Annotated in this window: 50 protein-coding genes, 1 tRNA gene and 4 pseudogenes (1 of these 55 only partly in view); 23 read left to right on the top strand and 32 right to left on the bottom strand. The window is 67.7% G+C overall.

Translation table 11 applies throughout. The annotated features are described in order from the left end of the window. The 4 genes from IE206_RS10660 to IE206_RS10645 all read right to left on the bottom strand — a co-directional run. Positions 1-743: the 5' portion of a phosphorothioated DNA-binding restriction endonuclease gene (locus IE206_RS10660; RefSeq protein ID WP_189961800.1), read on the bottom strand. Its footprint begins 151 nt before the window's first position; only the first 743 of its 894 coding nucleotides appear in the window; the start codon lies at positions 741-743; its stop codon lies off the left edge, out of view. Between the two features lie 31 nt (positions 744-774). Beyond that, positions 775-2,184, bottom strand: a complete 1,410-nt coding sequence (locus IE206_RS10655; RefSeq protein ID WP_226598548.1) for an SNIPE associated domain-containing protein — start codon at positions 2,182-2,184, stop codon at positions 775-777. A gap of 923 nt (positions 2,185-3,107) precedes the next feature. Then, the gene (locus IE206_RS10650; protein WP_189961798.1) at positions 3,108-3,695 is read right to left on the bottom strand and encodes a hypothetical protein; all 588 of its coding nucleotides are present in this window, start codon (positions 3,693-3,695) and stop codon (positions 3,108-3,110) included. A gap of 164 nt (positions 3,696-3,859) precedes the next feature. Further along, entirely contained in the window at positions 3,860-4,414 is a 555-nt protein-coding gene (locus IE206_RS10645; RefSeq protein WP_189961797.1) for a hypothetical protein, read from the bottom strand. A 342-nt stretch (positions 4,415-4,756) separates the two neighbouring features. Between IE206_RS10645 and IE206_RS43140 the strand changes: the two genes are divergently transcribed. Both IE206_RS43140 and IE206_RS10640 read left to right on the top strand, forming a co-directional pair. Then, the gene (locus IE206_RS43140; protein WP_264197582.1) at positions 4,757-4,879 is read left to right on the top strand and encodes a hypothetical protein; all 123 of its coding nucleotides are present in this window, start codon (positions 4,757-4,759) and stop codon (positions 4,877-4,879) included. A gap of 51 nt (positions 4,880-4,930) precedes the next feature. Then, positions 4,931-5,119 (top strand): hypothetical protein, encoded by a 189-nt coding sequence (locus IE206_RS10640; RefSeq protein WP_189961796.1) that lies wholly within the window; start codon positions 4,931-4,933, stop codon positions 5,117-5,119. Here the strand turns inward: IE206_RS10640 and IE206_RS10635 are convergent. Beyond that, positions 5,114-5,806 carry a response regulator transcription factor gene (locus IE206_RS10635; protein WP_189961795.1) on the bottom strand — a complete coding sequence of 231 codons (693 nt, stop codon included), beginning with the start codon at positions 5,804-5,806 and terminating at the stop codon, positions 5,114-5,116. The two genes, IE206_RS10640 and IE206_RS10635, sit on opposite strands and share 6 nt — an antisense overlap. 598 nt (positions 5,807-6,404) lie before the next feature. Continuing rightward, positions 6,405-6,959 (bottom strand): hypothetical protein, encoded by a 555-nt coding sequence (locus tag IE206_RS10630; RefSeq protein WP_189961794.1) that lies wholly within the window; start codon positions 6,957-6,959, stop codon positions 6,405-6,407. Positions 6,960-7,051: 92 nt separating this feature from the next. Here IE206_RS10630 and IE206_RS10625 point away from each other — a divergent pair. Next, positions 7,052-7,267: pseudogene (locus tag IE206_RS10625) on the top strand (transposase family protein); the annotation flags it as partial. Positions 7,268-7,356: 89 nt separating this feature from the next. On the opposite strand, the gene IE206_RS10620 reads toward IE206_RS10625, so the two are convergent. Next, complete coding sequence (locus IE206_RS10620; protein ID WP_189961793.1) at positions 7,357-7,806, bottom strand: DoxX family protein; 450 nt, start codon at positions 7,804-7,806, stop codon at positions 7,357-7,359. A 176-nt stretch (positions 7,807-7,982) separates the two neighbouring features. Here IE206_RS10620 and IE206_RS10615 point away from each other — a divergent pair, with 176 nt between their 5' ends. Together IE206_RS10615 and IE206_RS10610 are read left to right on the top strand one after the other, a co-directional pair. After that, a complete protein-coding gene (locus tag IE206_RS10615) occupies positions 7,983-9,206 on the top strand; it encodes an amidohydrolase family protein (protein ID WP_189961792.1) in 1,224 nt (407 codons plus the stop codon). Positions 9,207-9,468: 262 nt separating this feature from the next. Further along, entirely contained in the window at positions 9,469-10,413 is a 945-nt protein-coding gene (locus IE206_RS10610) for an FkbM family methyltransferase (RefSeq protein WP_189961913.1), read from the top strand. Here IE206_RS10610 and IE206_RS10605 read toward each other — a convergent pair. The 3 genes from IE206_RS10605 to IE206_RS10595 are packed head-to-tail and all read right to left on the bottom strand — an operon-like array spanning position 10,389 to position 11,231. Beyond that, positions 10,389-10,754 (bottom strand): hypothetical protein, encoded by a 366-nt coding sequence (locus IE206_RS10605; RefSeq protein ID WP_189961791.1) that lies wholly within the window; start codon positions 10,752-10,754, stop codon positions 10,389-10,391. The two genes, IE206_RS10610 and IE206_RS10605, sit on opposite strands and share 25 nt — an antisense overlap. 19 nt (positions 10,755-10,773) lie before the next feature. Further along, entirely contained in the window at positions 10,774-11,001 is a 228-nt protein-coding gene (locus IE206_RS10600) for a LexA family protein (RefSeq protein ID WP_189961790.1), read from the bottom strand. Further along, the gene (locus IE206_RS10595) at positions 10,998-11,231 is read right to left on the bottom strand and encodes a DUF8825 domain-containing protein (protein WP_189961789.1); all 234 of its coding nucleotides are present in this window, start codon (positions 11,229-11,231) and stop codon (positions 10,998-11,000) included. Before IE206_RS10595 ends, IE206_RS10600 begins: the two co-directional genes overlap by 4 nt. Before the next feature lie 111 nt (positions 11,232-11,342). Between IE206_RS10595 and IE206_RS10590 the strand changes: the two are divergent. Continuing rightward, positions 11,343-11,672: pseudogene (locus tag IE206_RS10590) on the top strand (UTRA domain-containing protein); the annotation flags it as partial. Here the strand turns inward: IE206_RS10590 and IE206_RS10585 are convergent. Both IE206_RS10585 and IE206_RS10580 read right to left on the bottom strand, forming a co-directional pair. Continuing rightward, positions 11,659-12,420 (bottom strand): glycosyltransferase family 2 protein, encoded by a 762-nt coding sequence (locus tag IE206_RS10585; RefSeq protein WP_189961788.1) that lies wholly within the window; start codon positions 12,418-12,420, stop codon positions 11,659-11,661. The pseudogene IE206_RS10590 and the gene IE206_RS10585 overlap by 14 nt on opposite strands. A gap of 3 nt (positions 12,421-12,423) precedes the next feature. Then, complete coding sequence (locus IE206_RS10580; protein ID WP_189961787.1) at positions 12,424-13,212, bottom strand: GntR family transcriptional regulator; 789 nt, start codon at positions 13,210-13,212, stop codon at positions 12,424-12,426. 160 nt (positions 13,213-13,372) lie between these two features. Between IE206_RS10580 and IE206_RS10575 the strand changes: the two are divergent. Beyond that, positions 13,373-14,696 (top strand): annotated as a pseudogene (locus IE206_RS10575) (LacI family DNA-binding transcriptional regulator); the annotation flags it as partial. A gap of 562 nt (positions 14,697-15,258) precedes the next feature. Beyond that, the gene (locus tag IE206_RS10570; RefSeq protein WP_189961786.1) at positions 15,259-15,849 is read left to right on the top strand and encodes a hypothetical protein; all 591 of its coding nucleotides are present in this window, start codon (positions 15,259-15,261) and stop codon (positions 15,847-15,849) included. A 602-nt stretch (positions 15,850-16,451) separates the two neighbouring features. On the opposite strand, the gene IE206_RS10565 is transcribed toward IE206_RS10570, so the two are convergent. Both IE206_RS10565 and IE206_RS10560 read right to left on the bottom strand, forming a co-directional pair. Continuing rightward, the gene (locus IE206_RS10565) at positions 16,452-20,447 is read right to left on the bottom strand and encodes an nSTAND1 domain-containing NTPase (protein WP_189961785.1); all 3,996 of its coding nucleotides are present in this window, start codon (positions 20,445-20,447) and stop codon (positions 16,452-16,454) included. 617 nt (positions 20,448-21,064) lie between these two features. Beyond that, entirely contained in the window at positions 21,065-21,826 is a 762-nt protein-coding gene (locus IE206_RS10560; protein ID WP_189961784.1) for a hypothetical protein, read from the bottom strand. Between the two features lie 582 nt (positions 21,827-22,408). Between IE206_RS10560 and IE206_RS43560 the strand changes: the two genes are divergently transcribed. The 4 genes and pseudogenes from IE206_RS43560 to IE206_RS10540 all read left to right on the top strand — a co-directional run. Then, a complete protein-coding gene (locus IE206_RS43560; protein WP_189961783.1) occupies positions 22,409-22,672 on the top strand; it encodes a colicin E3/pyocin S6 family cytotoxin in 264 nt (87 codons plus the stop codon). Then, positions 22,665-22,988 carry a hypothetical protein gene (locus tag IE206_RS10550; protein WP_189961782.1) on the top strand — a complete coding sequence of 108 codons (324 nt, stop codon included), beginning with the start codon at positions 22,665-22,667 and terminating at the stop codon, positions 22,986-22,988. Before IE206_RS43560 ends, IE206_RS10550 begins: the two co-directional genes overlap by 8 nt. After that, positions 22,961-23,977: an ImmA/IrrE family metallo-endopeptidase gene (locus IE206_RS10545; RefSeq protein WP_189961781.1), complete on the top strand. Its 1,017-nt coding sequence runs from the start codon at positions 22,961-22,963 to the stop codon at positions 23,975-23,977. The genes IE206_RS10550 and IE206_RS10545 overlap by 28 nt, the downstream gene beginning before the upstream one ends. Positions 23,978-24,086: 109 nt before the next feature. Beyond that, a pseudogene (locus tag IE206_RS10540) lies at positions 24,087-24,634 on the top strand (hypothetical protein); the annotation flags it as partial. A gap of 7 nt (positions 24,635-24,641) precedes the next feature. Here the strand turns inward: IE206_RS10540 and IE206_RS10535 are convergent. The 6 genes from IE206_RS10535 to IE206_RS10510 form a co-directional block, all read right to left on the bottom strand. Next, on the bottom strand, positions 24,642-24,821 hold the full coding sequence (locus IE206_RS10535) for a hypothetical protein (RefSeq protein ID WP_189961780.1): 180 nt from the start codon (positions 24,819-24,821) through the stop codon (positions 24,642-24,644). Next, a complete protein-coding gene (locus tag IE206_RS10530; protein ID WP_189961779.1) occupies positions 24,818-25,294 on the bottom strand; it encodes a hypothetical protein in 477 nt (158 codons plus the stop codon). Before IE206_RS10530 ends, IE206_RS10535 begins: the two co-directional genes overlap by 4 nt. A gap of 302 nt (positions 25,295-25,596) precedes the next feature. Next, positions 25,597-27,993 (bottom strand): hypothetical protein, encoded by a 2,397-nt coding sequence (locus tag IE206_RS10525; RefSeq protein ID WP_226598550.1) that lies wholly within the window; start codon positions 27,991-27,993, stop codon positions 25,597-25,599. Positions 27,994-28,009: 16 nt separating this feature from the next. Continuing rightward, on the bottom strand, positions 28,010-28,537 hold the full coding sequence (locus tag IE206_RS10520; RefSeq protein WP_189961778.1) for a hypothetical protein: 528 nt from the start codon (positions 28,535-28,537) through the stop codon (positions 28,010-28,012). A gap of 517 nt (positions 28,538-29,054) precedes the next feature. Then, positions 29,055-29,128 (bottom strand) — tRNA-Pro (locus IE206_RS10515). A gap of 315 nt (positions 29,129-29,443) precedes the next feature. Next, complete coding sequence (locus IE206_RS10510; RefSeq protein ID WP_189961777.1) at positions 29,444-30,373, bottom strand: metallophosphoesterase; 930 nt, start codon at positions 30,371-30,373, stop codon at positions 29,444-29,446. A gap of 88 nt (positions 30,374-30,461) precedes the next feature. Here IE206_RS10510 and IE206_RS10505 point away from each other — a divergent pair, with 88 nt between their 5' ends. After that, complete coding sequence (locus IE206_RS10505) at positions 30,462-30,926, top strand: GatB/YqeY domain-containing protein (protein ID WP_189961776.1); 465 nt, start codon at positions 30,462-30,464, stop codon at positions 30,924-30,926. 138 nt (positions 30,927-31,064) lie between these two features. Here IE206_RS10505 and IE206_RS10500 read toward each other — a convergent pair whose 3' ends face one another. Then, entirely contained in the window at positions 31,065-33,338 is a 2,274-nt protein-coding gene (locus tag IE206_RS10500) for a transglycosylase domain-containing protein (protein ID WP_189961775.1), read from the bottom strand. Between the two features lie 415 nt (positions 33,339-33,753). On the opposite strand from IE206_RS10500, the gene IE206_RS10495 reads away from it, so the two are divergent. Beyond that, complete coding sequence (locus IE206_RS10495) at positions 33,754-34,122, top strand: WhiB family transcriptional regulator (protein ID WP_189961774.1); 369 nt, start codon at positions 33,754-33,756, stop codon at positions 34,120-34,122. Between the two features lie 13 nt (positions 34,123-34,135). Here the strand turns inward: IE206_RS10495 and bagB are convergent, their stop codons facing one another. Continuing rightward, positions 34,136-35,557 carry an ATPase BagB gene (bagB, locus tag IE206_RS10490; RefSeq protein WP_189961773.1) on the bottom strand — a complete coding sequence of 474 codons (1,422 nt, stop codon included), beginning with the start codon at positions 35,555-35,557 and terminating at the stop codon, positions 34,136-34,138. Then, on the bottom strand, positions 35,554-36,516 hold the full coding sequence (bagA, locus tag IE206_RS10485; RefSeq protein ID WP_189961772.1) for an ATPase BagA: 963 nt from the start codon (positions 36,514-36,516) through the stop codon (positions 35,554-35,556). Before bagA ends, bagB begins: the two co-directional genes overlap by 4 nt. Before the next feature lie 96 nt (positions 36,517-36,612). Here bagA and sp36 point away from each other — a divergent pair, with 96 nt between their 5' ends. The 4 genes from sp36 (at position 36,613) to IE206_RS10465 (ending at position 39,513) form a co-directional block, all read left to right on the top strand. Further along, positions 36,613-36,774 (top strand): Sp36 family protein, encoded by a 162-nt coding sequence (gene sp36 / locus IE206_RS10480; RefSeq protein ID WP_003975360.1) that lies wholly within the window; start codon positions 36,613-36,615, stop codon positions 36,772-36,774. After that, a complete protein-coding gene (locus IE206_RS10475) occupies positions 36,771-37,238 on the top strand; it encodes a RidA family protein (RefSeq protein ID WP_189961771.1) in 468 nt (155 codons plus the stop codon). The genes sp36 and IE206_RS10475 overlap by 4 nt, the downstream gene beginning before the upstream one ends. Positions 37,239-37,667: 429 nt before the next feature. Continuing rightward, positions 37,668-38,555 (top strand): NUDIX hydrolase, encoded by an 888-nt coding sequence (locus IE206_RS10470; RefSeq protein ID WP_189961770.1) that lies wholly within the window; start codon positions 37,668-37,670, stop codon positions 38,553-38,555. A gap of 127 nt (positions 38,556-38,682) precedes the next feature. After that, on the top strand, positions 38,683-39,513 hold the full coding sequence (locus tag IE206_RS10465; protein ID WP_189961769.1) for an MBL fold metallo-hydrolase: 831 nt from the start codon (positions 38,683-38,685) through the stop codon (positions 39,511-39,513). Positions 39,514-39,602: 89 nt separating this feature from the next. Here IE206_RS10465 and IE206_RS10460 read toward each other — a convergent pair whose 3' ends face one another. Continuing rightward, on the bottom strand, positions 39,603-40,430 hold the full coding sequence (locus tag IE206_RS10460) for a nucleotidyltransferase domain-containing protein (RefSeq protein ID WP_308433917.1): 828 nt from the start codon (positions 40,428-40,430) through the stop codon (positions 39,603-39,605). A gap of 375 nt (positions 40,431-40,805) precedes the next feature. Then, a complete protein-coding gene (locus IE206_RS10455; RefSeq protein WP_017947815.1) occupies positions 40,806-41,480 on the bottom strand; it encodes a Crp/Fnr family transcriptional regulator in 675 nt (224 codons plus the stop codon). A 410-nt stretch (positions 41,481-41,890) separates the two neighbouring features. Between IE206_RS10455 and nth the strand changes: the two genes are divergently transcribed. The 4 genes from nth to IE206_RS10435 all read left to right on the top strand — a co-directional run bounded on the left by nth (position 41,891) and on the right by IE206_RS10435 (position 46,643). Beyond that, on the top strand, positions 41,891-42,901 hold the full coding sequence (gene nth / locus IE206_RS10450; RefSeq protein WP_189961910.1) for an endonuclease III: 1,011 nt from the start codon (positions 41,891-41,893) through the stop codon (positions 42,899-42,901). Between the two features lie 463 nt (positions 42,902-43,364). Then, on the top strand, positions 43,365-44,021 hold the full coding sequence (locus IE206_RS10445; protein ID WP_226598568.1) for an NUDIX hydrolase: 657 nt from the start codon (positions 43,365-43,367) through the stop codon (positions 44,019-44,021). Positions 44,022-44,034: 13 nt separating this feature from the next. Then, positions 44,035-45,234 (top strand): MarP family serine protease, encoded by a 1,200-nt coding sequence (locus IE206_RS10440; RefSeq protein ID WP_189961767.1) that lies wholly within the window; start codon positions 44,035-44,037, stop codon positions 45,232-45,234. A gap of 56 nt (positions 45,235-45,290) precedes the next feature. Continuing rightward, on the top strand, positions 45,291-46,643 hold the full coding sequence (locus IE206_RS10435) for a 6-phospho-beta-glucosidase (RefSeq protein ID WP_189961766.1): 1,353 nt from the start codon (positions 45,291-45,293) through the stop codon (positions 46,641-46,643). Here the strand turns inward: IE206_RS10435 and IE206_RS42385 are convergent. From IE206_RS42385 to IE206_RS10410, 6 genes are all read right to left on the bottom strand, one after another. Next, positions 46,640-46,837 (bottom strand): hypothetical protein, encoded by a 198-nt coding sequence (locus IE206_RS42385; protein WP_078966621.1) that lies wholly within the window; start codon positions 46,835-46,837, stop codon positions 46,640-46,642. The genes IE206_RS10435 and IE206_RS42385 overlap by 4 nt on opposite strands. 116 nt (positions 46,838-46,953) lie before the next feature. Then, complete coding sequence (locus IE206_RS10430; protein WP_189961765.1) at positions 46,954-47,901, bottom strand: alpha/beta fold hydrolase; 948 nt, start codon at positions 47,899-47,901, stop codon at positions 46,954-46,956. Next, positions 47,898-48,374, bottom strand: coding sequence for a phage holin family protein (locus tag IE206_RS10425; RefSeq protein ID WP_189961764.1), 477 nt, complete (start codon positions 48,372-48,374; stop codon positions 47,898-47,900). Before IE206_RS10425 ends, IE206_RS10430 begins: the two co-directional genes overlap by 4 nt. Positions 48,375-48,458: 84 nt before the next feature. Next, entirely contained in the window at positions 48,459-49,853 is a 1,395-nt protein-coding gene (gene nhaA / locus IE206_RS10420) for a Na+/H+ antiporter NhaA (protein ID WP_189961763.1), read from the bottom strand. A 238-nt stretch (positions 49,854-50,091) separates the two neighbouring features. Then, entirely contained in the window at positions 50,092-52,047 is a 1,956-nt protein-coding gene (gene acs, locus IE206_RS10415; RefSeq protein WP_189961762.1) for an acetate--CoA ligase, read from the bottom strand. Positions 52,048-52,254: 207 nt separating this feature from the next. Beyond that, positions 52,255-54,576: a bifunctional SulP family inorganic anion transporter/carbonic anhydrase gene (locus tag IE206_RS10410; RefSeq protein WP_189961761.1), complete on the bottom strand. Its 2,322-nt coding sequence runs from the start codon at positions 54,574-54,576 to the stop codon at positions 52,255-52,257. A 279-nt stretch (positions 54,577-54,855) separates the two neighbouring features. Here IE206_RS10410 and IE206_RS10405 point away from each other — a divergent pair, with 279 nt between their 5' ends. Further along, positions 54,856-56,154, top strand: a complete 1,299-nt coding sequence (locus IE206_RS10405) for a polysaccharide deacetylase family protein (RefSeq protein ID WP_189961760.1) — start codon at positions 54,856-54,858, stop codon at positions 56,152-56,154. On the opposite strand, the gene IE206_RS10400 is transcribed toward IE206_RS10405, so the two are convergent. After that, the gene (locus IE206_RS10400) at positions 56,132-57,130 is read right to left on the bottom strand and encodes an ATP-binding protein (protein ID WP_189961759.1); all 999 of its coding nucleotides are present in this window, start codon (positions 57,128-57,130) and stop codon (positions 56,132-56,134) included. The genes IE206_RS10405 and IE206_RS10400 overlap by 23 nt on opposite strands. Positions 57,131-57,136 lie beyond the last annotated feature (6 nt).

The following is a 57,136-nucleotide window of genomic DNA, read 5'->3' as shown; positions in this document are numbered from 1 at the left end:
CCGATGAACCGCTGCGAGACCAGGATGCGGTGGCCGTCGCCTATGCCCAGGACGCCCTTGTCGAAGAGCTTGTGGTGCAGCGAGCACAGGCACAGTCCGTTGTCGATGTCGTCCGGGCCGTCGAACGCCCACCAGCGCACATGCGCGGCCTCAAGGCCGACGGGCGCGGTACCGATCATGCCGTCGTAGCCGCAGAAGGCGCACTGGTACTCGTACGCGGTCAGCACCGTCTCCCGCATCCGCCGATCCCGAGACCGCTTCCCGGGCGTTGTCGGCGCTGCGGTCTCGGCCAGCTCCGGTTCCAGGCCCACCGCGTCGCACAGGTCCTGGTGCAGCGAGGCCGGAAAGTGCAGATCAAGCAGCACTCTTGCCATGCGGCCCAGCAGCGAGGGCTCCCGCCGGAGCGCGTCCTGGAGGTCCGGCGCGAGCCGCCCGGTGGCCCGGTGGGCCCGCAGTTCCCGCACTCCGGTGCCCGGGCTGCCGGGGCCGTGCTCGGTCCGTACTTCCCACACCCCGTCGCTGACCAGATGGTGGAAGGGATAGGCGGGCGTGGTCACGCGGGGCGGGCCGTACTCCACCAGCAGGTGCTTCAGGTCCGCCTCCACCGCGCTGTACGGCAGCTCGTCCGCGGCATCGGCCTGAAAACGGCCCAGCGCGTACAACAGCAGCAGCGGCTTGTGCGGCGCCCGCACTCCACCCCGGCTCCACTGCCTCAACTGCGCGGCACGCTCAAGCCAGTCCATGCCCGAGATCGTACTGAGCCTCCGCCGCACGTCATGCCGTACGGGCCGCGACGCCTCCTGCCCCGGCTCCGCCATTGCATCGGCCGGCCCGCCATTCGAGGGCCTGGGGTTCCTCGGTGAACTCGATCAGATGCTGCCCGGCGAACCGTTGCAGCGCGTCGCGCACCTCGGCGGGGGTGACATGGAAGAACTCCTTGCGGCTGTTGACCTGGTTGATCCGCCGCGAGGCGAACTGCCGGTGAAGTTCCGTCTCCAGGCCGACCGCGTCCTTGCTGAAGATCAGCGCGTGTACGTCAAACCGGAAGGGCACGGCCGCGCCGCTCAACTCGTAGACCCGCTCCAGGGGTTCGAGCCGACGCGTCATGCCGATCTTCACCATGCGGTCGCCGAAGGACCCGATGTTCGAGATGACGTAGACGTAGCCGGCGCGGACGTTCGCCGCGCGAGAGTCGACGTCCCGCAGAGCGCTGTCGATCTCGGCCAGTTTGGCCTGCATCTCCGCCATGCCCGCCTCGTCCCCGCGCTCACGCAGGCGTTCAAGGGCCGCCTGGTAGTGGCCGAGCTCCTTGTTCAGCTTCTCGCGCTGCCGGTCGAGTTCCCGCTGGACCGCCGCTTCCTCCCGCTCCCGGGCGCGCACCTCGCGCTGAGCCTCCTTCTCCTCTTCCTTCTTCTGCAGAAAGTCGGCGGTGAGTTCCAACTCCCGTACACGCGCGTTGTGATACTCGTCGGTGATCCGGATGTGCATGGTGGCGCCCAGCCTGGCGATCGTCTCGCGGCTCTTGAAGAGCCGGTCCACGAGGGAGTCGAGCCGGTGCGGCCGCATCGACCGCACGGCGTAGTCGGCTTCGGCGTTGTAGGCGCGCAGCATGAGCTTGGAGAAGTCGCGGACCATCTTCTGCCCCTCGCGCTTGGAGCCGTTGACCGTCCAGTCTGTGGCCGCCTGTACGGCGTGGCCGGCCCGGGCGAGCGTTTTGGTCTCGTTCTGCAGGGTGTCGAGCCGGCTCCGGTAGGCGATCGCGTCGTGCAGCACATGCCGGTAGGCGTAGATGCCGGCCTCCTGCAGCATGGCGGTCTCGTCGGCGTTGACGATCCGGGCCTGCAACTCGGCGAGCCGCCGCTCGGCGTCGAGGACGTCCTTGCGGTGCCGGTCACCCTCCTTGCGGACCCGCTCGGTCTCCTTCGCCGTCCGGCGCCCGTCGTCGAGGATCTCCTTGGCCGTCTCACGCGCGTCCTTGCGGATCCCCTCGGCCTCCTCGGCGGCTTCGATGGACGCCTTCTCGCGCAGCGCGGCGCTCTCCGCCTCGACCTGCCGTACGAGACCCGCGACCCGAGCGGCATCCAGCCCCTGCGTCCCCGCGATCCACGCCCGCAGCTCGTCGGCCTCGGACCCGCCATCCGCCCGACGCCGCCCGAACAGCCCGCCCTTCCGCGGCGACGGCACCGCGGCGGGGCCCCCGGGAGCGGCCGGAACCGCGAAGCCCGCGGGAGGACCAAAGGCGGGGCCGTCGACGGCGGAGCCGGCTTCGGGAACCCACAGCTGCCATCCCGCAGGGGGCGGAGGCCATGAGGGGTCTGGCCGCCAGTCCGGCGGCGGCATCCATCCCGCAGGTGGCACAGGCCACCCCGGTGGCGGATTGAACCGATGGGCAACCATTCCCCGACCTCCTCGCCCCCGAGTTTCCCCAACACGCAGGGCGCCGGATGTGCCCGGCAAGAAGCAGACCGACATCCTCTTGCCGACCGGCCCCGCCGAGCACCCGCATATGCCACGTTGTGACAATTCTGTGACTAGGGGTGATGGGTCCTGGGGGTGCCGATCGGTCTGTGACGTGCCGCGTCGGCCGACGACGTGGCGCCCCGGGGGGCCCGGTGACCTGGCGAACCGGCAGCCCGGCGATCCGGTGGCGCGAAGGGCTCGCGGGGTGAATCCCCGCAGGGCCGAAGCAACCGGGCGGCGGGGTTCGCCGCATGGCCCGAACTTCTGGGGAGGGGTGGGGTGTTGCCGGTTGCGCGGTTCGGCGGGCTCGATTGCTCGGGGGCGTACCGAGCGATCTGCTGCCGCCCGCGGCACACTGCGAACGCAAATCAGGCCCGGTGCTGATTTCTCAGTGCCGGGCCTGACCTGGTGTTTCGGCTGTCGGGGTGGCGGGATTTGAACCCATGAGCTCTTCGTCCCGAACTAGGTGCGGAAAGGTCTCTCACCTGCCTCGTTCTGCTTCTGTGCAGGTCAGGGCATTGGTATGCGTTGGCCTGAATCGGTGGGGGAGGGGCTGCCATTCATGATCCACTCCCACCTCACTCCCCGGGACAGCGAGCCGAGGATCTTCTGATGGCTACCGGGAGTTGGGTGCCCCGCTGGGGGCGTCAGAAGTGCATCATCGCCATCACGTCGGCGCTCCGGGTGCCGGTCGCGACCGGAGGAATCTGCTCCCCCGGGCGCATCCAGCCGGCGGCCTCGGCTGCTGCCACAGCAGCTTGCTCGGCCGCGTCCGCCTCGGCGTTCAGGGTCTCGTTCTCTCCCAGGGCCCCCGCTGCCGCAGCGACCCCGGCGGCTTGAGCCGCTTTGAGAGCAGCTTTGGAAGCCGCCGCGGAAAGCTCGCTGCCATCATCGTGGAGCTGGCCCATCTGGGCGGCCTGAGAAGCCGCCGCAGCGGCATTCCTCGCGCAACGGGAGTCGGCTGCAGGATTGGGCCGGCTCTCAGAGAGAACAGCGAGAGCTTGAACGGATACGCGGGCAGCGTGGGTGGCCTTGAAGAGGACCTCGGCCCTTGCGGCCTCGTCAGGGCGCTGCCCGTCGGCACCAAGTTCGATGTGGTGGAAGACCGCAGCGGCGCGTGAGGCAGCGCTCTGAGCGCGCGCCATATGGCTTGCCCTGAAGGTGTCCGCCGACTCTTGATGTTCGGCGCCTTCCGCCGGCATGCCCACTTCTTGGTCGTGGTTCTGCTCGCTCATTGCCTTCTCCTCGTCGACCAGGACGACAGTGCGCGTGACGCTCTCCGCCTGCGGATCAGGCCGGAGAGCGAACGATGCCGGGCAGGGTGGCATGTCGGGCACCAACAGACCAGGGATACGCGTCGGCGGATCCGGTATGCGCGGCGATCTGGCCGAGCGTCACGTCATGAGTCAGAGCGAGGAGGCGGAAGAAGGAGGTCGCGCTCCGGGTGCTGTTCGCCGGTCACGCTGCCGCTGACGCCGAGATCCGCGCGAGCGGCTTCGTGGAACGAGTTGATCGACCGGAAGACGGCACGGTTGCGGTCTCGCCAGTCCTCCAGGCTTCCGGCGGTTTTTCCGTTCGCCTGCCAGTCGACCTGGAGCCCTGCGGCGTTGAGGTCGTGTGCCGCCTCGACTACGTCGTCCCCGCCGAGCAGCATGACCCGTTCGAAGGCTCGCCCCCGCAGACGGCCAGCCTCTTTCATCTCCGCCAGGATCTCGGCGTCAGGCTGCTCGCGTTCGCGGAGACCTTCCTTCGTCTCGTAGAGCTGGACCGCGAGGAATATGCAGGAGCGGACGCTGTCGACGTATCTGTCGTAGGCATCGAGCTTCTTGTCGTCCCAGCGCGTCGTGAGCTGGTACTTCATACGGTTCCGCTCCATGAGGTGGTTCGTGACATGCGTCGTCACCGCACCCAGCAGCACCGCAGCGATCGTCACGAGCTGCTCGCCGGTCCCCACGAAATCCCCCCACCCCGAGGCCCACTCCTAAAGAGGCCTGGACGATCTTAGGAGTGCGGGTCGGCATGGGGTAGGGGCTTGGCTGAAACAGGGGGCGTCACGGCTTGTCACGGTCGGCTGCGGTCTGGTTGCGGGGCGCGTGACGCTGTGACCGGTGTGACACCCCCGTGTTTCAGCGTCTCTTGGATCCTTCTACTGGACCTTTGAGTTGTTGCCGCCGAAGAGGGACCACCACGAGGTTGCACCATCGGACCATGGTGCGCGTCATGTGCGGGGCCGTGAACAACCCGGGTGTGGGTAATGCCGGGTGGAGCTGGTGACATCGCGAGCGGAGGCACAATCATGACCGCCGCAACGGGGGCCGCCGACACGGGGCAAGGGGCCGGATTCCTCGTGTTGGGGCTGTACGCGGTCGCCTTCGCGGTCTTGGGAGGGCTGCGGTTCGCGCGATACGAAGTCTCCTGATCCAATGGTCCGTTGAGACGCCATAACCCAAAGCGGATGGAAAGAGCCCGTATGAATCAGAGTAAGAAGAAGGAAACCCTGCGCTGGAGTCCAGTAGCGATCCTGCTGGTCTTGACACTGGTGGCCCCGCTCTTCGGGAACAGCCCCGTGGCCGTCGCGATTCCGCTACTGATGGCCATAATTCTGGCTGGCGTCAATGTCATGCAGAAGAAGCAGGAGCAGAACCGCGCCGGGTCATAGACGAGCAGACTCACGGGTGGGAGTCGGCTGTGCGGACACATGAGCCGCCAGTTGACTCCTGTCCCGAAGTCCCGTCTTCTGCAGAATATTTGACATGTGGAAATTGACCGTGCTCTCCGCGATGAACAGGGTGTTCCCGATCTCGCTGTTGTTCATGCCCTGGGCCACCAGCGCCACGACCTCGCGCTCGCGTGGCGTCAGCCGGGATGCGCAGTCGATCCGCTCGGTGCGCGCGTCCGGGTAAGTATCCGGGTAGGCGCTCAGGCGGGTACGAGCATGACGATGCGACTCCCGAAGCAGCGCCCGTACGAGGATGGGCGAGATCCAGCCGTGACCTGCGGCGACTTCCTGAACAGCCTCCAGGAAGGCGCTGTCGTCGTCATCGCGCTCCACGATGGCGCACACATCCGCGCCCACGCCCCCGATATGCGGCACATCGGCGTTGTAGGTCAATGCCGCAGTGGGTGTTGAACTCTGCACCTGCGGGAGTCGGTCGACATCGACCACGAGAACATCGCATTCCGGAGCGGACTGGTGCTTCCCGCTGTCCAGGTCGAGCAAATCCCAGCCGCTTCCACGGAACAGTCGGGTAAGTCGTCGCCGCAATGCATCGGCGGAGACAATGAGCCCGACTGTAATGCAGCTGTAGTCGACAGTTACCGTGTCATTTATGTAGCGAAGAGTCACTTGCGCCCCGTGTCCCCATGTAATCCGCTTGCATATGGCGCACGGGGGCAGCGTGTGCCGCGAGCGACGACATCAACTCTAGGTTGCCTCGCCGGGGACCTTGCCCCATGATTAGGTAAAGTCGAAAGATCTGCTCTGGTTTAGAGTATAAACCCCTTGACTGGTCCCGGAGTTGAGCAAGAGCGAAGAGTCGCAGTGCCCATCGCTCCTGCTTGAAGGGATAGAAGCACCTGCGGACCAATGCGTAGGTGAACGGCGCGCCATCGCAGTGCCCTTCATGGGTGCCCAGTTGTGGAACCGGCGTTACTGCCTTGGTGTTCTAGTTGCAAGTGACCAAATTCCAAGGGGACTTGATGCCTTCAGAGAAGCGGCGCTCGGGAAGCTACTGAGGGCCACGCATAGTGTGGCGCGTTCGTCAAATGGATGGACGCCGACTGGGCTGTGCCCCGGCTAAGGCTTGTCCCGTAATGATCTTCGAGTCGATCGATAGACGATCGGCCGCTGTGCGGGGCCGATTCTCTATCCGGCCAGGGCTAAGGCTTGGCCCGCAATGATCGTGGGGGCGTGTGCCGGGCTGTCTGATGGAGTGGTGACGTGCTCAGCTGATGGCTTGTGGGGTGTTCAGTGACCGAGTGAAATCAGCGAGCGTGTGGAAGTCGTCCTCGCGCAGACCGATTCGCGGGTTGACGTGGTGTAGAAGTCCAGGAGCCCGGTGGTGGGCGGTTACGTACACCTCGTCGGGACCGCTCTGCTCGTCGTCCACCCAGGCGAAGGGGCGGCCGTTGGCGTAACCCACAAGGGGAGCAGTCTTCCAGTGGACCCCGTCGGGGCGTTCTTGGAACAAGGCGTCGCCGAAGTCGACGAAGGGTAGTTCGGGGAGGCCTAGCACCGGGGCGATCCACCGATTGGCGTCGTCCATCCATGTGGTGGCCCAGCACAACTCGTAGTCGAGCCGGAGCAAGGCTTGCCCGTGCTCAGGGTTGAGCCAGACCCGCAGGGGCCGACGCCGGACCGAGAGTCCTCCATGTTCCATGGGGGTCTCGCTGTCCCGGGGCACCCTGAGTGTGGTGTAGCCGTGGGGGCGCTTCTCCGGCTTGGCCGCATAGGGGTTGAGCGGCCCGTCCACATCGAGGAACAGCAGTGGCCGGTTCACGATCTCCCCTTTGCTCAACATCGGCTGCGTCGTGGAAGCGTAGCTGCTACGACCGTCTCGGTGCCGGGTCGATCTGATGTGATGATCCCGGTGTGGCTGGTGTGATCACGGCGTCGGAGCCGTACTGGATATCCCCGTTTACCGGGCTGAGCCCGCGCCAGTTCGCGAAGCTGGTGACCGTACTGCGGCGCAAGGAGGGCGACCCTGTCCGCCGGGGCCGGCCCTGGTGTCTGCCTCTGGAGGATCGGCTGCTGCTGGTCGCCGCCTACTGGCGCACGAACTTGATGCTCCGCCAGCTCGCTCCGTTGCCCGCAGATGTGACCAGTCGCCCAGTTGGAAGGCCAGAATTCGGGTCTTCGGCTGTGGGTTGCCGACGGCGACCTGGCGAGCGCCAGGACTACACGAACAGCCCAAGCAGCTCATCAACGGACCAAACCTGCCACCCCAGCCCGAACAACAACACGCCGGAGATCAGCGCCATCATCAGGTTCTGCCCCAGCTCGGCCACGTCGTGGATCATCAGCACGAGATAGATCAGGTTGAGCACGAGCCCGCCCACGAGGGCGATCGGCGTGAGAGCGCCGAAGATGAGGCCGAGGCCGAGGGCTAGTTCCGCGTACGCGACGACGTAGGCCATCACCCTTGGCCGCGGCTTGACCACGAGGGCGAAGCCCGACTGAACGAGCTGCCAGCGGTGTTTCTCCGCGATGCCGGCGGCCCACGCGATGCCACCGCCCCGGAACCAGTCCTGCTTGTCCTTGTGACGCCAGCTCTCCAGCCACCACAGGCCGAGGCCGATCCGTAGGACGGCGAGCCACTCGGCCCCGCTGAGCCACATCGTTTGCATCAGGTCATCCCTCCAGGCCGCTGAACTGACGGCACGTCAGTTCAGCGGACGCGCCCTGATCCCGCAAGGGTCAAGTTCAGTGCTGCCGCTTGCCGTTGCGTCCACTGCGCCCATACGCTGAATCTGATGGGTCGTCAGAAACGGTCGTGAACAAGCAGGCAGTAGGGGGCAATCGAGTGGTCAGCAACGAAGCCAGCACCAAGGAACTCCCCCGGGTCATCAGCGTGGACGATCACGTGATCGAGCCCGCGCATCTCTTTGACCGGTGGCTCCCGAGCAAGTACCGGGACCGAGGCCCGAAGCCCTTCACCGCGGGCATCGGCGAGCTGGCGTACATCGGGGGGAAGTACGAGTTCACGACGGATCCGGAAGGCCAGATCACCGACTGGTGGGAGTACGAGGGCGCGATCTTCCCGTACAAGCGCATCATCGCGGCCGTCGGTTTCTCCCGCGACGAGATGACGCTCGACGGCATTACGCGCGAGCAGATGCGCCGTGGCTGCTGGGATCCGAAGGCCCGCCTGGAGGACATGGACCTCAACCACGTCGAGGCCTCGCTCTGCTTCCCGACCTTCCCGCGCTTCTGTGGGCAGACCTTCGCCGAGGCCAAGGACAAGGAGGTCGGCCTCGCCTGCGTGCGGGCGTACAACGACTGGATGGTTGAGGAATGGTGTGGGGACAGCGGGGGCCGGCTGATCCCGCTCTGCCTCATCCCGTTGTGGGACATCGATCTTGCTGTGGCGGAGATCAAGCGCAACGCGGCTCGTGGGGTCCGCGCGGTGACCTTCTCCGAGATTCCGACGTACCTCGGACTCCCGTCCATCCACTCCGGCTACTGGGACCCGTTCTTCGCGGCCTGTGAGGAGACGGGGACCGTGGTGAACATGCACATCGGCTCGTCGTCGCAGATGCCCGCAGCGTCACCAGATGCGCCTCCGGCGGTTCAAGCCGCGCTCAGCTTCAACAACGCCATGGCATCGATGATGGACTTCCTCTTCTCCGGGGTCCTGGTGAAGTTCCCGCGCCTGAAACTCGCCTACAGCGAGGGGCAGATGGGGTGGATTCCATACGCCTTGGAACGTGCCGACGACGTATGGGAAGAGCACCGGGCTTGGGGCGGCGTGAAGGACCTGATTCCGGAACCGCCGTCCTCGTACTACTACCGGCAGATCTTCTGCTGCTTCTTCCGGGACAAGCACGGCATCGAGGCCATCGAGACCGTGGGCGTGAACAACGCGACCTTCGAGACGGACTATCCGCACGTCGACTCGACATGGCCGAACACGAAGCAGGTGGCGGCCGAGCACATGGCAGGACTGCCTGATGATGTGGCGTACAAACTGCTGAGGGGGAACGCCATCCGCATGTTGGGCCTCCCGCTTGATCAAGGTGGTGTTTGACCTGCGCGAATGAATCGCGCCGACGCCTGCGTAGATTGGCCGTGGACCCTGAGCGTCGCGAGATCGAAGCTCGCGTGATTGATCGCGGGGCTCTTCCGCTTCAGCCTTACCAAGGTGACGGAGCGTCCGCGCTGCCGCAGTACGGACGGCAGGGACATTTCCCGCACACTGGGGCGAAGCTCAGGCAGCCTCCATGCAATGAGGCGTGTCCGATGTCTATGCCGGGAGTTACGGTGACCGGAGATCCACGGAAGGCGGCCACATGGTTACCCCTCTCGCAGAAGCTCTGGTCACCCTCGGGCGCGGGTACGTTCGTCATGCGCCGGGCGCAGTCGGCAAGGCAGAGCTCGCCGAGCGGTTTCTGAACCCGTACCTCTGCGATCACCCTCGGCAGCGCGTAGTTGAGGACCGATCCGGCGCTCGGTTCGCCGTCGACACCACGGATCTGATTCAGCGGTTCCTCTACCTCTTCGGAGCGTGGGAGCCCCACATGACCCGATGGCTGCAGAGTCGGCTGCGCCCCGGCGACGTGTTCGTGGACGTCGGCGCCAACATCGGGGTGTTCGCCGTGCTCGGCTCCCGACTTGTGGGCAGTACAGGGCGGGTGGTGGCGATCGAGGCATCGCCTACGTTCCACCGCAGGGTGCTGCAGCACGCGTCTCTCAACCAGTGCGACAACATCCGTGCGGTCAACACCGCCGTGTCGGACGAGCGAAAGACGCTGACGTTCGTGCTCGCCAGCTCGCACAACATGGGCGCCAACTCGATCGTCCCGTACGACGGTCCGGCGGAGTCCACGTTCGACATGGAGGCGTTCCCCCTGCCCGAGGTGCTGAAGTCGGACGAGGTGGCCGGGGCTCGCGTGATCAAGATCGATGTGGAGGGGGCAGAGGGCGGAGTCGTCCGAGGGCTCGCTCCTGTGCTTGATCAGCTGCGATCGGACGTGGAGATCGCCGTGGAGGTTACTCCGGATCGCTTGGCACAGCTCGGCGACTCGGTCGAGGAGCTGTTGGAGACCATGCAGAAGCATGGATTTCACACCTACCGGTTGCCCAACGACTACTCGCCGGCGAGCTACCCGAGAGCGCTGCGGCACCCGGTGGCACCGGTCCGTTGGCGGGGACCGATTGTCGGGGAGACAGAGCTGGTCTTTTCGCGCATTGACGCCGAAGAGCTGACGGCTCACCTCGACTCCTCGCAGGCCTGAGCTCGGCTTCTCGGCAGCGGACCAGCTCGTGGATGGGCGGCGGGTTGAAGGTTCAGCTTGCGGCCGTCCTCGTCCCGCGCGTTTGCGGTGCCGGCTGGCTTCCACTCAGGCTCCGCTCCGCTCCGCTGCGCCCGCTGCTCACCGCCGTCTCGCGTCCATGCCGCCACGGTCTGCCAATCCCCGTCGGGACGCTGCTGGGTCAAGGTGATCAGCGCTGTCGGGTGGCTGCCGTAGACCCCGATGCGGTCCCGCCATTTGCGCTCGGCGGTGGCCGGGTCGGCCCAGTCACCGGTCACTGCCGGACCGCCGGGGATGAAGCGCAGGGTCACCCGGTACGTCACCGGTCCCTTCCTGTTCGTTTCACTGGCCACAGTGGGGGCAGCGGTCGCTGCGGCGGCCGCGGGTCTCGACCACCACACCGGCCTCTCGCATCCGGCGCAGTTGGTAGGCGATCGAGCCGCTGCTGGACAGGCCGGCCGCCTCTCCGAGCTCGCGCACGGACGGGGCCTCGCCGTACTCGGCTACCCATCGGCGAGCGCACCGCACGATCTCCTCCTGTCGCGGGGACAGTCCACCAAGGCCCGTCACGCCGCTCTCGTCGCCTGGCCCTCGGCCGCGCGAGCCTGCCGACGCAGCTCCGTGCGCGAGGCCGAGGACCGGCCCGGCCTGCTCAGGTACGGGTGCCCGGCGATACGACAGGACAGCAGCTGCAGGCGACGGCGCAGCACCGTACGGAACGGAGCGCTGGCCAGTGCCTCGTACGTCCGGTTCCACTCGCGCTGCAACTGAACAAGATCGTGGGGAAAGGTTCGCGCCATGACTAGAATTAGAGCACGTGTTCGAATTTCTGTGCACGCTCAGACACGCACTTGTGTGCCCTCGACCGTGACTTAGCGCTTCCCTACGTTGTTCTGCGGGAGGTGGTGAGCCCTTCGCATCTGTCGACGAGTTGGGAGCCGTACAGCCTGACCGGCGGCACGCTCGTCGTGATGCCGGAAGGCGGCCCGCTCGCGGGGAAGGGTGTTGTGCGCCGGATGGTCGAGATCGGCGTCACGGTCAGTCGGGCGACGGAGCGGCCCGAGGCCGGACACGCAAACGCCGAGGAGGCTGTCCTCCTCGGCGTTCAGCGCGGTGCGCTGGTCACTCGTATCGCTCGCACCTATTGCAGCGACGAAGGCCGCGCGGTCGAGACCGCGGACATTGTGGTGCCCACCGCCGGGTGCGCGATCGAGTACGAGGTACCGATCAGTTCTCGCTGATCGGGTAGCGCCACTGGAAGCAGTCCAGTGCGCGAGCCCGTGCTTCCACAATGGCCATGCGCGCGTCCCGCTCCCCAGCGTCGGTGTGCGCGGCCTGGCCGGTGGCCTGCCCTTCCCACTTGCGGTAGAGAAGGCCCACCTCGGACGAGAACCAACCCCGCGCCACAGAGTTCAGCGCGAGGAGAAGGCCCGTGTCCTCGGAGGCCGGGAGCGCCATCCAGCCGCCCAGGGCAACAAGCAGATCGCGGCGCATGAAGAGCGTTGCCGGGTGCACCGGAGCCCGGTAGTCGTGCGCCGCCCAGTAGTCGAGCACGGCCTTGCGCTCGATCGGGCCGTGGTCGGGGTCGCCGGGGAAGCCGGCCGTAGAACCGTCGGGGAGCAGATCGAGCACCCGGGACGTCGCCCACCCAAGAGATGGATCGCTTTCGAGCGCCGCGAGGTCACGGGCGAGTGCGCCCGGGGGGAGCTGGTCGTCGGCGTCCAGGACCTTCACGTACTCGCCGTCGGCGCGAGCGAGAGCAATGGTGCGAGCGACCCCGGGACCTCCACGACGGCCCTGTTGGAACGACACCCGCTCGTCGTTGGGGACGTGAGGGGCGACCTCGTCGCCCATGCCGTCCTCCTGGATGAGCCAGTGCCACTCCCACCCTTCGGGGATCTCCTGCTCACAGAGAGACTTGTAGGCGTCGGGCAGGAAGTGCGCCGACGGGGCGTGAACAGCGGTGACGATGATGATGCGCCGGCTCACGGCTCACCACCTTTCCAAGTGGGTCGTGAAGAGCAGTTCCGTGCGGTCGCCGGGAAGCGTGACGTCGGAGACATCCGCAACGCGGCCCTCGGTGTCGTACGAGGTCTTCCTGAGGATCAGCACCGATGTGCCGGGCGGGAGGTCGAGCTCCTCTGCCTCCTCCGCCGTCGGCGGTCGAGCGGTCACGCGCTCTTCCACGCGGTCGATTTCGATGCCCACGGTGTGCAGCTGGTTCCAAGTGCCCCCAGGCCAGGGCTCCTTGGTCTCGTCCAGGAGGTCAGGGTTGCTCTCGATCCGCTCGCGGACCAGATACGAAGTGACCAAGCTGAACGGCGCGCGCTCGGCGCTGTACCGCGTGCGATACGTGCGCTCAAGGAGGACGGTGCCCTCAGGCACTCCCATTGCATCGGCGAGTTCCTTGGACGCCTTGATCTCGCGGTACGACGCATGAAACACGAGGTCGTTGACTTCGAGGCCGGTGTCCCGCTCGGTGGCGCCAGTCTGGAGTCGTTGCTCCTCCGGCTCGCGCGCGCGGCCCTTCTCCCACTGATGCCGGCTGTTCGTGCGTTGCACCCGGGTGCGGGGGCGACGGACGAAGGAGCCGCGGCCGTGCTGCTTGTCGATCAGTCCTTCGGTCTGCAGCACGCGGAGAGCTTCACGGATCGTCACGTGGCTTTTGCCGAAGCGCTCAACCAGCGCTGACTCGGCGGGCAGTTGGTCGCCAGGGTTCAGCTGACCTGCACGAATCTCCGCGCGGAGCTCGTCCGCGATCCGCTCGTATGCCTTTGCCATGGGTGCTCACCGATCCGTTGTCTGATGCGACTCAGCATACGACTCCTAAAGAGGTCTTGACGAGTGGAGCCATGGAGGGGGCATGGTCATGGCAACTCCTCAAGATGTCTATAGAACGGGACCTCTTGAGAAGTTGGTGCGCCCAAAGGAAGCCCGAGGGGGGGAGATCGCTTTCGGCGAGTACGTGAACGGCTGGTGCGCCACGCAGGATCTTGCCGCTTCCACCATGCGGAACTGTCGGCGGCACATCGAGGAGCATCTCCTCCCTGAGTCCGAAGAGAAGACGGTCGCCGAGATCCGGTCCACGGACATCGGTGTGTGGGAGAAGAAGGAGCGGGTCCTGTACGCGGCCTCCAGCGTGAAGACCTGGCGCGGCACCCTTCACCTCACCCTCGCGGACGCTGTCGAGGAAGGGCTTCGGGATTCGAACCCCGCCACCAAGAGGCGGGGGCGAGGCAAGCGTGCCGGACGTTCACGGAACCGCAGGGCCGGGAAGATGGTGACGGACTCGCTCGGCATGTTGCTGATTGCGGAGCGGGCCTCGCTCCTGTCCGGCCGTGATGACGAGTTCGTGGCGGTGGTCACGAAGGGGGTACACCGGTATGAGATGGGGTGAACTTGTCGGCCTGGAAGCAGAGTTCGTCCGCCCGGGCACGCTGAGGGTGGAACGGCAGCTCTACGAGTTGGATTCGGGCCAGCTGCATTCGTGCCCGCCCAAGGACGACTCGTACCGGTCAATCGACACCATGGATTGGCTGCATGCTCTGATCAGCGGGCACGTTGCGCGGACCAGTCAGCAGCCGCGCAAGTGTCACGGCCGCAGGTACGTCTTCCGCGGTCACGAGGAGTCCAATGGTGCGGTGCGCCACGTGGGCCCGAAGCTCATCGATGTGGCGCGCCGTGCCGGGGTCTCCACCGGCACGGTTTCCAATGTGCTGAACCGGCCGGAGGCGGTGGCGGAACAGACACGGATCAAGGTCGAGACCGCCATTGCGGACCTCGGCTACCTGCGAGGAGGCGCAGTCGGTGAGATGGCCCCGCACTGGCGACGCACTGGTTTTGCCACGTGGCTGTTTCAGCCTGCTGCGACGGGTTGGTACCCGAAGAAGGCTCCACAGGAAGCCCACCCGGTGCCCGTGCTCGCCGCGCCCTGGCCGGGAGTGCCGGCGCGAGGAAGGAATGCCTCGGGGCGGGCTGACGCCTGTTGGCTGCCGATCGCGAAGGGCCTTACGCCGCATGGGCTTCGGCATACCCACAAGACGATCATGGAGGATCTCGGAACTCGGCCCAAGCTGATGGACGAACGGCTCGGCCACGAGGACGGCTCGGTGCAGGCCCGCTATAGCCACATCACGCCGTGCATGCGACAGCGGCTCATGGAAGGCCTGACCGAGGAGTGGGAGGCATCGTTGGCAGAACGCGCCGCGATGTCTCCGAACTCGCCGGTCGCTGTACTAGATGCCCTGCTCAGAGCTCGCCGGTAATCGGCTCCCCTGGTCAGGGTCCTGGGAGGTTTCAGACTGGGTGCCCGCGCGGCAATCAGGCCCGGTTCGCCACCCACGGAAGTGAGCCCGCGGGGCCGCCGCAATGCGGCCCCGCACAGTGCTATTGAATTTGATTTTGCGTGATGTCGGCCGGTCTTGCCGACCCAGTCATCTAGGGTGTGCTGCCGCGCTGGCAGCACGTCGTCACTGATCGGTGCGCTGGTCGCCCAGCGGCGCCCGGCAGGCGGCGTCGCGGAGCATCATGCTTCACCGAAACCAACGGCAAAAAGCTGTATGAGCGCTGCGCTATTAGGCGAACAAGGACTGGGTTCCTTCAGTCAGTGAATCCCCGTGATAAATATGTGATGTATGTCTGCCTTGCCTGCTTCGAGGCCTTCGGCAGGAAATGCTGTGACACGTGCGTCAATATGGCGCCCAAAGTGCAGATCTCGTTGCTGTTAAGTCCTCTTTTGACACCCGCTTCATAGAAATGATCGGATCGATCATGACCAGTCCGTAGGGGAACGCGGACATCTTTGTTTTTTAAAACGGGAGGACTCTCTTGTTCACTCACCGCAGCGCCAAACTCGCTTTTTCTGCTACAGCCCTCGTAGCGACGTTGGGAGTTGCTGCTCCCGCTGCAATGGCCGCCAGCCTTGCTCCGCAGGACAAGCCTGCAAATGCCTTCGTCGAGCGTGGCAAGGTGGCGAAGTTCGCGGCCACCTCCACGTTCAAGCTCCAGCTGCCCAAGGGGGACCACGCGGTCCTTACCGACCCTGGTGTCCGGTTTCTTGACGCCGATGGCAAGGTGGTCGGCGGTATGACGCGGCTCGACATCCGAGACACCGCCGGGAACATTCACAAGGCCACCTGGACCCTGAAGGGTGACCAGGTCACTCAGACGATCGCTGATGTGAAGGAGGGGTCCACGATTGAAGGCACCGTGGTCCGCCCGACGGCCCCGGGTCAGATAACTACGCGCATGGACTGGACCTGCTTCATGGATGGCGTGGGAGCCCTTGGGGGTGGGATTGCTGTCGCTGCTAGTGTCGCAGGGGGTCTGGAAACCGGCGGGGCGTCGCTGGCTGCCACCGGGGGTCTCATTAATGGGACGGCGGGCGCAGCCAAGGGTGTCGCCGACCACTGTTTTTAAGGACTGGTAATGTTCATCGGACGGATACTTGCCGCCATTGCGCTCGCTTGTGCGCTCGTTGTGACCGCTCTCGGTGTGTGGCTCGGTGATGCGTGGGGCATCTCCATCGGCATTCTCGCCATCCTGGGCGCGACCTTTACTACGACCTTGGTTTGGCGAACCCGCCGATAGCGACTAATGCCTCGGCAGCTCCGTCGGTATGCCGATATCTCGCCATGGGTGCTTGCTGCGCTCTGCCAGGCGGGGGCATTTTGACGTAGCTCCGGGGCATTCCCTTTGATTCCCGGTGCCATCGGACGGTGCAGTTGAAGCAAGTCGGGACCGGTCTGGATGCGTGCGGCCATTAGGCGTGCCCTTGCCCAATGTGGATGGGCTCAGGGCAACCGCCGGGGGCGAGATCTGGCCAAGCCGGGGCGCGTAATGGGCGTTTCCATGCGTCCCTGTCCGCACTATTTGTGACCAGGACATGGAAGTGCCCGACCGCTGGCGACGGGGGATGCACCAGCGATCGGGCTACAGCCAAGGCTAGCAACGCTGCTCGTGTGGTGGGAATCAACTGCCCGGCCACAGCAGCGATTTGTGATCGGGATCACGTTTTCCTGTCACTGGCCGCAAGGGGGCGCGTACGAGAGCCGGGGAAGATTTTCGTGCCACTTTTCCGGTGTCAGGACGCCGCGGGTGGTTGAGCAAATGCGGCTAATGGCCTCGCTGGCATCCAAGTTCCACAGCCGGACGGTGTCGCTGCCACTCGACACTCCGAGCATGTGACTTTCGGGACTGAACGACAGGAAGTTTCCCGTCTTGGCGTTGGGACTCATCGACTGGCCGATCGGCGAGGCCGCGGACGGGTGGGCGATGTCCCAGAGCCGGACCGTGTTGTCGTTGCCGCCGCTTGCCAGAGTGCGGCCGTTCTGGCTGAACGTCAGGGACACGACCGCTTCGGTGTGGCCGGTGAGCGGGGAGCCCAACCGGCTTGCCCTGGACGGGTGGGCGATGTTCCAGAGTCGGACGGTGTCGTCGTCGCTGCCGCTGGCCAGAGTCTTGCCGTCGGGGCTGTAGGAGAGTGCGTTGACGGGTCCGAGGTGCCCCGTGAGAGGTGACCCGAGCAGTGCCGCGTGACGCGGGTCGGCCACGTTCCAGAGCCGGATGGTGTCGTCCGCGCTGCCGCTGGCGAGAGTTTGGCTATCCGGGCTGAAGACGAGGGAGTTGACGTAACCCTTGTGGCCGGTGAGCGGCTCGCCGAGTGGAAGATGGTGCGACGGGTTGCTGATGTCCCACAGCTGTATGGTGCGGTCGTCGTAGTCGGTTGCCAGCGTCCGTCCGTCCGGGCTGATGGCCAGCGCATCGGCGCCCGAGAACCGGGTCCGCAACGGGATGGGCGGCCCGTAAGGGACGGGCCGAGTCGGATCGGAGACGTTCCACAGCGCCACTGACTGGTTTCCCATCAGTACTGCGAGCGTGCGGCCATCGGGGGAGAACACCAGCGAACGCGCGTCGCCCTCCCCGGGCGTGAACGGTTTGCCCAGCGACACAGGCCGGCCAGGAGCATCCACGTTCCACAGCCGAACCCTGTCGTCTCGCGCGGCCGTAGCGAGAACCCGCCCATCCGGGCGGAACGCTCCGACGCGGCCGATCATGTCCGACGTCGGTATCGACCACAGGCGGACCTTGCTGTCACCACTTCCCGTTGCAAGGGTTCGGCCATCGGGGCTGAAGGACAAGGCGTACATCTCGCCACTGCTCCCCGCGAGAGGCTCGCCGACCTGTGACGGGTATGCCGGATCGCTGACGTTCCACAGGCTCGCCGTGCTGTCCGCGCTGCTGGCGGCGAGCATGGTCCCGTCGGGGGTGAAGGCCACTGACCAGATGGGACCGGTGTGGCCGGTGAGCGGAGAACCGATCGGCGCAGCGTGACGTGGGTCGGCCACGTTCCACAGGCGAACGCTGTCGTCCTTGCCCCCGCTGGCGAGAGTGCGGCCGTCCGGGCTGAAGGCCACGGAATGCACCGTGCTCGTGTGGCCGGTCAGCGCCGTGTCGAACTGCACCGGATGATCCGGATCGGTCATGTCCCACAGCCTGATCGAGCCGTTGTCGCTACCCGCTGCCAGCGTCCGCCCGTCAGGGCTGAACGCCACGGAGCGTACGGAGGCGGTGTGCCCCGTCAGGACGCCACGCTCCTTTGGCCGGCGGGGATTGGCCACGTCCCACAGGCGAACGATGTGATTTTCCGTGGCGCTGGCCAGAGTGCGTCCGTCCGGGCTGAACGCCAGGAGGTAGATCGTGCCGTCATGACCGGTCAAAGGCGCACCGAGCGGTTGCGGGTGGCTGGGATCCCGTACGTCCCACAGCCGCACCGTGCCGTCGTCCGATGCGCTGGCGAGGGTGTTGCCGTCCGGGCTGAAGACGGCGCTGCTCACCCAACTCGTGTGGCCGGTGAGAGGTTCGCCCAATTGCTTGGGGCGAGCCGGGTCCGCCACGTCCCACAGCCGAATGGTCCGGTCGTAGCTGGCGGTGGCGAGGATCCGTCCGTTCGGGCTGAACGAGGTGAGGTAGACGGCGCCGGTGTGGCCAAGGAGTGGCGTGGCCAGCGGCGCGTTCACTATCGAGATCAGCCGGTTGTTCGCGCCCTCGTCGTCCGGTCGCAAGTTGTGTGCCACCAGGGCGAGCTGAGCCGACAGCGACGGGTCTGTGTGCTGGACGCGATCGGCTTCGGCGACGACCTGCTCGAACACGGCGTCGTCCCGCTGCTGCCATGCGACCACCGCCGCACCGACAGCCAGCATCGCCAGTACCACCAGAGCCGAAACGGCACCGCGCATGATCCAGACCGTGCGCTTGCGCAGCTTGACCGAAGCAGCCAGGAACTCCACCGCAGCCCGAGTCAGGAAGGTGTCGCCAGCAGACTTTGCCCAGGCGCGGGCCTGCTCCAGGCGGGAACCCCGGTAGAGCAGGGACGTGTCGCGGCTGGATTCCTCCCAGGCTCTGCCGTCCTCCTCCAGCCGCTGGCGCAGCAGGTTGCCGGCCCTGTCCTCGTCGATCCAGTCACGCAGGCGCGGCCAGGCGTGGAGCAGGGCTTCATGGGTGATCTCCACGGTCTCCGCGTCGAGCGTCACCAATCGGGCGCGAACCAGCGCCTCAAGCGACTCCTCCGTCTTGTGGGAGTCCGTTGACTCCTCCGCCAGTTGCCGGCGTGTCCCCCGCCTGCGGGTGGCCTGTGTGTCTTCGCCCAGCCTGACCAGCCTGAGGAGGAGCAGCCTCGCGGCCGTGCGTGCTGCCGGGTCGAGGTCGGACCAGGCGCGCTCGGCGGTCGCCGCCACTGCTCCCTGGATTCCGCCCGCCGCGCGGTAGCCGGCCAGCGTCAGCTTTCCTCCCTTCCGCCGCTGCCAGGTGGCGAGCAGTGCGTGGGAGAGGAGCGGCAGCGCACCCGCGCTCTGTCCCCCACGAGGGCCGTCGGTGCTCACTTCCCGGACGATCAGCTCGGTCAGTCCGGGTTCGAGTTCCATGCCCACGGCCTTGGCCGGGCCGGTCACCGCTTCACGCAGTTCCGCGGTGGTCAGGGGGCCGAGCACCATGTGCCGGTGTTGCAGCGCATCTGCCAGCTCCGGATATGCGAGGCATTGCTCGTAGAAGTCGGCGCGTATGCCGAGGACTACGAGAACGGGAGCTCGCTCACCTGAGTCGGCGGGCGTGCATGCGGCGTGGAGGAGCTGGACGAAAGTGCGCTTGTTCGCTTCGTTGGAGCAGAGCGTGAACGTTTCCTCGAACTGATCCACGATGACGACCGGAGGGGCGGGGGAGGGTGTTTCGCGTTGCGCCCATGCCGAGACGGCTTCCCTCACCGCGTGCCCGAATTGCGGAGTGCCGGGTTCCTTCGGCGCAGAGACGACGGGTGCAAGCTGAGGGATCCGGCGAGTCAGCTCTACGAGAGGATCGCCTCCCGGCACGAGCTGGAGTACCTCCCGCGCGCGGCCGTTGTCGTCGCCCAGCACACCGTTCTGCAGCGTGGGCACCAAACCGGCGTTCAACAGGGAGGATTTACCTGCCCCAGAGGCGCCCACGAGCATGACGAGGCCACCCGTCTTCTCCACTGCGCGGAGCTGAGCAACGAGGGCATCCGTGCTCCGCTCTCGGCCGAAGAACCATTGGGCGTCTTGCTGACGGTACGAAGCCAGCCCCCGGTACGGACACACGCCACCAGGGACGACCGGGGCTTCAGCCGGAGGTTTCTCATCCGCGGACGGTACGGGGCGGTCGCCGACCGGATCAGCAAGCGCGCGCTCCCACTGACGCTGCCACTGGGCCAGGTCGTACAGGCCCGGAGACACGGGCGTGGGCCGCGAGCGTCGCGCTTCGGGTATCAGGATGTGCAGCACCACTGCGAGGGCGGCGAACTGGGCAGGAACGTTCTTGGCCCGTCGCCAGTCGCTGATCCGCTGTGCGGACACCCGTACCGGTCGGCCTCGCTCGTCGACCCGCTGAAGGCGGACGACTGCCTCGGCCACGCGCTTGAGGGGAGGGTCGCCAGCTTCCTTGTACAGCAGCGCGAGACGCTCAGCGAAGGCTGTACGTGCCCCTGAGTCGGGACTCAAGGTCTCCACTCCTTACTTCCCCCGTGCCTGAACGTCCGGACCGGAAAACTCGCCCTAGTGTGCTGACCTGCGGTTAAGCCGTGGAACCGATGCCGGAGTCTCTTCGGCGGGAGCGACTGATGACAGGATCGCGACGTAGCAGCGCATCAACCGGGCGCCGCCCGAATAGGGCGACCAGCTCAGCGCTCGACGAGACAGCTCATGATGCCGCATCTTCTCGCTCAGCTTCCGTTGGGTCGAGAGACGGTGGCGACTTCTCGTCAGGTGAGGTTGAGGATCCCTGGAGCCAGTCCCATCCGGACTGGCGTCGCGTCACCACGGGTCCGGCCATTCCTCGATCCGTGCCGCACCGGCGCGGATCGACTCCGACCGTATGGTTCGGCACCGGTCCCAACAGGGGAGGGACTGGCGCCGAACCAAACGGTCGACCGTGAACGCTTCGGTCGGCCGCAGAGGGCCAACAGCAGAGAAAGCAGATGTCAGCGGGCACGCGCTTTCCGCACGATCTACATGATCAGCGTCATATGTAATCCCCCACCCGCACGGTCACACTTCCCCGTGGGGATGGGGGTTGCGAGTGGATGCCCAGCGACAGGGGATGGCCCAACCCCGCCTCTCCCTGCCGTTCACATGGACAGCGGGTCGACGGGCGGCCATGGGTAGCCCAGTTGCTCGGCATCATGCGAACCTCCCCAGACCTCGGCGGTTGCACGGGGATCGCCTGCGGTCAGCCGCGCTTCAAGGCTCTCGGCTTGGATCGATGCGGCGTCCGCAGAGATCGGGATGGCCATCCCGAACTGGAGCCAGGGCAGATCTGCATCGGCCCGGTTACGGGGATGCCTCAGGACGACGTGGATTCGATCGGGTTCCTTGCGGGAGGCCCAGACGCCTTCCAACTCGCAGTCCCACCTGACGAGCCAGTCCCCGCATCCCCTCAGCCCCGCCTCAAGCAGCCGCGCAACCGCTCCTGCCGGCCACTCCCAACTGCGGTCCTCTCCGGCTCGTAGGACCTCGGCCTCGTACTGACCTGCGGTGAACCGAAGCTCCGGCAGGTCAAAGTCCTGATTGGCCAGGTCGTGCCAGCCTGCCCAGACAACATGATCCCCGTTATGCGTGACCGTCATGTACAGCGCGCCACAGCACTCCTCCACGCCGCACCCGGACCAAGCGAGACGAACCTTGTGGGGCGTCGCCGTGGCATGCAACGGCCCGTCTTGGCCCAGCAGATCCCTGGGGCCCTCTCCCACGTACCGGGAGCCTCCCACGCCGCCGGGGACCACCTCGGCCAGAAGATCCCGGCCATTGACGATCGGACGGACCTCCACGACGCCCTCGTCGGGTGGAGGACACGCAATGCTCAGACTGAGAAGGTCTGGTCTCATGATCATCGGCTAATGATCGCGGAGCTGGCTCCCAACTGTCATGTGCGTCCGCGTAGCTTCCGCTCAGGGCGGTAGTTCGAGCCGCCTTCAGACACTGGCCCCGGACACCCCTCCGGAACGACGGGATGGCAGCCCGGGGAATTACGTGACCGTCCCAGCAGAAGAGGCCGTTCCGTCAGGGAGCGGCCTCTTTGGCGTTTGTCGGGGCCACGAGGCACCCCGGCCGTCGCGCTCGCTTCTGGTGTGATCTCGCTCCTGTACTACTCCCCGGGGAGTGGCATTTCCATGATCCACTCCCCGCTCACTCCCCACGCGGTCCGGAAACACAAATCAGGCCTGGTACTGATTTCTCAGTACCAGGCCTGACCTGGTCTTACAGCTGTCGGGGTGGCGGGATTTGAACCCACGACCTCTTCGTCCCGAAGCAACTCGGGATGCTCGCCGTCCTTGACCTGCGGCGCCCGTCACCTGCGCTGATGGTCCGCTGACGTCCACGGTTGTTCGTGGTCGGGCGTCGCGGTTGTCACGCAGTTAGACACTTGGTGCGCCCGTCCGTCGGATCTTGATGCTTGGCAAACCTGGTGCACCATGGAGCCACGGGAGCTAGCATCGCTCGCTGTGCCCTGGGTAAACTTGCCGGAAGATTGCTTCTTGCACGGCCTGAAATCTCGCTTCGTTTCCCCGTCTAAGCGGTGGTATTCCCCTGATGGGGAGCGTATCTACACCTGGGATGGGGAACACGGGGGCGAGGTTGAGGTGTTCAATAAGCGAGGTCGCCACCTTGGTGTAGCTCATCCCGTCACACGGGAAATGATCAAGCCCGCAGTCAGGGGAAGGAGGATCGATGTCTAAGGCTACTTTCGTTGACGATGCACTCGTCGGTGTGGCGGGAGTCGACGACATTGACTCCTACGTCGATGCCTGGCACGACGCTGATGACACGGATCTTGAGTTGCATGAGTGGTTGGGCATGACCTGGGACGAGTACCAGCTCTGGGTAGAAAAGCCAACCACGTTGCGGTATATCGTCTCTGCCCATCGGCACGGACGCACCATCAGTGATGAATTGGTTCAGTCTGCCGACGGGCTCCGACTTGCCGCCCGCGCAGCCTCCGTCAGCGAAGTTGAAGGCGTCCTCACTTGGCTTCAGAAAACTGGCCGTCTTTAAAAGCTGCCCGCACTCGGGCGAAGACGCTGGTCAATAAGTTTGATCTAAAGCCTCCCGTTGACGTGAAAGCACTTCTCCTGGCGCGTGCACAGGTCGAGTACGTTGATTGGTCGCATGAATGCGATGCTGTGACTGTGCTGGGCGAGGAATTGCCACGCGTCTTTGTTCGCAGTGGGCTACACCCACTGCGAGAGCGTTTCACTCTTGCCCATGAGCTTGCCCATATCGAGCTAGCTTGGCATTCGGGGACTGTTGATTGCTCGGTGGACTCCGACTCTATAGGTAGCGAATTCTCGGTTGCGGCGGCTAGTGGTATGCAAGAGCGAGAGGCGAACGAGTTCGCGTCGCGTTTCCTCGTTCCGGATCGTTGGCTGTCACCGCTGGTCAGCGCAATGACCTCGATCGATCGAGACTCGATGCAATTGGTCCTAGACCAGCTGGCCACCGCCGAGATATCCGCCCAGGCCGGCCTGATTGCCCTGTCGAGACATCTTTTTCCCGGGCACGCTTTTTTCGTTGATGAATCCTTTGCTATTAGTCGAGGAACCGCGTGGCCTGGCATTCCGCCACTCGATATTTGCGAGATTGAACGGTACCTGGAGCGAGCCGTAGCAGTCGAGGAGTTCGCTCACCAGGGGCGGACGGTATATTGGGCTCTCACTGTCCCGTCGCGTGACCGTTCAGAAGAAGAGGAGCACGCGTTCCTAGATGCGCGCACGCCCAATCAGGTGCTGGTGTCTTCCTGCTCAAGAGTTTTCGGCGAAGAGCACGCGAAAACTAAGGCTATGTCGATTAATGGCGTGGTCGGTGGGATGACCAGGAACATTGAATTGCATTGGCATGAAAATGCCATCATTTCGGTAGTTTGGCAGCGGATCCAGGATAATTCTGAACTGCAAGAAATTTTGACGGATCACGAATTTCCGCTGTATTTGCATAAAAGGGCGCGTGTCATTGTGGAAAGAAGGGCAGAGCGGGCGGCAGGCTGATGGTGGCCGGTGGTCGAACGGCTACCTCCGCACTACCACTCTCCCTAGCTTCCATCCCGTCCGCCTGGGTCGGTGGCGGACGGGATGGAAGCCCACCACGCACGCCACGTCCGGCCGCGACGACGAGTTCGTCGCGACGGTCCTCAAGGGCTATACGGGCAAGCGTTGGGGCGAAATTTCGGCTTGGAAACGGAGTCCGTCCAGAGGGTCATGTTCCGCATCGAGTGGCAGCTATGCGAACTGGACACCGGCGGGCTGGTGCGCTGTCCGCCCAAGGACGACAGCTACCGCACCATCGACTCGACGGACTGATTGTCTGCCCTGGTCTTCACCCACATCGCCTGTACCAAGCCGATGCCGTGCCCCTGCCATGGCAGGACGTACGTCTTCCGCGGCCAGGGTGCGGCGCGCACCGGCGGCCCCACCGCACGATGATGGAGGACCTCGGCTCCGAGAAGGTCCTCATGGACGAACATATGGGCACAGTGACGGCTCAGTCTCCGGGCGATACGCCCACGTCACGTCGAGCATGCGCCGTCGCCTCATGACCGGTCTGACCGAGCAGTGGGAAGCGGCGCTCGACGATCGGATCGCCATGTGCCCCGCATCCTGGTACGTGTGCTCGGCGATCTTCTGCGGAATCGTGCCATGCGCTGACGCCTCGCTACGTGTCGTCGCTCCGGTGCCCGTGCAGGCGATAGCCCATTTCGTCAGGATGGCGCGTGATCCGTGCCAGATGCCAGGCGGCATCGTAGGAAAGGCGGCCACGCTCCCGTGCACGCAGCCGCAATGCCAACATGCTGGTGAGAGGGTCAAGCGCCCAGCGCAGCGCGGCAATTTTCACTGCGCCTCGCTCGAGAGCAGTGCGAGGCGCTGGGCCGTGTTCTCGTCGCCGAACGCGCGGACAGCGTCGGCGAGAATGACGAGTAGCTCTTTGCGCCCTGCTTCCGTCAGGTTGGCGACGAAGCCGTGAAGGAGCTGCGCGACGGTGACCCACCGTTCTCCTGGCTGCCATTGACGGACCTCGCGCACGAGCTCTTCGAGGTTGGTGCCCGTCGGTGGCCCGCCCAGGCGAGACCAGTGATTGGATGTTCCTTCCAGGAGCCCGTAGAGGCGGGCAGCCGCAGGGTTGGCGAGGATCTCCTCCCGGAGGAACAACTCGCGGGCTCGGACCTGACGTCGCGCAAGCTCGTCCAGTTCGTGGTCGCGTCTGAGGCGTTCCTTCTTCCGTCGATACTCCTGTTGCAGACGTTCTGCGAGGAGCGCGGCCTCGCGCGTACCGTCGTCCACTCTGAGGCGTATGTGGAGGTCGGTCACCAGGACTCCGCTCTCCGCGAGAGGGAGCTGTTGTTGGAGAGCGGCAGTGATGTCCTGCTCGGCAGCTACCGGACGCAGGACATCACAGTGCCCGGCCGCCTTCTCGACTTCTCGCCGGGCGATGAGTGAAGCAGTGCGAGGGCTCGCCTGCGGTCCTGTATCGATGTGCCGCCGCCATGTGACTCGGATTTCTGCCGTGAAGGACAGCGTCGGGTCCATGCTCTTGGGACGGTCCGTAAAAGCGGACGTCCAGCTGGGCTGGCTTTCCGCTATTGGTGCGTGTCCCTTGCGGCCAGGGAGTTTCATGCGGCCTCGGCCTCCGTTGGGGCCGGGGGCTCGTCGTCCGTGACCTGCGATGGCTGCTGTGTGGGAGGCTCGCTGCGGCGAGCGGTGAGGTCCTGGTCGAGCAACGCGGACAACTCCAGTTTGAGCTCTTCCTTCGCCTCGGAATAGGGGCGGTCTTGCCCCTGGACCCACCACTGGGCGGATGTGCGCAGTGCCTCGCGAAGGGGTGGCCCTTCAGTCCCGGCAACGTTCACGGCCTGACGCAGAGTGTCGAAGACGATGGGCTTAAGCGCGGGCCGGTGCAGCGCTGCGTCGAGCCACGTGAACACTGCCTTGTCGAGGTCTCGTTCTCCTGTCGGCCCTGCCGCCTGGCGCAACAGGGTGCGCCAGCCAGTCACGAGTCCTTGCAGAGGTGGACGGAAGGTGTCTTCGTCGTCCGGGCGCTCTTCGTCCATGGCCTGAAGGAGCGGTGGCAGGCCGGTCGTTTCGGACGGAGAGTTCAGGGCCAAGGCGGCGAACGTTCGGTGTCCCACGGTTTGGCTTGTCTTCTCCGTTTTGCACCAGTCAACGACGTACCCGAACAGCATCTGTCGCACGGTCGCGTCCTCCCATAGGACGCGTACTGCCTCGCGCAGCGTGTCGATCACGTCAGGGTGTCCTTGCGAGGCGACGTTCCTGAGCCGGCGCAGCGCTTTGGCCGTATGCCGGCGACCGAACGTTCCCGTACATACCTCTACGACGGCTCTCTGCAGGTGAGGCTGGCTTCGGTTCGACCAAGCCAGCAGCATGGAATGGATATAGGGCGCGCTGGCGGCGTGGATGGCTGCGGAGTCCAGGAGCCGAACGGCCAAGGGCCACAGCTCCTTAGCTGTTCCCTGCTTGTGCCACTCCTCGACGATCCGCTCCAGTGGGGTCTGGCGACGATGGCGAACAGCCCATCGCAAAGCGAACTGCCCCACACGCTCGGCCAAGGCAAGCCGACCGTCCCTGCTGATGATCTCCAGCGCTTCCTTGCTCGTGGTGGCATCGACGACAGGGGCCTGGGCGAGCCATCGGAGGAACGCGGAGCGAGCAAGGGGGCGGTCGTTCCAGAAGTACTCGATGATGGCGTCGTCCCAGTGCGGACGGGTAAAGCTGAGGGTGCCGTCGTCCTCGCGCCGCGCCCCCGCGACCCTCGCCATGGCGATAACGCCGGGCTCCTTTTGCCCGTCGACCTCGACTGTGACGTTGTCGAGTTGTCCGGTCAGTTCGGCTGCCTTGGCATACACGTGACCGACCGGATCGCCGCGCAGGACGGCCGCGGCCAGCAGGAAGTTGCGTTCGAAACTGGTGCGGGAACGTCCCTTGGGCTCATGCCAGTGATAGAGGGCGTCCTCCCAATTGCTGTGGGCCGCCACTACGTTGGCTACCTGCTTGTCGAACGTCAGACGCAGGGACACTTCTCGCCTGCGCTCATGTGCCTGCTCGGCGGCAACCGGCGTGGCGGACTTCGCTGCCCGATGCTGTTCAAGCATGAGATATACGAGGTTGAGCACGTCGGTCGGGGCTTGGCCGACAAGGAGCGGCTTAATGTCCTTGTGGTCGAGCCAAGGATCTGCCGGAAAGTCGGTCTCGTGTGCCAGAAGCCACCGTTCGGCGATAAGCCGCGGACTAACCGCCCCTAGTTCTGGAGCGACGCCGTCCGGTGCCCCGGAGCTGATACGTCTCCACTGGTCGGGGCGGGTGAGGACGATCAAGCGGCAGTCACGTCGTTGGAGGCGGTCGACGAGCTTGCTCAGGTTGCCGCCGAAGGACTCGTCGACGGTGAAGTCATCCTCGTCTGGCGGGAGTTCGAGCAGGAAGCCGCAACGATGGTCGTGCGGCAGACGTCTGGTCGGGAAGTACTTGGAGCCGCCGAAGGCCAGCGGCCGGACCTCAGTGATGGCGCCTTCGCGCTTGAGATGGGCGAGTAATGCGTAGGCGGTGAACGTCCGGCTGCTGTTCGGCGGTCGGTTGATGACCAGGACGGAGCCGGCCGCACGCAGGGTTTCGAGGGCCTGCTTGAAAGGGGGTGGCGTCAGTCGTTCATGTTGGGGCTCGGCATACACCTCGCGGACCACGGCTAGGTACTCAGGCGAGATCGGGGCGTGTGAATCGAGGGTCTGCTCGTAGACGTACTTTGTGCCGACCTGTTCGCCGTAGTTGTAGAAGGCCCGTTGAAGGACGGCAGCCTGCCCGACAGCCTCCACTGATTCGCGAGCCGGCGCCGTCGACGGAGCGGTGCTGGGCGGCTCGGGTGGCGGAGGGGGCAGTGCCGGCAGACCGCTTGGGTCGGGTCCTGGGCTCGGTGGTGTCGGCGTCTCGCCCTCGTCGCTCTTGGGAGGGAAGGGGGGCTGCTGCAGGGGATCTGCTGCGCGGCCGTCATCGAAGTTCATGCTGTTGTTGCCCGCCTCAGCCGATGGTGCCTTCGACTTCGATGCCGACCTGTTCACCTGTCGCTTCGATGGTCCCGGCGTTCTGGTCGACGTGGGCTCGTCCGCGTTCCGTGATGTCGCCGCCAACACGCATGCCGACCTGTTTGCCGTGGATGAGATCTGCTTGCTGGGAGACCTCTATGCCGGGCCGATCTGTCTCCTTCTCGTCCCCGAACGGCAGGGGGCGTCCGTATGCCTCCTCCAAGTCCCGGCGAAGACGCCCCAGTACCCCCCTCAGCTCGGCGTCATCGCCGAGAAGGAACTCGGGGCGCGAGAGGTAGACGCGAAGCGCCCCGTGGGCCCCGGTGATGCGGGCGACGCGCTCGTCGGTGAGCGCCTGTGCCCTGACCAGCAAGGGCTGCGTTTGCCCGGCGACCTGCTCCGGCTCTTCCAGCGGTACCCGACCTGCCCGCCGGTCCAGCACCGCACTCGCTCGGTCAAAGAGAAACTTGACCGCTTCGGTCAGGAGTGTCCCGGCCAGTGCGGGAAATGCCAACGCATCCATGTGTGCTTCCTCCCCGTGCCCCGTGGGTCTGCGAGGTGATCGCACCTTCCGCCGGTAGATGCGGCTGGCACTTACGCAGACAAAACGAGGTTCACCGTATGAGGGTGATCATTGCGAAGGATGGAGAGGAAACTGGTCGAATGATGGCATGGCCGACAAGGCGCTATTGACGCAGAGTGGGAGGTTCCTGACGAGGAGTGACTTTCAAGGCGGGCAGCGCCGCCCGCGACAACTCCGTCGGCCGATGGCTCGAAGCGCACGATGTTCGAGAACCGTTCGTAGGGCGCTGTTGTCCGGTTCCTGGCGATGCCAGGACCAGAGGGTAAGCAATGGCGGAACTCGGTGATCTTTGCTGGCGGATCGGTCGCTGCGGCAGCGGCTCTCTGTTGCTCTCCGGCCCGGCTTGGGGGCCGCATCCCGAAGTCGGCTCCCAAACGGCTCCCAAAATGGCCCCCCAACGCAAATCAGGCCCGGTTCTCCGTGAAGGAGAACCGGGCCTGACCTGGTGTTTCGGCTGTCGGGGTGGCGGGATTTGAACCCACGACCTCTTCGTCCCGAACGAAGCGCGCTGCCAAGCTGCGCTACACCCCGATTGTCTCCGCTTGTCGCGGCGACGTCGTTTACTTTAGCCCACTGGCGGCCGGAGACGAAATCCGGTTTTCGGGGCGCTGCGGGCAGGGGCGGCCCGCCCTTCTGCGTCCGTACCGACAGCCAGCCGACGGCGAGCCCCACCAGTACGTCCGCCTGGATCGCGAAGTGGCTCGGGACGGGTCCCGGAGGCCCCTCGCGCGAGCTGCCGCCGACTCCCAGGTGCCTCGGGTCCCCCACCCACCTCCGGGAGCAGCCCGACCCGGGGGCGCCCAGCCCCCGCAGCCGCCGTCGACCCCGGGGCGCCCCCCAGCGCACCTACCCCCGCCGGGCCACCAGCGTCAGCAACGTCGCCTCCGGCGGGCAGGCGAAGCGGAGTGGGGTGTAGCGGTTTGTGCCGCAGCCCGCTGAGACGTGGAGGTAGGCGCGGTTGCCCTCCGTGGAGTGGGTGGACAGGCCCTTCACCCGGTCCGTGTCCAGGTCGCAGTTCGTGACCAGGGCGCCGTAGAAGGGGATGCACAGCTGGCCGCCGTGGGTGTGGCCGGCCAGGATCAGGGGGTAGCCGTCCGCCGTGAAGGCTTCCAGGGAGCGCAGGTAGGGGGCGTGGACCACCGCGATCGACAGGTCGGCGTCCCGCTCCGGGCCGCCGGCCACGCTGTCGTACCGGTCGCGCTTGATGTGCGGGTCGTCCAGGCCCGTGAAGGCCAGCTCCATGCCGTCGAGCTTGAGGCGGCCCCGGGTGTTGCTCAGGTTCACCCAGCCCGCCATGTCGAACGCGTCCCGCAGCTCTTCCCACGGGTTGTGCACGACGCCGACGGCCGGCGCGTTGCCGTTGAGGCCGTGCCGGCCCTGGGCCTTCTCCAGCAGGTACCGCGCGGGGTTGCGCAGCTTCGGGCCGTAGTAGTCGTTCGAGCCGAAGACGTACACGCCGGGGAACTCCATCAGCGGCCCCAGCGCGTCCAGCACCTCGGGGACGCCCTCCGGGTCGGAGAGGTTGTCGCCCGTGTTCACCACGAAATCCGGGCGCAGGCCCGCAAGCGACTGCAGCCACGCCCGCTTCTTGTGCTGGCCGCTCACCATGTGGATGTCCGAGACCTGGAGCACGCGCAACGGCCTCACCCCCGGCGGCAGCACCGGCACGGTGACCCGCCTCAGCCGGAAGGATCTGGCCTCGAAGCCGGCCGCATAGGCGAGACCGGCGGCCCCGACCGCCGTGATACCCAAGGGAATTCCGTATCGCGCGCGCATACGCCCATCGTCGCAGACGCCGCCGACAACGGCGTACGGGGCGGAAATCGGCGGGCGGGTACCGCTGTGCACCTGACACACTGGACCCATGACCACGCTCAAGGCCCGACTCAAGGACGACCTCACCACCGCCATGAAGGCGCGCGACGAGCTGCGCTCGTCCACGCTCCGGCTGACCCTCACCGCCGTCGCCAAGGAAGAGGTCGCCGGGAAGACCGCGCGCGAGCTCTCCGACGACGAGGTGCTCAAGGTGATCGCCAAGGAGGCGAAGAAGCGCCGCGAGGCCGCCGAGGCCTTCGAGCAGGGCGGCCGTGCCGAGTCCGCGGCGCGCGAGCTGGCCGAGGGCGAGATCCTCGACGCGTACCTGCCCAAGCAGCTCTCCGACGACGAGCTCACGGAGATCGTCGCGAGCGCCGTCGAGGAGGCCAGGGCCGCCGGCGCCGAGGGGCCGCGCGCGATGGGCGCCGTCATGAAGATCGTGAACCCGAAGGTGGCCGGGCTCGCCGACGGCGGCCGCGTCGCCGCCGCGGTCAAGAAGCTCCTCGCGGGCTGAGTACGGCTGGCGAGCGCAGCTGACACATACGGCTGACGAGTACGGCTGACAAAAGGGGCGCCCGGATTCTCTGTGAATCCCGGGCGCCCCTTTCACGTGCGTAAGGACGCTGCTACTGCCGCCTACGTAGGAGCACCGCTACTGCGGCCACCCTCCCGTGTCCCCGCCGATGACGCCCGGCGGGAGCGAGATGCCGGGGAAGGGCTGGTTGGGGTCGGGGTTCGGGTTCGGGGGCTTGTTCTCGCCGCCCGGCTTCGGCTTGTGCTTGCCCTTGTTCTTGCTCTTGTCGGGGGTGCTGGCCGGTGCGCCGGGGGGCGGGTTGCCGGCCGGCTTCTGGCCGGTGTCGGGGATGTTGACGTTGACGAAGGGCGCCGACGTCTGGCCCTGCAGCGCGCCGGTCATCGCGTCGCGCCAGATGGGGCCGGGGACCTGACCGCCGTACACCTGCTCGTACGTCTGGCCGCCGATGGTGATGTTGTTCATCTCGACGCGCTGGGACGGGCTGCCGACCCAGACCGCGGCGGACAGGTTCGACGTGTACCCGACGAACCACGCGTTCTTGCGGGCGTCGGTGGTACCGGTCTTGCCCGCGTTGTCGCGGTCCTTGAGCCCGGCCTCCTGACCCGTACCGGAGTCGATCACGCCGCGCAGCAGGCTGTTGATGCTGTCCGCGGTGTTCTGCGACATCGCCTGCGAGCAGGAGCTCTTCGGCACCGGCACCGACGAGCCGTCCGCCTTCTTGATCGACTCGATGGCGATCGGCGTGCAGTACGTGCCCCGGTTGGCGAAGGTCGCGTACGCCGAGGCCATCGTCAGCGGCGAGATACCGGTCGAGCCGAGCGTCAGCGCCGAGGGCACCATGGGCAGCTTGTCGCCGTTGCCCTGGAGCACGTGCAGCTTGTCGGTCATCTGCGAGACCGGGCACATGCCGATGTCGCCGAGCATCTGCACGAAGTACGTGTTGACCGACTTGGCCATCGCGTCCCTCAGCGAGAACGGGCCGACCTCGGACTCGTTCTCGTTCTCCAGGTGGTACGGCTTGGGCTTGCCGTCGTTGACCCACGGCTTGCCGTTGCACGTCTGGACGGACGCCGGATAGTCCATCTCGTACGGGGCCGAGTACTGCTGGGTCGGCGGCTTGCCGCCCTCGATCGCGGCCGCGGCCAGGAAGGGCTTGAAGGTCGAGCCGACCGGGAAGCCGTAATTCGAGCCGCCCATCTGCCGGTTGACCGAGAAGTTGATCTGCGTCTCGTTGTCCCCGAATCCGTACGGCTTGGACTGGCCCATCGCGAGGACCTTGCCGGTGCCGGGCTGGACCAGCGAGACCGCGGTCGCGACGGTGTCCTTCTGGTAGACGTGGTTCTTGATCGACTCCTGCGTCGACTTCTGCGCCTGCGGGTCGAGCGTGGTCTGAACCGTGAGCCCGCCCTGGTTCCAGAGCTTGGCCCGCTCTTCCTTCGTCTTGCCGAAGACCGGGTCGGACAGGAACACCTCGCGCACGTAGTCGCAGAAGAAGCCCGCGCCCTCGACGGCGGTGATGCAGCCGTTCTTCGGCTTGCTCACGCTCAGCTTGATGGGCTTCTGCATGGCCTTGTCGGCCTCGGCCTGCGAGATGTCCTTCATGTCGGCCATCCGCTGGAGCACCGTGTTGCGGCGCTTCTTGGATTCCTGCGCGTCGTTGACGGGGTCGTACCGGCTGGGCGACTGCACGATCCCGGCGAGCATCGCCGACTCGTCCAGGGTCAGGTCCTTGGCCGACTTGGAGAAGTAGCGCTTGGCGGCGGCCTCGATGCCGTACGCCTGCTGCCCGAAGAACGTGATGTTGAGGTAGTTCTCCAGGATCTTCTTCTTGCCGAGCTCCTCCTCGACCTGGATCGCGTACTTGAGCTCCTTGACCTTGCGGCCGATCGTCTGCTGGGTGGCCTCGGCGACCTTGTCGGGGTCGTCCCCGGCCTCCTCGACGAAGACGTTCTTCACGTACTGCTGCGTGAGGGTGGAAGCGCCCTGGGCGACACCGCCGCTGGTCGCGTTCTTGTTCATCGCGCGCAGGACGCCCTTGAGGTCGATCGCGCCGTGCTCGTAGAAGCGCGAGTCCTCGATCGCGACGATCGCCTTCTGCATGTACGGGGAGATGTCGGCGAGCGGCACCACGGTGCGGTCGCGCGAGTAGACCTGGGCGATCGTGCCGCCCTGGTTGTCGAGGATCGTGGTGCGCTGGCTCAGCGGCGGGGTCTTCAGGTTGGCCGGGATCTCGTCGAATCCTTCGACCGTGCCCTTGGCCGCGAGCCCCAGCGCGCCGGCCGCCGGCAGGGCGATCCCTGCGAGCACGGCCCCCGCCAGCACACTCACACCAAGGAACTTGGCGGCCTGCTGGGTCCCGGTCAGGCCTCCGCCCGATCGCTTCTTTGCCATGGGGGCAGCCTACGTTCTCAATCGCCGGACACAGGTGAAGGCTCTGGCCTAAGCTGTTCTCAACTGTCACAGCAGTGCGGTTCCGTATCAAGTCCTCGGCCGTGCGTGGAAGTGTTCCGCCGTCCCCGAATCCGGCAGGAATCAACCCGGTTGGTGTCCGATTGCGCCTCATGCGTCATCGGGCGTCCGTTGTGACTCAGCCGATACGTCCCATTATTTCGGATTCATCGCCCATGTCCTCAGCTCACTCCGTTGGGTGATCTGCCGCGTACGCATAGTCCGTTCGGGCCATTCAAGATTGGGCCCGACGGGGGTGTTGCGCTGTGCCCACCTTCCGTAACGTCCTCAACTGGCAGCGGTGAATATGCCGCTGCCGCCGTGGGGGAGCCTCGATTCGGGAGAGGACGGCGCCGGCATGGGCTGGGTAACCGACTGGAGTGCGCAGGCAGCCTGCCGCACTACCGATCCGGACGAACTGTTTGTTCAGGGTGCAGCGCAGAACAGGGCCAAGGCGGTGTGCACCGGTTGTCCGGTGCGGACCGAGTGCCTGGCCGATGCGCTCGACAATCGCGTCGAGTTCGGCGTGTGGGGCGGAATGACGGAACGGGAGCGGCGCGCACTTCTGCGCAGGCGCCCCACCGTCACCTCCTGGCACCGCCTCCTCGAAACCGCGCGCACCGAGTACGAGCGCAGCACGGGAATCCTGCCCGTGTGCGCGGAGGAGGAGTCGGCGTACGACTACCGGCATTCCTTCGGAGACGAGGCGTACGCCGCAGCGGGCTGACGAGGTCGGACGATCAGGCAGCTCCGGCCGGGGGACCACCGGCCGCGAGCCGGTCCCCGATGGTCCGCAGCCCCGCCAGGTCGTGCACATCGCCGGGCAGGGCGGCCACTTCGGCGACCGGGACCTCGGGGTGGAGTGCGGTGAAACGGTCGCGCGTCCGCTGTTCACGCGCGAGCACCTGCATCCGCTCGGCATGCAGCCGCAGCAGCCCGGCGGTCAGCCGCTCCACGGATTCCTGATCTGGGACTTCTCGATCCGGGCCCACCTGATCCGAGCCCACCTGATCTGGGTCTATGCCTGCGCGTGCACCAGCTGCATCAGCGTCGGAAGCGTGAGCGTGGGAAACATCCGCGTTGGACGCATGAGCGTCGGAAGCAACAGCGTGGGGAGAGGAATCGCTGGAGCCACGATCTCCAGCCTTCCCGGCCTCCTGATCGACAATGCGACGGTCGTCAAGATTTTCTGCAGGGTTTTCTGCAGAGGCATCCGCCGGGTCCGGCGGCTCTTCGAGACTCTCCGCCGCGGCGAGGGCGCGCTCGGCCGAGAGGCGGGACGCCGCACTCCCGTGTACGCGGTTGAGTACGAGCCCGGCCAGCGGCATGTCGTCGGCAGCGAGGCGCTCCACGAAGTACGCGGCCTCGCGCAGCGCGTCCCGCTCGGGCGCGGCGACGACGAGGAACGCGGTGCCCGGCGCCTGCAACAGACGGTAGGTGGCATCCGCCCTGGTCCGGAACCCGCCGAACATCGTGTCCATGGCCGCCACGAAGGTCTGCACGTCGTGCAGGAAAGGCCCGCCGAGCAGCTTCCCCAGGGTGCCGGTCATCATCGACATGCCGACATTGAGGAACTTCATCCCGGCCCGGCCGCCCATCTTCGCGGGCGCCATGAGCAGCTTGATGAACTTGCCGTCGAGGAACGACCCGAGGCGTTTCGGCGCGTCCAGGAAGTCGAGCGCGGAGCGCGACGGCGGGGTGTCGACCACGATCAGGTCCCACTCGTCCCTGGCCCGCAGCTGCCCCAGCTTCTCCATCGCCATGTACTCCTGCGTGCCCGCGAAGCCGGCAGACAGGGACTGGTAGAAGGGGTTCGACAGGATCGCCTTGGCCCGGTCCGGATCCGCGTGTGCCTCGACGATCTCGTCGAAGGTCCGCTTCATGTCGAGCATCATGGCGTGCAGTTCGCCGTCGCCCTCCACGTCCTTGACCCGGCGCGGGGTGTTGTCCAGCGAGTCGATGCCCATGGACTGGGCGAGCCTGCGGGCCGGGTCGATGGTGAGCACCACGACCTTCCGGCCGCGCTCGGCGGCCCGAACTCCCAGTGCGGCGGCGGTAGTTGTCTTGCCCACCCCGCCCGAGCCGCAGCACACGATGATGCGGGTACCCGGATCGTCCAGCAGCGGATCGATCGCCAGCGGCTCGGCCGCGTCCAAAGTCACTCACCCACCCCGAGCTTGCGCAGTTCCGTGGCCAGGCGGTAGAGCCCGGCCAGATCCATTCCCTCGCCGATCAGCGGCAGTTCGTACGTCGGCAGCCCCAACTGACCCAGCGCCGCCCGCTGTTCACGCTCCAGCTCCACCCGCTCAGCGTGCTCGGCGGCCTGCTCCAGGAGCGGCGTCACCAGCTTCGCCGAACCTGTGACCCCGGCCCGCGTCAGCGTCTTGGCGACCTCCTTGCGCCGGTCGCCGGTGACCCCGCGCACCGCCGCCTCGTCCAGGACGTGCGGCCGGACCATGTTCACGATGACCTTGCCCGTCGGCAGCTCGGCGCCCCGCAGCTCGGCGATCCCGTCGACCGTCTCCTGCACGGGCATCTCCTCCAGCAGGGTCACCAAGTGCACTGCCGTTTCAGGCGACTTGAGGACCCGCATGACGGCCTGCGCCTGATTGTGTATCGGGCCGATCTTCGCGAGCCCGGCCACTTCGTCGTTCACGTTCAGGAAGCGCGTGATGCGCCCGGTCGGCGGCGCGTCCATCACGACGTAGTCGTACGCGTACCCCCCCTGCTTGTTCTTGCGCCGCACCGCCTCGCAGGCCTTGCCGGTCAGGAGTACGTCACGTACCCCCGGCGCTATGGTCGTCGCGAAGTCGATCGCGCCGAGCTTCTTCAGCGCCCGCCCCGCGCCGCCCAGCTTGTAGAACATCTGGAGGTAGTCGAGGAGTGCCCGTTCCGCGTCGATGGCCAGCGCGTACACCTCCCCGCCACCGGGCGCGACGGCGATCTTGCGCTCCTCGTACGGAAAGGCTTCCGTCTCGAAGAGCTGCGCGATGCCCTGTCTGCCCTCGACCTCGACGAGGAGCGTGCGCCTGCCCTCCTTCGCGAGGGCGAGCGCGAGTGCTGCGGCGACCGTGGTCTTGCCGGTACCGCCCTTGCCGCTGACGACCTGGAGCCTGCTCACATCTTCGAGCCTAACCAGTCCGCCCGCGGCTCACGCATGTGGTCCGCGTAAGGCGCCCGCGAGAGGGGGCGGCGGGCAGCGGCTACAGTCGGGCCCATGACCAAGTGGGAATACGCGACCGTGCCCCTTCTCGTGCACGCGACCAAGCAGATTCTGGACACCTGGGGCGAGGACGGCTGGGAGCTGGTCCAGGTCGTCCCCGGGCCGAACAACCCCGAGCAGCTCGTGGCCTACCTGAAGCGGGAGAAGCAGGCATGAGCGCCGTAGAAGCCAAGCTGGCCGAACTGGGCCTGACCCTCCCGTCGGTCGTCCCGCCGCTCGCCGCCTACCAGCCCGCCGTGCAGTCCGGGGTGTACGTGTACACCGCCGGGCAGCTCCCCATGGTGGAGGGCAAGCTGCCCGTCACCGGCAAGGTCGGCGGCGAGGTCACCCCGGAGGAGGCCAAGCAGCTGGCCGCCACCTGTGCCCTCAACGCGCTGGCCGCCGTCAAGTCCGTCGTGGGCGACCTGGACCGCATTGCGCGCGTCGTGAAGGTCGTCGGTTTCGTGGCCTCCGCCTCCGACTTCACCGGCCAGCCCGGTGTCATCAACGGCGCCAGCGAACTCCTCGGCGCCGTCCTCGGCGACAAGGGCGTCCACGCCCGCAGCGCGGTGGGCGTAGCGGTGCTGCCCCTGGACGCCCCGGTCGAGGTCGAGATCCAGGTGGAGCTCGTCGAGGCCTGACCTCTTCGCGATCGTCGAGCTGGTTGTCGAGCGGCGTGGTCGATTGCCGACCTTCTCTCTTTGCTGCTCGTCGCTGCTTGTCGCTGATTTCCGCTCGGCTGATCTCCTTTCGTTGAGGGCCGGTCCCCAAGGGGGCCGGCTTTCGACGGATAGCGACCGTGCCACTGGTGGCGGGTGCCTGGTGACGGCTGGCCAGTGACGGCCGGTGGTGGCCGCTGAGTGACGGCCGGTGGTGCCCGCTTACCGCTGGAGGTGGCTGCCTACCGCTGGTGGGCAGCCGCTTGTGAATCATGGGTGCCGGATGTGCCGGATCAGGGGCCCCTTCGGTCCCGCCCGTGCGTGTCATGTGTGTCATGCCATGCGTGTCAAAGGGATGTCACCTACACGCACCCCCTCGAACATCCGCACGCCACCCCGTAGCATCCGCCCATGCCCAATGGTCAGTGGTACCCGCCGGAGTGGCCGGACCGCATCCGTGCCCTCGCCGCAGGCGAGCTCACCGCGGTCGAGCCGCGGCGGGCCGCCACCGTGATGCTGCTCCGGGACGGAGCGACCGGCACGGACACCGGCCCCGCCGTACACATGCTGCGCAGACGGGCTTCCATGGCCTTCGCCGGAGGCGCGTACGCGTACCCGGGCGGCGGCGTGGACCCCCGCGACGCCGAGGACGCCGAACTCGGCTGGGCAGGACCGGCCCGCGAGACCTGGGCCGAACGCCTCGGCACCGACCCCGCCTCCGCCCAGGCCATCGTCTGCGCCGCGGTCCGCGAGACCTACGAGGAGGCGGGCGTCCTCCTCGCGGGCCCCGACGCCACTACCGTCGTCGGCGACACCACCGGCGACGACTGGGAGGCCGACCGCCAGGCCCTGGTGACCCGCGACCTCAGCTTCGCCGAGTTCCTGGAGCGGCGCGGCCTCGTACTCCGCTCCGACCTGCTCGGCGCCTGGGCGCGCTGGATCACCCCCGAGTTCGAGCCCAGGCGCTACGACACCTGGTTCTTCGTCGCCGCGCTCCCCGAGGGCCAGGTAACCCGGAACGCCTCCACCGAGGCCGACCGCACCGTCTGGATCCGCCCCGCCGAAGCCGCCGCCGGCTACGACAAGGGCGAGCTCCTGATGATGCCGCCGACCATTTCCACCCTGCGTGACCTCCTTCCGTACGCCACTGCCGCCGAAGCCCTTGTCGGCGCGGCCGAACGTGATCTGACCCCCGTCCTCGCCCGGGCCCGCCTTACCGACACCGGGGAACTCGTCCTGAGCTGGCCGGGCCACGACGAGTTCACCAAGCGCATTCCGGCCGGGGGCCGTCCCTCATGACCCCCGCCGCCGCCACCCCCATCGACCTTGCGCCGGACGGCCTCGCGAGGCGCGGTCGCCAGGCACTGGTCCGTTCCGCGAGGCTTGCCCAGGTGACCACCGACTCCGCCACCCCTGGAGGTGCCGTATGAGTGATGCCGCCGCTCTTCCCGGGCAGCCGCGCGGCGGGGTCCTTTCGGGCCCTGCGACCGACCGCGCGACCAACGTCCTCGCGCCCAACCCCTCCGCGATGACCCTGGACGGCACCAACACCTGGATCATCGCCGAGCCCGACTCCGACCTGGCTGTCGTCATCGACCCCGGGCCGCTCGACGACGCGCACCTCAACCACGTCATCGCCACGGCCGAGAAGGCGGGCAAGCAGGTCGCGCTGACCCTGCTCACCCATGGGCACCCCGACCACGCCGAGGGCGCGGCCCGCTTCGCGGAGCTGACCCGCACCCCCGTGCGCGCCCTGGACCCGGCCCTGCGCCTGGGGGACGAGGGCCTCGCTGCGGGCGATGTCATCACCACCGGTGGCCTGGAGATGAGGGTGGTGCCCACCCCTGGCCATACCGCCGACTCGCTCTGCTTCCATCTGCCCGCCGACCGGGCCGTCCTGACGGGCGACACGGTCCTCGGGCGCGGCACGACCGTCGTGGCCCATCCCGACGGCCGCCTGGGCGACTATCTCGACTCCCTTCGCAGGCTGCGTTCGCTGACTGTTGATGACGGTGTGCACACCGTGCTGCCGGGGCATGGCCCGGTGCTCGACGACGCGCAGGGTGCCGTCGAGTTCTATCTGGCCCACCGCGCCCACCGGCTGGCCCAGGTGGAGACGGCGGTGGAGAACGGCCACCTCACGGCGGCGGACGTGGTGGCCCTGGTCTACTCGGACGTCGACCGGTCGCTGTGGCCGGCTGCCGAGCTCTCGGTGCGCGCGCAACTCGAGTATCTGCGCGAGCACGGCCTTATTTGACGCTACGTCAGGAACTTCTGGTTCAGCTGGATGGTGGTGCGAACTAGCGCTCCGTAGCGGAGAGTTGGGTGAGGTGGTGCTCAACTCTCTTACGGGCGCGGCGCCTTGGCGCCATGGACCGTGAGGTATTCGGCGGCGAGCCACGGTCCGAGATTTTCGGTGTACATATCGAGAACGTTCCGGTCCGCGACCGGGTTCCCGGCCAATACGGCAATTTTTCTCAACTGCTCGGCGCGCTCGGGATAGTAGCGCCCGAAGATCTCCGCCTGCTCCGCCAGATCGCTGGTCCAGCCGCCGTACCGCGGCATGACCAGCGTGAACGCGGTCCGCACCAGCTTGCGCGAGGCGCCGCGCACCAGCGAGCGCAGTGCCGCGTCAGCGATGGCCTCGGTGGCTTCTGTGGCCCCTGTGTTTTCTGAGGCGCCCGTGGCTTCTTCCGCTTGTCGGCGCCAGCGGGGCAGGGCGTCGCCGAGGTCGCCGTTGGTCTCGCGGGCGAGCAGCGAGGTGGGCCGGTAACGCGGCAGGTGTTCGGCGAGGTCGTCCCCGAGCAGCGGGGTGCACAGGCAGGCCACGAACCAGCCGAGGTCGTAGCGCTCGAGCTCGCTCAGGAGCACGTCCCGGCCGAACAGCAGGATCCCGGCACCGTCGATCACCTCGAACCCGGCGTCCAGCTCGGCCTCGAGGCTCTGCGCCTCGGCCCGGTCGGCCTCCGTCGGGTCGTCGTGCAGCGCGAGCAGCACATCCAGGTCGGACCGGCCCACCCGTGCCGTGCCGCGCGGCACGGACCCGTACAGGTAGGCGCTGTGCAGCCGCCCGCCGAACCGGTGCGTCACCTGGTCACGCAGGGCGGCGACGACGGCCCGGAACTCCGGCTGCACAAGGTCTAGCGACCCCTCGCGCTCGATGTATCCGTGCAAGCTGTTCAATCCGTCGCCCCGTCCATCCGCCCATGTGGCGCTGTGACCTTGTGTCCCTGCGCCTTTGCGCGTCTTCGCCCTGGTGTCCTTGCGTCTCGCCGCGCGCCGCGATCGTCCGCACGGAGCACAGCAGTTACGCGCAGAGTAGACCGGGCCACTGACAGCCGGGCTGCCCGTCCGTCCCGTCTGTCCCTACGTACGCACGGGCCGGCGGGGTCGCGCCGGCCCACTGCGTGGCCACGCGTAAGTCGGCCCGCGCGTAATCGGCCCACACGAAGGTCGGTCCATGCGAAAGGGGCCGGTCTCTGGTGAGACCGGCCCCTCAGGCGTACGAACCGACGAGGCCGCGAAGGACGCGGCCGCGGACGGCGGCGCTCAGCGCGAGCGCTTCGCCAGGCGCTCGACGTCCAGCAGGATGACCGCGCGGGCCTCCAGGCGCAGCCAGCCGCGCTGGGCGAAGTCGGCGAGCGCCTTGTTGACCGTCTCGCGGGAGGCGCCGACCAGCTGGGCCAGCTCTTCCTGAGTGAGGTCGTGGACGACGTGGATGCCCTCCTCGGACTGCACGCCGAAGCGGCGCGAGAGGTCGAGGAGCGCGCGGGCGACACGGCCCGGCACGTCGGAGAAGACCAGGTCGGACATCTGGTCGTTGGTCTTGCGCAGTCGGCGGGCGACGGCGCGAAGCAGGGCGGTGGCCACCTCCGGGCGGGCGTTCAGCCAGGGCTGAAGGTCGCCGTGGCCCAGGCCCAGCAGCTTCACCTCGGTCAGCGCGGTCGCGGTGGCGGTGCGCGGGCCCGGGTCGAAGAGGGACAGCTCGCCGATGAGCTCGCCGGGGCCGAGGACCGCCAGCATGTTCTCCCGGCCGTCGGGTGAGGTGCGGTGCAGCTTCACCTTGCCCTCGGTGACCACGTACAGGCGGTCGCCGGGGTCGCCCTCGTGGAAGAGGGCGTCGCCGCGGGCGAGCGTCACCTCACTCATCGAGGCGCGGAGCTCCGCGGCCTGCTCGTCATCGAGCGCCGCGAAGAGCGGGGCGCGCCGCAGAACGTCGTCCACGAATCTCTCCTTGTCGACCGGTATCAGGGGAGCCTGCTCCCCATTTTGCCGGACGGTCTAAACAGTGCGATCAATCACAAGGATGACGTACTGGAGTCCCGGACCGTGAGTCAGGGGGCCGATTGGGGCCGTGATTCGCGGTGGCCGGGGCGGATGTCGGTGCCGGGCTTTAGGCTGGCCGGGTGTCCAATTCGCCGGTGAGAGCGCAGGCCAGGGGGGCTGGAAGAGTGTCCGCAGAGAACGATTCCGCTGTGGGCGAACAGCCCGCGTCCAAGGCGAAAGTCCCCGCGAAGAGGGCCGCGAAGGCCACCGGAGGCAGCTCGTCGGCCCGCGCCGGCGAGCAGGTCGAAAGCGCGGTCGAACCGGCCGGGAAGGCCGCCCGAGTGAAGCCCGCAGCCGAGGAGCCCGACATGGTCAAGCCCGTCGTCAAGAAGACCGCTGCCAAGAAGGCGGCCTCCAAGGTGACGGCCTCCAAGGTCACGTCCGCCGACGCGACGCCTCCTGAGGAGGCGGCCTCCCCGGGCGGCCGCCAGGCGAAAGCCGCACCGAAGGCCAAGCGCGCGGCCGCCTCCAAGAGCACCTCCAAGAGCACCGCAAAGAGCGCCCCCAAGGCCACCGGCACGGGCAACGCCGACGGTCGGCCCCTCGGGGGCAAGCCCGAGTCGCATCTCGCCATGGTCCGCCGGGCGCGCCGGATCAATCGCGAGCTCGCCGAGGTCTATCCGTACGCCCATCCCGAACTGGACTTCCGTAACCCCTTCGAGCTGCTCCTCGCGACCGTCCTGTCCGCGCAGACCACCGACCTCCGGGTCAACCAGACGACCCCGGGCCTGTTCGCCGCCTACCCGACGCCCGAGGACCTCGCGGCGGCGAACCCCGAGGAGGTCGAGGCGATCATCCGGCCCACCGGGTTCTTCCGGGCCAAGACCAGGTCGATCATGGGGATCGCCGCCGCCCTCAGGGACGAGTTCGGCGGCGAGGTGCCGGGCCGCCTGGAGGATCTGGTCAAGCTGCCCGGCGTGGGGCGAAAGACCGCAAATGTTGTGCTTGGCAACGCATTTGGAGTACCGGGGATCACCGTCGACACCCACTTCGGCAGGCTGGCGCGCCGGTTCAAATGGACCGAGCAGGACGACCCGGAGAAGGTCGAGGCGGAGGTCTGCGCGATCTTCCCCAAGAGCGAATGGACGATGCTCTCGCACCGGGTCGTCTTCCACGGCCGCCGCATCTGCCACGCCCGCAAGCCCGCCTGCGGCGCCTGCCCGATCGCCCCGCTCTGCCCGTCGTACGGCGAGGGCGAGACCGACCCCGAGAAGGCGCGGAAGCTCCTCAAGTACGAGAAGGGCGGCCTGCCGGGCCAGCGGCTGAGCCCGCCGCCGGACTATCCGGGGCAGCCCGCGCCGCCGCTGGGAGCCGGCTGACGTCACCCGGAAGACGGACGCTGGGGCCGACCGGAACGAAAGCGACCGTCACAGGCGTTGTGGACGATGACTGACGGGGGTGCAGATGACGCACACGAGCGAGACGTACGACGGTGATCTGAGCGCGGCCGGCGGTCTGGGCCGCACCGGCGGCCCGGCCGGACGCGTGGACGCCGACCGCGGCAGCGGCCTGAGCGGCCGTATCGGCGGACCCGGCCACGCCCATGCCGCGAACGGCGCGGACGACCCTGCCGGGCCCGGCACTCCGCGCGGGATGGGCGAGGCCGCCGGAGACCTCACCCCAGCCCCCGCCGCAGGCCCCGCCAAGGACGCCGCCAGGGCACGAGCCGTCGGTCACACGGGCACGGGGCGCGCCACCACCGGCCGCGCCGCCGTGGGCCACCCTGCCCCCGGCCGGGGAGGCGCCGAGCCGCCCGCCCGCCCCCGTACGGACGGCCTCGCCGTGACCAGCGAGGGTTTGCCCGACTGGCTGGGCCCGGTCGTGCGGGCGGCCGAGGCCGTGGAGCCCGAGCAGATGAGCCGGTTCCTGCCGCCGGAGAGCGGCGCCGGGCGGCAGTCCGCCGTGCTGGTCCTCTTCGGCGAGGGGCCGCGCGGCCCCGAACTGCTCCTCATGGAGCGGGCGAGCCAGCTCCGCTCGCACGGCGGCCAGCCCTCCTTCCCGGGCGGCGCCCTCGACCCGGAGGACGGCGACCCGGCCACCACAGGGCCGTTGCGGGCAGCGCTGCGCGAGGCCGAGGAGGAAACCGGGCTCGATCCGGCCGGCGTCCAGATCTTCGGCGTGCTGCCCCGGCTCTACATCCCGGTCAGCGGCTTCGTCGTGACGCCCGTGCTCGGCTGGTGGCGCGAGCCGACGCCGGTGCGGGCCGTCGACAGCGGCGAGACGGCCCGTGTCTTCACCGTGCCCGTGGCGGATCTCACGGACCCGGCCAACCGGGCGACCGCCGTCCACCCACGTGGACACGCAGGCCCGGCATTCCTGGTCGAATCGGCGCTGGTGTGGGGCTTCACGGCCGGGGTGATCGACCGGATCGTGCACTACGCGGGCTGGGAGCGCCCGTGGGACCGAGCCAAGCGGGTGCCGCTCGACTGGCACGCGTGACAGGCTGGGGCCCGTGAACGTGCTGGACATCCTGTTGCTGGTCGCCGCCGTGTGGTTCGCGATCGTCGGCTACCGCCAGGGCTTCGTCGTCGGCATCCTGTCGGTGATCGGGTTCCTCGGCGGTGGTCTCATCGCCGTGTACCTGCTCCCGGTCGTCTGGGACCAGCTGACCAACGAGTCCCAGGTCTCGACGACAGTGGCCGTCGTCGCGGTCGTCATCGTGATCGTCTGCGCCTCGGTGGGCCAGGCCTTCACCACCCACCTCGGCAACAAGCTGCGCCGGTACATCACCTGGTCGCCCGCCAGAGCCCTGGACGCGACCGGTGGCGCCCTGGTCAACGTCGTGGCGATGCTGCTCGTCGCGTGGCTGATCGGCTCCGCGCTCGCGGGGACCGCCCTGCCGACGCTGGGCAAGGAGGTCCGCAACTCCAAGATCCTCCTCGGGGTCTCCAACGTGATGCCCCCACAGGCGTCGACGTGGTTCAGCGACTTCTCCTCGGTCCTCGCGCAGAACGGCTTCCCGCAGGTCTTCACGCCGTTCTCGAACGAGTCGATCACCGAGGTCCAGGCGCCCGACCCGAAGCTGGCGGGCAGTCCGGTCGCGGCCGCCGCCCAGAAGTCCATCGTCAAGGTCGTCGGCATGGCCCCGAGCTGCGGAAAGCGTCTGGAGGGCACCGGCTTCGTGTTCGCCGACCGGCGCGTCATGACCAACGCGCACGTGGTGGGCGGCGTGGACGAGCCGACCATCCAGATAGGCGGTCAGGGGCGTACGTACGACGCGAAGGTCGTGCTCTACGACTGGCGCCGCGACATCGCGGTCCTGGACGTGCCGGACCTGAAGGCGCCCCCGCTCCAGTTCACCTCCACCGACGCCCGCAGCGGCAACAGCGCGATCGTCGCGGGCTTCCCCGAGGACCATCCCTACGACGTCCGCTCCGCCCGCATCCGCGGCCGGATCAGCGCGAACGGGCCGGACATCTACCACCGAGGCACCGTCCGCCGCGACGTCTACTCGCTGTTCACCACGGTCCGCCCCGGCAACTCCGGCGGCCCGCTCCTGACCCCCGAGGGCAAGGTGTACGGGGTGGTCTTCGCGAAGTCGCTCGACGACCCGGACACCGGATACGCGCTGACCGCCGACGAGATCCAGGCCGATATCCAGCAGGGCCGCACGGCCAGCCAGCAGGTCGACAGCCAGCAGTGCGCCCTATGACCTCCTCAGCCCCCATGACCCTCTGAGCCCCATGACCTCCTGACGAGAAGGCTCCGATGCGACTGACGATCCTCGGCGGCGGCGGTTTCCGCGTCCCCCTCGTGTACGGCGCCCTCCTGCGCGACCACGCGCCCGGGCGCGTCACCGAGGTGGTCCTGTACGACCTGGACGCGGCCCGGCTGCACGCCATCGGCCGGGTTCTCGCCGACCGGGCGTACGGCATCGAGGACGCACCCCGGGTGCGCACCACCACCGACCTAGACGAGGCGCTGCGCGGCGCGGACTTCGTGTTCTCGGCGATCCGGGTCGGTGGTCTGGAGGGCCGGGCCGCTGACGAGCGGATCGCGCTCGCCGAGGGCGTCCTCGGCCAGGAGACGGTCGGCGCGGGCGGCATCGCCTACGGGCTGCGCACCGTGCCGGTCGCCGTCGAGATCGCCCGCCGGGTCAGGGCGGTCGCCCCCGATGCCTGGGTCATCAACTTCACCAATCCGGCGGGCCTGGTCACCGAGGCGATGGCCGAACACCTCGGCGAGCGCGTCATCGGCATTTGCGACTCGCCGGTGGGCCTGGCCCGCCGGGTCGCCCGCACGATCGGCGCCGACCCGGACGCGGTGCGCCTGGACTACGCGGGCCTCAACCACCTGGGCTGGCTGCACGGCCTGTACGAGGGCGACAAGAACGTCCTGCCGCGCCTGTTCGAGCAGGGTGACGAGCTGCTCACCTCCTTCGAGGAGGGCAAGCTGTTCGGCGCCGACTGGCTGCGCTCGCTGGGCTCTGTGCCGAACGAGTACCTGCACTACTACTACTTCAACCGCGAGGCGGTGACCGCCTACCAGCAGGCCGAGCAGACCCGCGGCGCCTTCCTCAAGGACCAGCAGGCACGTTTCTACGCCACGGCGGAGACAGTGCCCGACGCATCGGTGTGGGCGGCCTGGGACCGCACCCGGGCCGAGCGCGAGGCCACGTACATGTCCGAGAACCGGGACGTGTCGGGGGCGGGCGAGCGCGCGGCCGACGACCTGGAGTCCGGCGGGTACGAGAACGTCGCGCTCGCCCTGATGCGGGCCATCGCGAGGGACGAGGCGGCGACGCTCATCCTGAACGTGCGCAACGGAACGTCCCTGCGCGCGCTCGACGAGCGGGCCGTCATCGAGATCCCCTGCCGCGTCGACGCGGCAGGGCCCCGCCCGCTGCCCGTGACACAGCTGACGGGCCATGAGGCGGGCCTGGTCGGCGCGGTGAAGGCGGTCGAGCGGTGTGTCCTGGAGGCGGCCGCGAGCGGGTCGGTGCGGGCGGCGGTGAAGGCCTTCGCCCTGCATCCGCTGGTCGACTCCGTCCAGGTCGCCCGAAGGCTCCTGGACGGCTACCGGAGCGCCCACCCGGGCCTCGGCTACCTCAGGGCCGACTAGGTCCGCGTATGCCGCAGCCTGGCCGAGACCCAGCGGGCCCGGCGGCGCAGGATGCGCGGAATGCCCACCTCCCGGGAATCGGAGGAGGGGTGTTCCAGCCCCTGCCCCTGCGGGCCGCCCCTCTCGTATGAGACCGGCCCTGCGGCCGTTCGGCGGTTGCGTGCTGCGTCACCGTAGTCGTGCGTCCAGCCCATACCCCGACGTGTGCCCGGGGCTCATGGTCGGTAACCGCGCCAGAGGGGGCCAATTGGCCTATGCGCCGGGCATTTGGCCGTTCGTCGGACAGCAGTTCCCCTGCGGCCGTCGGAACTCAGCGATCCGGTTCCGGATCCCTCAGCCAGTTGACCAGTTCGGTCGAGAACGCGACCGGGTCCTCCTCGTGCGGGAAGTGGCCCAGACCGTCGAACAGCCGCCAGCGGTAGGGCGCTTCGACGTACTCGCCCGAGCCGGCCGCGCTGCGGGTCCGCATCACCGGGTCGAGCGAACCGTGCAGGTGGAGGGTGGGGACGCGGACGGGCCGCTTCATCCTCCGGTTGAACTGGATGCCGTCGGGCCGCGCCATCGAGCGCACCATCCAGCGGTACGGCTCGATGGAGCAGTGGGCCGTGGACGGGATGCACATGGCGCGCCGGTAGGTCTCCACGGCTTCGTCCTCGGGCTGGCGGGGGCCCGACCAGTCCCGTACGAGCCGACCGACCAAGGCGGCGTCGTCCGCGACCAGTTGACGCTCCGGCAGCCAGGGGCGCTGGAATCCCCAGACGTAGGACCCGGCGGAGGTCTGCTTGAGGTCGGCGAGCATCGCCGAGCGCCAGCGGCGCGGATGCGGCATCGACGACACCACGAGCCGGCGCACCAGCTTGGGACGCATCACGGCCGCCGTCCACGCCAGATAGCCGCCCAGGTCGTGGCCGACCAGGGCCGCGTCCGGCTCGCCAAGGGACCGTACGACGCCGGTGATGTCAAGGGCGAGATTGGCCGGATCGTAACCGCGCGGGGTGCGGTCGCTGCCGCCGACCCCGCGCAGGTCCATGGCGACCGCGCGGAATCCGGCGTCGGCCAGCGCGGTCAGCTGATGGCGCCAGGTCCACCAGAACTGCGGAAAACCGTGGAGCAGCAACACCAGTGGCCCGTCGCCGAGTTCGGCGATATGGAAGCGGGCACCATTGGCCGCCACGTCCCTATGGGTCCAGGGACCATCGATACGGACGGGGCTGCCGGTGCCGCCAGGGCTTCCGGTACCGGGATCGGGTGCGGTCATGCAGACGAGCGTGCCACAGAGGCGGGCGTCTGAGTGACCGCGTCCTGGACGGGCGCCGGACGCGGGTGCGGCTTCACGCCCTGCAGCGTCGCGGCCGTCTGCTTGGCCGAGGCGATGGACTTCTCCGGCGGCTTGACCTTCTTGAACTTGGCGATGGCGAGCACCCCGAGCAGCCCCGCGAGCACCAGGAACGCGCCGCCGACGATGAGGAACGACCAGGCCAGACCCAGCCCCAGGTTGTGGATGCCGTACGCCGCCGCGAAGCTCAGCACCGGCAGCGAGAACAGCGCGAGCACACCGGCCGTGCTGATGGCGATGCCGCCGATCGCCCCGCGCTTGACGTCCTGGCGCAGCTCGGCCTTGGCCAGCGCGATCTCGTCGTGCACCAGCGCGGACATCTCGGCGGTCGCGGAGGCGACCAGCTGGCCGAGGCTGCGCTCGGCGCTGCCGGCGTTGTGGCTGGGGTCGCTCATCGCTGACTCCCTCATCTCTTCTCGGATACCGACGGGTCGTACTTGTCCAACAGGTCTAACAGGTCCAACAGGCCCGTTGTCAGATCATGCCGGACTGTCGCCGTCGTCGCGCCCCGCCCCCGCCAGTTGCGCCAGCCTGCGGTGCTCGGCCGCCTTGTTCTCGTAGATCGTGGCCATCCGCAGGTGGTACTCCGGCTTGTCCAGTTCGTACATGTCGGGGATGCCGTCCTGGTCGTCGTCCCGCTCCTCGTCCTCGACGAGCGCCTTGTACTTGCGTACCCGCATCTTGAGCAGGACGGAGGCGAGGACCGCGGCCATCAGCGAGCCCACGAGCACGGCCGCCTTGACCTCGTCGGTCAACTGGACCTGGTCGGCGAAGGCGAGTTCGCCGATGAGCAGCGAGACGGTGAAGCCGATGCCGGCGAGCGAGGCGACGGCGAAGACGTCGGCCCAGGCCAGGTCGTCGTTGAGCTCGGCCTTGGTGAACCGGGCGGCCAGCCAGGTGCCGCCGAAGATGCCGACGGCCTTGCCGACGACCAGGCCGAGCACGACGCCGAGCGTCTCGGGCCTGGTGAAGACGTCGGCCAGGGTGCCGCCGCTGATGCCCACACCGGCCGAGAACAGCGCGAAGAGCGGCACCGCGAGCCCGGCCGAAACCGGCCGCATCAGGTGCTCGATGTGCTCGCCGGGGGAGTGCTCCTCGCCCTCGGTGCGATGGCAGCGGAGCATCAGGCCCATCGCGACACCGGCGATGGTGGCGTGGACGCCGCTGTTGTACATCAGCCCCCAGATGACGAGCGCGAGCGGGATGTAGACGTACCAGCCCCGTACGCCCTTCCTGAGCAGCAGCCAGAAGACGGCGAGCCCGACCACGGCGCCGCCCAGGGCCGCGAAGTTGATGCTGTTGGTGAAGAAGACCGCGATGATCAGGATCGCGAAGAGGTCGTCGACGACGGCGAGCGTGAGCAGGAAGGCGCGGAGCGCGGAAGGCAGCGAGGTGCCGATGACCGCGAGCACGGCCAGGGCGAACGCGATGTCCGTAGCGGTCGGTACGGCCCAGCCGTCAAGGGATCCGTTGCCGGAGATGTTGACCAGTGCGTAGACGAGCGCGGGGACGGCCATGCCGCAGACGGCCGCGATCACGGGCAGCGCGGCTGCCTTGGGATCGCGCAGTTCTCCGGCGACGAGTTCACGTTTGAGCTCGATACCGGCGACAAAGAAGAAGATGGCGAGCAGCCCGTCGGCCGCCCAGTGCTGGATGGAGAGGTCGAGTCCCAGGGCGCCGATGCCCAGATGGAAACCTCGGACCGACTCGTAATTCGAACCCAGCGTGTTCGCCCAGATCAGCGCGGCGATCGCGGCCACGAGCAGCAGGACGCCGCCGACGGTCTCGGCGCGCAGCGCCTCCGCGACGAAGTTGCGCTCGGGCAGTGAGAGGCGGCCGAGGAACTTGCGCTTGCTGGGGGTGGGTATGGCCACGAGGGCGACCTCCGGTCGGTTCGGCGGGCATGACTGAGCACGTTGCCGACCAGACTTCCCGGCGCACCTGACCTTCTTGTCGCGTCATTGACGCTTTCCTTACTTTACCTAACCTTATGGAGTGCGCGTGCGGCAGGGTGAATCCGGTGATCATCACTTTAGGGGCATACCGGCCACAAGGCGCGCGAAAAGGGCCCGGCCGCCTCCCCGGCCGGGCCCTTCGGCGCTGGTCCGATGCTCAGTCCTCGCTGGCCGCGCTGGGCAGCTTGTTCTGGATCAGCGACATGACCGAGGAGTCGGTCAGCGTGGTGACATCACCCAGCTCACGGTTCTCGGCGACGTCGCGGAGCAGCCGGCGCATGATCTTGCCCGAGCGGGTCTTGGGCAGCTCCGCGACCGGCAGGACGCGCTTGGGCTTGGCGATCGGACCGAGCGCCGAGCCGACGTGCGCCCGCAGCTCCTCGACCAGGCTGTCGGTCTCGGCGGCGGTGCCGCGCAGGATCACGAAGGCCACGATGGCCTGCCCGGTCGTCTCGTCGGCGGCGCCCACCACGGCGGCCTCGGCGACCGAGGGGTGCGAGACGAGGGCCGACTCGACCTCGGTCGTCGAGATGTTGTGGCCGGAGACGAGCATGACGTCGTCGACGCGCCCGAGCAGCCAGATGTCGCCGTCGTCGTCCTTCTTGGCGCCGTCGCCCGCGAAGTACTTGCCCTCGAAGCGCGACCAGTACGTGTCGATGAAGCGCTGGTCGTCGCCCCAGATGGTGCGCAGCATGGAGGGCCACGGCTCGGTCAGGACGAGGTAGCCGCCCCCGCCGTTCGGAACCTCGTGGGCCTCGTCGTCGACCACGGTCGCGGCGATGCCGGGCAGTGCGCGCTGGGCCGAACCCGGCTTGGTCTCGGTGACGCCGGGCAGCGGCGAGATCATCATCGCGCCGGTCTCGGTCTGCCACCAGGTGTCCACGATCGGGCACTTGTCGGCACCGATGTGCTTGCGGTACCACATCCACGCCTCGGGGTTGATCGGCTCACCGACCGAACCCAGGACCCGCAGACTGCTCAGGTCGAACTTGGCGGGGATGTCGTCGCCCCACTTCATGAACGTACGGATCGCGGTCGGCGCGGTGTAGAGGATGGTCACGCCGTACTTCTGCACGATCTCCCAGAACCGCCCCTGGTGCGGGGTGTCCGGGGTGCCCTCGTACATGACCTGGGTGGCGCCGTTGGCGAGCGGCCCGTAGACGATGTACGAGTGCCCGGTGACCCAGCCGATGTCGGCGGTGCACCAGTAGACGTCGGTCTCGGGCTTCAGGTCGAACACCGCGTGGTGGGTGTACGCGGCCTGGGTGAGGTAGCCGCCGGAGGTGTGCAGGATGCCCTTGGGCTTACCCGTCGTACCCGAGGTGTACAGGATGAACAGCGGGTGCTCGGCGTCGAAGGCGGTGGGCGTGTGCTCCACGGACTGGCGGGCGACAATGTCGTCCCACCACACATCGCGGCCCTCGGTGAACGCGGTGTCCTGGCCCGTGCGGCGTACCACCAGCACATGCTCGACCTGCGGGCACTTGGCGACGGCCTCGTCGATGGCGGGCTTGAGGGCGGACGGCTTGCCGCGCCGGTAGCCGCCGTCGGCGGTGATGACGAGCTTGGCGTCGGCGTCCTGGATGCGGGAGGCGACGGCATCGGCCGAGAAGCCGCCGAAGACCACGGAGTGCGCGGCGCCGACCCGGGCGCAGGCGAGCATCGCGACGGCGGCCTCGGGGATCATCGGCAGATACACCGCGACCCGGTCGCCGGCCTGAACACCCAGCTCCGTAAGGGCGTTGGCGGCCCTTGACACCTCGTCCTTGAGCTCGGCATAGGTGAGGGAGCGGCTGTCGCCGGGCTCGCCCTCGAAGTGGATGGCGACGCGGTCGCCGTGCCCGGCCTCGACATGGCGGTCGACGCAGTTGTACGCGACGTTCAGCTTGCCGTCGGCGAACCACTTCGCGAACGGCGGGTTCGACCAGTCGAGGGTCTCGGTCGGTTCGGTGGCCCAGGTCAGGCGCCGGGCCTGCTCGGCCCAGAAGCCCAGCCTGTCCGCCTCGGCCCACTCGTACGCCTCCGCCGTCACGTTGGCGTTCGCGGCCAGCTCGGAGGGCGGCGCGAACCGCCGCTCCTCCTTGAGCAGGTTGGCCAGGCTTTCGTTGCTCACGACATCTCCCTTTCCCAGGGCGTCCTATGTGCCTATGTGTCCCGGGCCATAGCTCATCAGGCCACAGGCCGGGTGACAAGGGCCTCCAGGGAATTGGTTTAGACCTGTAGGGCTCGCCGGCCGTCGGCGCGGCATGCGGACGGCCTCTCCTGCGGCCGGGGAGGCCGGTCGGGAGAGGCCGTACGTTCTCGACGAGGCGCGGCAGGTTCAGGCGTGCGTGTCCTCCAGGAGGTTGACGCCGACGCCTACGAAGACCTCCGCGTGGTCGTCCGGAGCCAGCAGATACGCCTGCGCCTCGCCTACATGGAAGTACATGCCGTGCAGGGCGAGGGTGCCGGCCTCCAGCGCGCGGGCCACCGATTCGTGCTGCCGCAGATGGTCCAACTGCTGGACGACATTGGTCAGACAGAGCTGTTCCACGGCATCGGCGGGCAGCCGCCCGGCGATCCGGGCCCAGGAGTGCCGTGGGCTTGCCATCCGCTCCAGGCTCGGCCTGCCGTACCGCAGCCAGCGGCGCAGCGGCGTCATCGGCGCCTCGGGGCTGCTGCTGAGCAGCGCCTGCATCGCGCCGCAGCCGGAGTGCCCGCAGACGGTGATCGACTGGACCTGGAGGATGTCCACGGCGTACTCGATGGCCGCGGCGACCGAGTCGTCGACGCCTTCCGCGCCCGGCGGCGGGACCAGGTTGCCGATGTTGCGGACGGTGAACAGATCGCCCGGCCCACTGGACGTGATCATGCTGGTGACCAGGCGGGAGTCCGCGCAGGTGATGAACAGCTGCTGCGGTCGCTGGCCCTCGCGGGCGAGCCGGGCCAGCTCGTCGCGCACCAGGGGAGCGGTGTTGCGCTGGAACGAGCTGAGACCGCTGGCCAGTTGGTGCCCGTGGGCGCGCTGTGGCGGCTGGTCGTGGCAGTGGTGGTTGCGCCACGGCGTCCAGGGGCGGCAGCACGTGTGCGCGGTGGAGGCGGGCTCGGCGACCCTGCCGCCGGCGCGCCCGGTGATGCGTACGTTGCCGCCGCGCGCGTGGTGCGCGTCCTGCCAGCCCTGCAGCGCCTCGAAGGCGGCGTGATCCATGAACGACCCGTCCAGCTCCACGATGGTGTCGGCTCCTTGGGGGACATGGCTGAGCGCCCGGGTCAGCCGGGGCACGGCGAGAAACGTCAACTGGCCGCGGGCACGCACCAGATACGTGCCGCCGGCCTCCTCCTGAACGGTGATCCGGGTACGGGCGAGCCGGTGCAGCGCGACGGCCACGGCCACCGCGATCCCCAGGACCACCCCTTGCAGCACGCCCAGGACGAGCACTCCGCCGACGGCAGCCACGTAAACCAGGAATTCGCGGTGCTTGTGGACGTTGCGGATGTGCGCGAAGTTGACCATCTGGATGCCGACCATCATGACCAGGGCGGCCAGCGCGGCCAGCGGGATCCACTCCAGTACGGACACGAGCAGCCCGGCCGCGAGCAGCACCCACACGCCGTGCAGCACGGTCGAGGCGCGGCCGGTCGCGCCCGCCCGGACGTTGGCGCTGCCGCGCACCGCGCCGCCCGAGACGGGCATGCCGCCGAGCAGCCCGGAGACGGCGTTGGCGATGCCCTGGCCGCGCAGCTCGCGGTCGAGGTCGGCGCGCGGCGGGGCCGTGGTGCCCGGCCGCTCGGACGCGAGGCGGTTCACGGCGACCGCGGAGAGCAGCGACTCCAGGCTGGCGACCAGCGTCACGGTGAGCACGGCGGCGGCGAGCCCGAGCACCGGCCCCTGCGGCAGCTCGGGCAGCACGTGCGCGTCCCAGGAGGGCAGGGCGACCCGGGCGATGTGCGGCGCGGCGAGCGCGGCGACGCCGGTGGCGACCACCACGCAGGCCAGTGCGGCGGGGATCCGGCGCAGGGCTTTTCCGATGCGCCCGGGAACGCGCGGCCACAGCAGGAGTACGGCGATGGTCAGCGCGCCGATGAGGGGGGCCGCGGGGCCGACCTGGGCCAACTGCTCGGGCAGGGCGAGGGCGTTGTCCACGACCGAGCTCTGCGGGGAGCCGCCGAGGACGATGTGGAGCTGCGCGAGCGCGATGGCGGCGCCGATGCCTGCGAGCGTGCCGTGCACGATGGCGGGGCTGACCGCGAGGGCGGAGCGCGCGGCCTTGAGTGAGCCCAGGGCGACTTGGAGCAGACCCGCGCACACGGTGATGGCGCAGCTGGTGCGCCAGCCGTAGGTCTGGATCAGCTCGGCGGACACCACGGTGAGGCCGGCCGACGGCCCGCTGACGAGCAGGGGCGAGCCGCCGAGCAGCCCGGCGACGATCCCGCCGACGCCGGCCGCGATGAGGCCGGCCTCCAGGGGCGCGTCGATGGCGACGGCGAGACCGAGCGACATCGGGACGGCGAGCAGGAAGACGGTGATGGACGCCGAGACGTCGGCGCCCTTGATCCGGAAGCGGCGCCTCGACCCGTCCCCGGAAGGAGACACCTGGTGCGGTCGCCGTATGCGAGGGGTGCGAGGTGGGGTCTTGGCGCGAGGGGGTACGCAAGCAGGCATGTTCCCGTCTCCTCCGGGCAGCGCGATCGCGGAACGTGGGGTCGCGGCCGTGGGTCACGGCGTGCAGCGGCGGGACTCTCAACTCTCGGTAAACGAATCGTAATGCAGAGTAAAGTATTGCGCTTCCCATTTGGGGCAAATGGGCCAGTTATTCACTCTGAAGGGTGAATAAGCAGCTTTTCAACCGGCTTGTCGCACCTCTGCCCCTGGGGTTGCGTGCGACTTTTGCGGCGCCGTGACGGCATGTCAATCACATAACCGCAAGAAAGAGGTGGGCGGATGATCGAAGCCACGCACGCCACCCGGAGGATCGCTGTCGGTGTCATCGCCGCGGCGCTGGCCGCCGGAGCCGCGGGCTGTTCCTCGGACCCGGCCGGGCCGGGCGCGCACGCCGGCCCGCAGGGCGCGGCCGCCCCCAAGATCGCGCCCCATCTCATCGGGGACGGCTCCACTGCGTACACCGGGCTCCAGCCGCACCTGCTCAAGGCCCAGAAGCTCAAACCGGGGCAGCAGCCGCCCCAGTTCGTGGTGTTCTCCTGGGACGGCGCGGGCGAGGACAGCCAGAAGCTCTTCTCACACTTCCGCCAGGTCGCCAAGGAGTCCAACGCGACCATGACGTACTTCCTGAGCGGCGTGTACTTGCTCCCCGAGGCCAAGGCGAGCCTGTACACCGCGCCCAAGCACTCCTCGGGCCTCTCGGACATCGGTTTCAATGACGACAAGGGCATCAAGGACACCGTCACCCAGCTGCGTGCCGCGTGGCAGGAGGGCAACGAGATCGGGACCCACTTCAACGGCCACTTCTGCGGCCCCGAGGGCGGTGTCGGCACCTGGTCGGTGGACGAGTGGAAGAGCGAGATCGCGCAAGCCAAGTCCTTTGTGAAGAACTGGAAGACGAACTCCGGCATGAAGGCGGAGGCGCCGCTGCCGTTCGACTACGACAAGGAACTCATCGGCGGCCGCACCCCGTGCCTGGAGGGACGCAAGAACTTCGTCGCGGCCGCGGGCCAGATGGGCTTCCGCTACGACACCAGCGCCGTCAACGACCAGGTGTGGCCGAAGAAGAACGACAACGGCGTCTGGGACCTGTCGATGCAGCTGGTACCCGTCCCGGGCCGCGGCTTCGAGACGCTGTCCATGGACTACAACTTCTACATGAACCAGTCCAACGCGATGACCGGTGACGCCGATCAGCACGAGTACTGGGGCAACCAGATGCGCGACGGCCTCCTCCAGGCCTTCGCCCGCTCCTACGACGGCAACCGCGCCCCGCTGATCATCGGCAACCACTTCGAGTCCTGGAACGGTGGCACCTATATGCGCGCCATCGAGGACACCATCAGGACGGTGTGCGTGAAGCGCGACGTCCGTTGCGTCTCGTTCCGTCAGCTCGCCGACTGGCTGGACGCGCAGGACCCGGCCGTGCTCGCCAAGCTCAACGCGCTGAAGGTCGGCGAGGCACCCAAGGGCGGCTGGGCAGCCCTGGAGGCCGCCCAGTCCGGGGCCCCCGGGAAGCCGGTCGCCCCGCTGAAGCCCGCGGCGCCCGAGCCGGCCGTCAGGCAGGCTGCGGCTCACTGACCTCGGCGATCAGCCCCTCGCTCAGCACGAAGGCGGGGTCGACCTGCGCGGCCAGGTCGGCCCCGGTCTTCGCATTGCCCCAGCTCTCCGCGTTCTTGAGATGGAAGTGCACCATCTGCCGCGTGTAGCGCTCCCAATCCCGGTTCCCGTACGAATCGTCCGCCGCGTCCTGGAGCGTCTGCAGGGCGAGCCGGTTGTCGGCCTCCAGGAGCTCGAACCGCGGAGGGCGGCCCTTCTCCATCGCGCGGACCCAGTCGGAGTGGCCCACCGTCACCAGGAGGTCGTCGCCGACCTCGGCGCGCAGGAAGTCCACGTCGTCCTGGCCCTGCACCTTGTTGCCGACGACCATGAGCCCGACCCCGTAGTCCCGGGCGTACTCCTTGTATTGGCGGTAGACCGAGACGCCCTTGCGGGTCGGCTCGGCCACCAGGAAGGTCATGTCGAAGCGCGTGAACATGCCGGAGGCGAACGAGTCCGAGCCCGCCGTCATGTCGACGACGACGTACTCGTCCACGCCGTCCACCAGGTGGTTCAGGCACAGCTCGACCGCGCCGACCTTCGAGTGGTAGCAGGCGACGCCCAGGTCGGACTCGGTGAACGGGCCGGTCGCCATCAGCCGGATGTCCCCGTCGTCGAGCACCACCCGGCGCGCGCACGCCTCGTACACCGGGTTCGCCTCGCGCACCCTCAGCAGCCGGGAGCCGTGGCCGGGCGGCGTCGTCTTGATCATCGTCTCGGTGGAGGTGATCCGCGGGTTGGTGCCGCGCAGGTACTCCTTGATGAGCGGCAGGTGCGCGCCCATCGCGGGCAGGGCCGCGGCCTCCTCCTCGTCGAGCCCGAGCGCGGCCCCGAGGTGCTGGTTGATGTCGGCGTCGACCGCGACGACGGCGGCCTCGTTGGCGGTGAGGTGACGAATGAAGAGCGAGGACAGCGTGGTTTTGCCGCTGCCGCCCTTCCCCACGAAAGCGATCTTCATGTTCAC

It is taken from the genome of Streptomyces violascens (assembly GCF_014649955.1).
Classification (GTDB): domain Bacteria; phylum Actinomycetota; class Actinomycetes; order Streptomycetales; family Streptomycetaceae; genus Streptomyces; species Streptomyces violascens.
Note: the sequence above shows the minus strand (reverse complement) of the source record. Positions and strands in the feature narration are given on the sequence as shown.

What these genes read in the sequence shown, in the direction of transcription:
- IE206_RS10650 (WP_189961798.1), bottom strand. Translation starts at nt 3,695, where the DNA reads ATGAGCGAGCAGAACCACGACCAAGAAGTGGGCATGCCGGCGGAAGGC.
- IE206_RS43140 (WP_264197582.1), top strand. Translation starts at nt 4,757, where the DNA reads ATGACCGCCGCAACGGGGGCCGCCGACACGGGGCAAGGGGCCGGATTC.
- IE206_RS10640 (WP_189961796.1), top strand. Translation starts at nt 4,931, where the DNA reads ATGAATCAGAGTAAGAAGAAGGAAACCCTGCGCTGGAGTCCAGTAGCG.
- IE206_RS10620 (WP_189961793.1), bottom strand. Translation starts at nt 7,806, where the DNA reads ATGCAAACGATGTGGCTCAGCGGGGCCGAGTGGCTCGCCGTCCTACGG.
- IE206_RS10610 (WP_189961913.1), top strand. Translation starts at nt 9,469, where the DNA reads ATGGTTACCCCTCTCGCAGAAGCTCTGGTCACCCTCGGGCGCGGGTAC.
- IE206_RS10595 (WP_189961789.1), bottom strand. Translation starts at nt 11,231, where the DNA reads ATGGCGCGAACCTTTCCCCACGATCTTGTTCAGTTGCAGCGCGAGTGG.
- IE206_RS10580 (WP_189961787.1), bottom strand. Translation starts at nt 13,212, where the DNA reads ATGGCAAAGGCATACGAGCGGATCGCGGACGAGCTCCGCGCGGAGATT.
- IE206_RS10560 (WP_189961784.1), bottom strand. Translation starts at nt 21,826, where the DNA reads ATGATCATGAGACCAGACCTTCTCAGTCTGAGCATTGCGTGTCCTCCA.
- IE206_RS43560 (WP_189961783.1), top strand. Translation starts at nt 22,409, where the DNA reads ATGGAGCCACGGGAGCTAGCATCGCTCGCTGTGCCCTGGGTAAACTTG.
- IE206_RS10550 (WP_189961782.1), top strand. Translation starts at nt 22,665, where the DNA reads ATGTCTAAGGCTACTTTCGTTGACGATGCACTCGTCGGTGTGGCGGGA.
- IE206_RS10525 (WP_226598550.1), bottom strand. Translation starts at nt 27,993, where the DNA reads ATGAACTTCGATGACGGCCGCGCAGCAGATCCCCTGCAGCAGCCCCCC.
- IE206_RS10520 (WP_189961778.1), bottom strand. Translation starts at nt 28,537, where the DNA reads ATGGATGCGTTGGCATTTCCCGCACTGGCCGGGACACTCCTGACCGAA.
- IE206_RS10510 (WP_189961777.1), bottom strand. Translation starts at nt 30,373, where the DNA reads ATGCGCGCGCGATACGGAATTCCCTTGGGTATCACGGCGGTCGGGGCC.
- IE206_RS10505 (WP_189961776.1), top strand. Translation starts at nt 30,462, where the DNA reads ATGACCACGCTCAAGGCCCGACTCAAGGACGACCTCACCACCGCCATG.
- IE206_RS10500 (WP_189961775.1), bottom strand. Translation starts at nt 33,338, where the DNA reads ATGGCAAAGAAGCGATCGGGCGGAGGCCTGACCGGGACCCAGCAGGCC.
- IE206_RS10495 (WP_189961774.1), top strand. Translation starts at nt 33,754, where the DNA reads ATGGGCTGGGTAACCGACTGGAGTGCGCAGGCAGCCTGCCGCACTACC.
- sp36 (WP_003975360.1), top strand. Translation starts at nt 36,613, where the DNA reads ATGACCAAGTGGGAATACGCGACCGTGCCCCTTCTCGTGCACGCGACC.
- IE206_RS10475 (WP_189961771.1), top strand. Translation starts at nt 36,771, where the DNA reads ATGAGCGCCGTAGAAGCCAAGCTGGCCGAACTGGGCCTGACCCTCCCG.
- IE206_RS10470 (WP_189961770.1), top strand. Translation starts at nt 37,668, where the DNA reads ATGCCCAATGGTCAGTGGTACCCGCCGGAGTGGCCGGACCGCATCCGT.
- IE206_RS10465 (WP_189961769.1), top strand. Translation starts at nt 38,683, where the DNA reads ATGAGTGATGCCGCCGCTCTTCCCGGGCAGCCGCGCGGCGGGGTCCTT.
- nth (WP_189961910.1), top strand. Translation starts at nt 41,891, where the DNA reads ATGGTCAAGCCCGTCGTCAAGAAGACCGCTGCCAAGAAGGCGGCCTCC.
- IE206_RS10435 (WP_189961766.1), top strand. Translation starts at nt 45,291, where the DNA reads ATGCGACTGACGATCCTCGGCGGCGGCGGTTTCCGCGTCCCCCTCGTG.
- IE206_RS42385 (WP_078966621.1), bottom strand. Translation starts at nt 46,837, where the DNA reads ATGGGCTGGACGCACGACTACGGTGACGCAGCACGCAACCGCCGAACG.
- IE206_RS10430 (WP_189961765.1), bottom strand. Translation starts at nt 47,901, where the DNA reads ATGACCGCACCCGATCCCGGTACCGGAAGCCCTGGCGGCACCGGCAGC.
- IE206_RS10425 (WP_189961764.1), bottom strand. Translation starts at nt 48,374, where the DNA reads ATGAGCGACCCCAGCCACAACGCCGGCAGCGCCGAGCGCAGCCTCGGC.
- IE206_RS10410 (WP_189961761.1), bottom strand. Translation starts at nt 54,576, where the DNA reads ATGCCTGCTTGCGTACCCCCTCGCGCCAAGACCCCACCTCGCACCCCT.
- IE206_RS10405 (WP_189961760.1), top strand. Translation starts at nt 54,856, where the DNA reads ATGATCGAAGCCACGCACGCCACCCGGAGGATCGCTGTCGGTGTCATC.
- IE206_RS10400 (WP_189961759.1), bottom strand. Translation starts at nt 57,130, where the DNA reads ATGAAGATCGCTTTCGTGGGGAAGGGCGGCAGCGGCAAAACCACGCTG.